This window comes from Flavobacterium sp. (assembly GCF_035299005.1).
GTDB lineage: Bacteria > Bacteroidota > Bacteroidia > Flavobacteriales > Flavobacteriaceae > Flavobacterium.
The window spans coordinates 229491-287161 of sequence record NZ_DATGXL010000004.1; the positions used below are offsets into that span (position 1 = coordinate 229491).

Consider the following 57671-nt stretch of genomic DNA (forward strand, 5'->3'; position numbering starts at 1 on the left):
CTTAAAAATAATCCCCTTTTTACTCCCCTATTGATAATTTGTTTCATCGATTTTAATCTATTTTAATATGAACTACATATTTGAGTTAAGAAAAGACAAAATTAATAAAAATGGTCTGATTCCAATACGACTTGTTGTGAATTCTAATAAAATAAAAATCCGTAAAAATCTACCTAATGTAAAAACTTTATTAGAGGATTGGGATTCAAAAAATGGATATATTAAAAACCATAAGAAACACCAATATTATGATGAGTACCTAGATTCAAACAAGGAGATTCAAAATACTAAGGATAAGGTAGAGAAGATTTTTAACTTTTTTAAATTCAATAATATAGAATTTTCTGAAAAAATATTCCTAGAGAAATTTGGTAAAGATGAAGTCTCTGTTGGAATTGATTTTTTTGAAGCATTTGACGACTTTGTAAAAGCTTCCAAACACACCAAAACAGAAGGAACCATTAAGCGATATATTACATTGAGAAATTTTTTAATCCATTTTTCTCAGGCAACCAAATATCCTATCCGTTTTGATACCATCAATTTAAATTTTGAGGAAGAGTTCATGGATTACGCTTTCGAAGAAAGAAAGACACTGAATAATTATTATGGAAAATTAATAAGCATTATAAAGACTTTCATGAACTGGTCATTCAATCGAGGCTTACATAATAATCTGGAGTTTAAAAAAATTAAGCATGTAGAAAATGAAATTGAGGTTATTTATCTTGAAAAGGATGAGTTGATAAGTTTGTTTGAATACCCTTTTGAGAATAACAAGCTCTCCAGAGCTAGAGATTTTTTCTGTTTTGGATGCTTTACAGGATTAAGATACTCCGACATTTATAACCTTCATAATGCTAATATTAGCGAGAGTTTTATTGAATTAAACATAATTAAAACCAAGACCATTAGTCATAGAGTTGAATTGAATAAATATTCTAAAGCTATATTGGATAAGTATAGAGGTACAATTCATCATCCAGTTCCAAAGTTTTCATCGCAGAAATTAAATGATTACATAAAAGAATGTTGTAGGATTGTGGGGATTGATAAAAATACAACAATAACAAGATATATAGGTTCAAAACGAATAGAAGAAACATATAAAAAATATGAACTTATAACTTGTCATGTATCGAGAAAGACTTTTGTTACAAATTCATTATTAATGGGAATGAATGAAAGGGTTTTGAGAGATTTTACTAATCACTCTTCAGAAAGATCGTTTAAGAAGTATGTAAAATTAACAAATGCTTTAAAACAGCAGGAAATGAAGAGAACTTGGGATGAAAACTTTTAAATATTTTAGATATGAATGCACTATTTTTTATTAGACAAAACTTTAAAGAAATTTTTTTTAAGGACAAAAAGGTTAATGAAGTTAATTACAAAAGGATTCTTCCTTATTTTTCAGTTATTTCAAATAATATAAATGCCTCAGAATTGGATGATTTAACAATTAATAAAATTAAATATGAAATAATTAACTTTTTAAATTATGATCAATTGGATTACTTATTAGAAAGTATACTTCAACATGATAAAAAAGAAATAATAAAAAAAATAATTCTTCAAGAAAATTATCGATGGTATAACCAAATAGAAAATGAGATTAAATTAAATATCAAAAATGCCAGATTATCTCTAAATATCTCTGAATATATAGCATTTATAATTGGAAAGAAAGTGGAGCTTAAAAAATTTAAAGATTCAATATTTTTTAATGATATATATTCAAGATTAAATCATATTTTAAATAAGGAACTTATAGCTCCATTTACATTAAATTATTTTGAAGTTGAACAAAAATCTAATGTTCCTGTTCGTCAAGCTTTGTCTTTATTCTTTAAATATGAAAAGAATGAGGCAATTATACAATTTAAAAGGTTACTAAATATTGATAGGGAATCAAGACTTGATTCATCTTTTCAAGCTGAATATTTTGAAATGACTAGAATATTTTTTGAAAAGTTAAATTTAGATTTTATTCCTTTAATTGACATTAGTAATTATGATAATCCGGTTTGTTTGTCAAATGAAAATGGAAAATACATAACTAAAGAAGAGGTACAATTAATAATAGATAAAGAAGATTATTTTAATAAAAGAGGTTTTGAAGCTGATATAAAAGATTTAATTAGAAAAGATAAGATTGTCAATAAAGAAATGTTTACTGAGAGTTATTTGTTGTTTTATCAAAATATTTCAAAAAAAGTTACCGAAAAGCACATTGACGTTTTATTTTCTAGTTTTACACAACTAAATCCAAAATACAATGAATTTGAAATTTTTGATTCTAGAGAAACCTTAAAAAAAGCATTAAGTAAAAAAAATAATGTTCGTGAGTTTTTAAGTTTAAACAATGAGTTGCTTGATAAAGGAATAATAGATGTTTCTAGAGCTAAACTTATAAATTTACTCTCATTGTATTTTAACCCAATAAAAGGTATGGGGTATGATAATATAAAACACATGATTACAGGAGCAGAAAGATATAAAACAAAAAAAATGCTCCCTCATTATTTAAAAACATATATTGATAAATAGCTTGATAATCAGTTTTTTATAAAGTAGAGTAATGCGGTGTAAAGTTTGTTTTCCAACTTAAATTTAGTTTTGCCAATGTTAACCAAATAAAATAAGTTAAAATGGCATTACAGAAAAAACACACCGAAAGTGATTCTAAAATTATCATTCCAGAATCGGATGACAGGTTAAATCAAAGACAAGTTGCAGAACTTTTTGGTAGAACTGAACAAACAATAATTGCTTGGAAAAAGCAAGGTAAAATTCCATATTTCCAACTAGGGAGATTTCCAATATTTAGTAAATCTCAATTGACAAACCTAGCTTTAAAAAACCCCCATTTAATCAATGACTAAAGATCTAATTAGAACTATTGTTCTACTTAGGTCTTTTTTTGTTGCATCTATCCCATAAGTGTAAATGTAGTGAAATTAATTAAAAACAATTCAAATTATGAGCGTAAAACCTTCTTATTATTCTTATTTGACATCAGCCGTTAGGTATGATAAAAGATTAAAACCTAGCGCAAAATTGCTTTATAGTGAAATTACAGCATTGTCCTCTCAATATGGATTTTGTTGGGCCACAAATAGATATTTTGCAGATTTATATGAAGTAAGAACTGAAACAGTCAGTTTATGGATTAATTCATTGGTAAAACTTGGATACATTGAATCAAAAATTATCTATAAAGAAGGTACTAAACAAATTCTAAATAGGTATTTAGAGATTAAAGGTATCGGTATTGTTAAAGATATAAATATATCTATTGATGTTTTTCTAAAAGATAATAAGAAAATTATTAATAGTAAATCTAATATTTTCTTTAAAGAAAAAAGTAATAATTCACGTGAAAAATTTATAGAATGAGAACAAAACTTGCATCTATGGAAATAGTACTCAATCATTTTTTGTTGAGTATAAAAGAAAGAAAAAAAGTTGCGGACAAAAAAGAAAGAAAAATTATGAGTACTGACGAAATGAAAAGACTTTACATTAAAGTAGCTAAAGAATATTATAACAGAGAAAATCGTGATTTTACAATTGATGAAAACAATCAAAATTATCTGAATTTGTTATGTAAATATTTTTCTAGAGATATTGAATTTGAAACTATACATCGTGGTGAACTAAGAAAGGGATTACTAATAATTGGTAATCCAGGAACTGGAAAATCATCCAGTTTGAAAATTATTCAAATGATATCAAAAAATTATGGATTACAAAGCCTTTGGTTCCCTATTGTAGAATCAAAAAAGGTGGTTGAAAAATTTAATGTAGAGAAAAATAAGGATTCAATAATTGAAAATTATTCTATTGGTAATTTTTGTTTTGATGATTTAGGAAGTGAAAACGAAGCGAATAATATTCATGTATGGGGTTCTAAAGAGGATATTTTTATAAGAATTTTAGAAAACCGATATGATGAGTTTATTGCTAAAAACACAAAAACCTTTATTACTACAAATTTATCATTACTACAAATTGAGAAACGATATGGATCGAGAGTTAGAGATAGATTTGTTTCTATGTTTAATCTTATAGAGCTTAATGGTACAAGTAGAAGGTTTTAATAACTTTTTCAATTCCAATTTTAACTTAAGGGAATAAAGAGAGATAAATATGAAACATTACATAATAAAATTTCGTGTATCAAAATTAGAGCAAGCTGTAATTAAAAAGAAAGCAAAAGATTCTGGAATAGCTGTTTCGGAATTATTGAGAAGACTTGCTTTAGGGTATAAATTGACCTCTAAATTGAGTCCTGAAGAAATTGAAGTATACAAAACATTAACCAATTTTTCTACAAATTTTACAAGAATTAGTAATCTATTTAAGCTTGGAGATGTAGATGGATTAAAAAAAGAAACATTAGAAACCTCAAGAATTATTAGAGAACATTTAATGAAGCTAAAATAGATATATGATTGGTATGGCTAAAGCATGTTCTGGTGGTGGTTCTTTATTGAATTACATTATGAATGATAGGAAAGGTTACGAGTTGTTCAGAAACAATCTCTGTGGCTTAAATCCAAAAGAAATAATTGAAGAAATGAATATAATTCAGGATTTAAACCACAGAGCAAAAAATAAAACGTTAAGTCTGGTTCTATCTCCTTCAATTGATGATGGTCATAAGTTATCTAATTCAGATCTTAAGGAAATTACAGTCGAATTTATGAAAGAGCTTGGTATTGATACTGATAATCACCAGATCCTTGCATTTGTCCATACCGAAAAACTTCACAAACATGTGCACATCTATTGCGGGCGTTTGAATATGGAAACAGGAAAAATGGTTAATGATCACTTTATTGGTAAGAAGGCACAATGGACAGCTCATCGTATTGCTTCGCGACGAAATCTAATTTCGGCGAAACAAATCATGATTAATAAAATTAAAGCTAATCAAAATGAAGGTTTTACAATTCCAAAATCTACAAAAGATGAAATTTACAATAAGCATTTAAAAGCTATTGAAAGACAATATAATTCTTTGGAAGAATATTTTCTAGTGATGAAAACAATGGGTGTTGAAGTGCAACCTTCAGTTAATAAGCAAGGATTAATTCAAGGTTACAGATTTGTAAATGTGGCCACAAAAGAAAGCTTCAAAGCCTCTGAAGTTAATAGAAAAATTAACTTACAAGATATAGTTGGAAAACCTATGATAGAAACTAATCAAAAGCCAAAAATAAAGCTTAGACATGGCAGGTAAAAAACAACCTGGTTTGATTGATATGGTCTCAATCTTACTAGAAGAAATGGAGAAAAATAGAAAATCAACTAAAGATTTATTTACTGTTGCAGATACATTAAATTCAAAAATGGATAGTTTGAAAAATCACAATCCTAAATTGAATATTGATTCTCTAAAAGTTGAATTGGATAAATTTCAAAATCATACTAATGTAAACAAAAACGAAATGATTAAACTAGTTTACAATCATATTGAATTACTAAAAAAGCACCGATTAGAAATATCACAAATTAAACCGCCAAATGAATTAAGTTGGTACCTAGATATAAAAGTATGGTTGATAATATTTTTAAGCTTTTATTCAATTTACATAAGTTATCTATTATATCAGTCAAACTCAAATTTAACTACGTTAATTGAACTGAGAACAACATTAAATAATAAATAACCATGGCAGATTTATTAAAGTTAAAAAGGGAATTAGAGGCGATTAGTAAGATATTAAGTCAAAGTTTAGATAACATCAATTTTGAAATTGAAAATAAATATAAGGAATTGTGTTTTTATTCAAAATATGTCAAAGTTCAATTTGTATACCTATTATCTATACTTTACACAACTCTATTATTAACCATTCTTTATTTTTTGATGAATTGGCACCATAGCCAAGTAAATCAATTAAATGCAACATCTGTTAAGTTTCAAAAAATCAGTTATGATAAAGGTTATAATGACTGTACTAATAAATACAAACAATTTTTTCTTGACAATCCAGCGGCTATGCATGATTTTGAAATTTGGGTAGATAATTTAGAATAATTATTTTTTTTGGAAGAAAATATTTGTTAAATTTAGTGTTGTATTTTTTAATGTATTATTATGGAAAATTTTAGATTTTATTGGGATGAGTATGTGGCTAATAGAGAAAAACATGAGGATTATTACAACGTTATGGAGAATTACTCCGATACTCCAATTTTAAATGAAATAATACGCTACTTGGATGAGAAATTCCCCAATTGGAATACAAATTCAGGAATTGGATTTTATGCAGCTGAATTTGTTTCTGATATTATAGATGAATTTGAGTCTTATGTGAATTATGATGATTCTGAAGAAGAGGAAAATGAAGATTGTGAAGCAAATGAAGAAGAGTTTACACAAAAGGAATTAGAATTCTTACATCAAACTATTTCTTCCTATTATAAGACTACATTGGAAAACTTTGAACACAGATTTAATATGTATTCAATTGATGAATTTGAAGCTTATTTAGAGAGTCTAATTGAAAATGAAGTTGATGATGATAAAATAGCAGAACTTGAAGATTTATCTCAAGAAGCTTATGATAAAATGTATGATGACTTCAAAAATAAATTAAAAGAAAAGATTGTTTATGATTTCAAAAGTGAGATAATATTTGATTAGAATTAAAAATCGAATAAATCCTTTAACGGTCTAACTTATCGAGATGTGCCTTTGTGTCCACAAATTTCTACGAATTTGCGCACACAAAGGCAATCTCGTTTTTGCTCCCGAAGGTCGCAAAAAGGGTTTTAGATTATTTACGAAGTTCAAATGTTATTATTTCATATGTTTAAAATCAAAATCGAAGGAATTTTATTAAAACTTAAATAAATATTACTATTATTGTTAAACACTAAAAATGCAATAGTATTAACTTATAAATTTTTTGATTTTGAATATTTTTATAGCAGACGATCATCAAATGACTATTGATGGTTATAAGATGATACTTTCATTTTCAAATGTATTAGGGGATAATGTTAATTTTATTGAGGCAAATTCATGTGAAGAAGCTTATTTAAAAATTAATAGCACAAGAGAAATAAATGCATATATTGATTTAGCTATTATTGATTATTCAATGCCGATTTATCGACAAGAAAATATTTTAAACGGTGCAGATGTTTGTAAATATTTGAAGACAAACTTTCCAAATAGTAAAACAATAATATTAACATCCATTATTGAAAATGTCACATTATTTGACATTGTTCAAAATGTATCTCCTAATGGAATTGCAACAAAAATGGATGTAAACGGAGATATCTTTTTAGAAATTATTGAAATTGTTTTATCAGGAAAGAAATTCAGAAGTAGATTTGTTGTTGAACAATTAGAAGAAATTTGGGGAAATGAAGTTTTCATAAATGAAAAAAATAGATTAATTATTCACTTTTTATCTCGTGGTTATAGAATTAGTGAAATTGCAGATAAGTTGTCAGTATCAGAAATCACAATTAAAAAAAGAATCTCAAAAATAAGACAGTCATTAAATCTTAATGAGGATGAAAATATTCTAAAAGAAGCCAAATCTCGAGGCTATATTTAAATTTTAACAATAGTTATACCTCTGGTATACATTTGGTTAAATATTGAAATTTTCTTTTTTTCTCAAATAAAATAATTGATTTTAGCTTAAATTTTAACACAGTTTTAGTAATAATATGTGTTAAGGAAAATCAGTTTAATATTATGAAAAAAACAATTTTAATTCTTTTGTTACTTATCAGTTGTGGTTTTTTAAATGATTTATTTTCCCAAAATTTAAATTTACTATCTGATAAAGTTTTTTGGATAAAATCCGAAAAAGCAGTTTTTGTCGATTCAATTCAAAACCAAGATTATTTAAATTTTAATGAGTCAATTAATTTTTCAAATAAGAACATTTTAAAAAAGCAAAAGAATATATTTTCAGATAAAGGCTCTTTATTTATTGTTTTTAGAAGTAAATCTAAAAATGAAACAGAGATTTTGACTCTAAAAAATAGAGATTTTAATGTAAATATTTTCAACAAGAAAATAGTTTCTGATAAAGAGTCATTAATTGATGAATATAAAGCATCAACTGGAGTAATTGTTAATTTTATTTACAATAAAAATTTATCTAATAAAAGAAAGGGACACTTGATTTTAAATGAAATACTATTTGATAAATCAAATAAACAATTACAAATTTTTGAAATCATTTTTATATCTGAAAATATTAGTAATAAAGAGAAAAGTATTATAGAGTCTTATTTGTCTATAAAATATGGTGTTTCTTTAGAGCATAACAAGAATTATTTAATTTCAAATGGAGATACTATTTGGAATGCAAAAAAAGATATTGACTTTATTAATAGAATAACCGCAATTGGGAACGATTCAATTTTGGGTTTAAAACAAATTAGATCTAAAAATTCATTAGATGACGGTTTGTCCATTAATGTTTTATCAAATGATAAAGATAATATGACAAATGTATTCACTGATAAAAGTTTTATTATTTGGGGTGATAACAATAAAAAATTTAGTTTAAAAAAAGATAATTTAAGCAACAAAAAAATACTTGAAAGAGTTTGGAGGTTGAAAACATTTTCTAGTGAGAGTTCACAATTTTTAGCCAAAATAGTTTTTGATAGAAAACTTATAAATCTTCAAGACGATTCAAATGATAAGCAGGATTTTATTTGGCTTGCAATAGATTCAACTGGAACAAATAAAATTGATTTCAAAACCGCAAAATATTACAAAGCAGTAGTTGATGAAAAAGATCAAATTGTTTTTGATGCAATTAAATTAAATCCGAATTCGCAGTATTTATTTTCTTTGGTCAAAGGAAAAGATACTGATATCACTGAGATTAATCAAGAATCAAAAGTTGATAATGTTAATGCTGAAGGATTTAGAATTTACCCAAATCCAATTTATAAGGGTCAATTATTTTCAATTGATTTTAATCTCTTTGAACAATCTGAAGTAATTACTTCTATTTATGATATTAATGGAAAGTTAATTAAAAGTAAGAATCTAGGAATTATAAAATCTTACATGCATCAAGAAACAATCTATACCTCGGGAACTTTTTTAATTCAAGTATCAATAAACGGGAAGATTCAATCAACAAAGTTAATAGTTAGATAATGTCAATATTAAGAAATTTAGCAATGGAAGATAATAAAACAACACTAGGTTTAAATCAGAAAATAGTTAATGTATTTCATAAGTTAATGCTTATCGTAATCCTACATAGTTCTTTTGTAGCACCATCACAAAATCTTATAATTGATTATTTAAACAATCCTGAACCTCATGTTTATATTGGTTCAATTTATAATAATGATGACAGTCAAAAAGTTTCTACTGAGAAAAAAAATTATTCAAGCAAGTTTTTAGATAATAAAAAAGCATCTACTATTATAAATTATAAAAAGAGTTCAGTTATTAATTCACTATCAAACTTTCAAATAGAATCTGATATTGAATTAGGAATTATAGGTGCTTCCAACCAAAACCCGTTGGATGATGTAACAGATAATTTATTTAAGTTTAACATCAAAGAATTACCAAATAAGGATGTAAAAGTTTTTTTAAAGTATGAATTATTTGGTGTTCAAGATTTGAATGCTGTTACAAGAAGTATCAATGATAGACCAGCAACAGGTGGGTATTTAGTTAAAATACAGAATAATTGGACTACACAAAAAGAGGAATTAAATATAGATTGGTTAAAATCTGGAGAAAATAAAATTATTTTTACTACTCCAAGAAATGCAAATTATCAATATCAAATAAGAAATGTTAAACTAGAATTTGAATTAGATTCAAATATTAATTCCTCTATAGTAGTTAACTCATCTAGTCTAAATTATGCTAAGGATAATAAGATTTATATAAAAGGTTTTTTAAGAAATTACAGTTCAGATGTTAAGGTTCTTGTTGAGCAGTCAGGTTTAAATTTTTTAAATGGAGAATTTGAAGGATTTGTTAATCTTACGGATGAAATTAAGCAAAGAAACTTTATTATAATAAATGCTTTTGATAGTAAAGGTCATCTAGGACAACAGATAATCAGTTTGGATAATATTTTAGATGCTGATAAAGTTTTTGAAATAGAGAAGATACTTGAGTCTAAAACTTTCAAAGTTAGAACACGAACAATAGAAAAACTTGAAGTTGATGGTGCAAGGTTATTAATTAATGATAGTGTTTTAATACAAGATAAAGAAATATCTATCAGTAAATTAAGGAGTGTAGATATTGCTCCAATGGCTTCAGGTATGATTAACGTAACTAAAGGAGGTGCTGCATATCGTTTTTTACCAGATGGAACTAAGTTTGAAAATCCAGTTCAAATTGAGTTAGAATACGATGAAAAATTGATACCTAGAGGACATTCAATTAATGATATTAAAACATTTTATTTCAATACTAATTTAAAAAAATGGATTGCTATTGATAGAGATACTATTGATGTTAAAAAAATGTCAATTTTATCATTTACAGATCACTTTACTGATTATGTAAATGGTATAATTCAAACACCAGAGAGCCCAGAAACAGCAGGGTTTACTCCAACAATGATGTCTGACATAAAAGCTGTCGATCCATCTTCTGAAATGACTTTGATTAGTCCTCCCGATGTTTCACAAAAAGGTGATGCAAATGTAAGTTATCCAATTAAAATTCCATCAGGAAGGAATGGTTTACAGCCTCAATTATCTTTGCAATATAATAGTGAAGGAGGAAATGGTTGGTTGGGGCAAGGTTGGAGTATAAACGCTCCTGCAATAATGATAGATACTAAATGGGGCGTTCCAAAAATTAACAATGATTTTGAAACAGAGATTTACAGTCTTTCTGGGGAACAGTTAATGTATCCTAAAATTGTTAACACTCAAAGCCAACATGTAGATTGGATGCCTAACCGTCATTATGATGAAGGTAATGATGGTTCAGGAAATCCAATTTATAATACTGCTCAAAGAGCCAAAATTAACGAAAGTGAGGCTTTTTTTACTTTTAGAAAACAAAATAGTTTTAGTAAAGTTCAAAGATTAGGAAATTTACCAAATGAATATAGATGGAAAGTAACCAATACTGATGGTACTATTAACTGGTTTGGTGGTGATGAAAATGGAATTATTGAAAATTCAATTATTAGAAATTCGGAAAATAATATCGTTCATTGGGGTATTTATAAAACTCAAGACATTCATGGGAATAATATTATTTATAAATACGAAAATCAAATTGTAAATACTTTTTCAGGAGTAAATTCTAATCTTAACAGCGGAAGAGTTTTTATCATTCAGGATATTTTTTATACAGGTTATACAAATACTTTAGGAAAATATAATGTTAAGTTTATAACTGATAAGATTAATTTAAGACCAAATCAAGAAATTGATGCGAGGCTAGGAATAAAAAGAATAGATCCTTATTTGTTAAAGAAAATACAGATACTTAATGATAATATTAAGTTTAGAGAATATGAATTCACTTATTCTATTGGTAGATTTGGAAAAAGTTTACTAACTAAGGCGACTGAGTTTGACGGTAAAGGAAAAGAATTTTATCATCATGACTTTGAATATTATGATGATATTATTGATGAAAATGGAAATGAATCTTACTTTTCAAACGGAATTGAAGAAACAATATGTAATGATTTTACACCACCTATTTCATCGTGTTATACGATTTACGGCTTACCAAGTTCTCTTTTTATAACTCCAATGAATGTTTATATTAACAATCAGTTAGTACCTGGTGGTCCATTTAACAATGATATTGATTTTGCAAATGCAATAGCTGTAAGTTTTCCAAGTCTTTATTGTGGATTTTATTTAGGTGAATTAAATTATTTAGGAGCTTTTCAATCTACAATGGCATTTAATACAGTATCTTTTGTTGATTTATCGGGTAATCCGATGAATTATAATTTCAATAGTGATCCAGCAGGATGTAATACAAAATTATCATCTTCTAAAAAAGAGAAGAACATTTTTAATGATAGTAATTTTCCACTTTTGAATAGTAATTATACCATAAATTATTCAGGAAGTTTTCAAAACGGAGACCCTAATTGTCCTGATTTTATAAATGATGATTTTTTAATTAATGGTAATATTCCCTCTTTTAATAGCACAGGAGCTGTTTTAGGTTCATCTACTTCAAATAACTATAATATTGGTGGTCATTTAGGATTTGGTGTTGATTTTTCTTGGGATCCAACCACAAAAAACATAACAATTGGAGGAGCATATAATCATAGTTGGGATGAAAGTCAGTCTTTAACTTCTTTAATTGATATAAATGGAGATGGTTTAGATGATCTAGTTTTTAAGGCTATAGATGGAAAGATGTATTGGAAAAAGCATTTATTAACTAGAACAACAAATACATCGGGACAAGAAATTATTAACCATTCTTTTGGTGTTTATGCACCAATAACAAGTGTTAATAGTTATGTTAATGATTTTTATAAATCTTATGGACAATCGTCGAGTTGGAATCTCCAAGCAAATTTTGGTTTTTCAGGAGGAAGTGGTTTTGCTGGATGGGATACCTCTAAAAATAAATCGAAAACGAAAGTTTATTTCACAGATGTTAATGCTGATGGCTTAATTGATATTGTAAAAAATGGTACGACTTTTTTTAATAGAATTGATACTTCTGGTAACCCATATTTTGAACCTGAAAGTAAACTAACTGAAAACATGTTGATACAAGCATCTCCAGTAAGTGTTACAATTCCAAATCCTGATATAGAAATTGATGTGCCAAGTTATGATGTTGTAAAAGTTTGGGAAGCTCCAATTGATGGGGAAATCACTATATATAACAACATAACTAATAATGATCCATCAAAAGAAGCTATTGTTACTATTGAAATAGAAAAAGACAAAACAGTATATTGTGGAGATTCTGTAAATTCAGGAGGTGGAGCTGGATATCAGGTTTTTACTGTTGATTTTGGAACTGGTGTAGGAAATGCAGGTATAAATTACAATGCTCAATCTGTGCCGGACAAGTTTGATATTATTTGGAATGGTCAAACATTTTCTTCTGGTTATAGAGGGTCAAATACTTATAATAATGCATTATTAAATGCGGGTGTTCCATTAAGTGAAATTCAAACCGCATCTCCATCAAATGGTGTAGGGCAATTGATTTTTAATAAAAGTTCTGCATATCCTACAACAGCTCAAATTATTGTAACTGCTCCATTAGGGGGAACTGCTTGGAGTTTTTCATCTTTTTGTGTGGGGTCTGGTAGAAGTTTTCAACCAGATTCAAATTTATATGAATCAAAGAATAATTTTTATACAGAAATTGATTTAGAACGAATTGAAAACAAGGATTTTAGTGTTGAAATTGATGGAGTCAATTTAAAGAATGATAAATTTTATAACAAGACAAGTATAAATGATTTTGTCACTGATTTTAAAGAAATTTTCCCATTTTCTGAAGTAAAGCTAACGGAAAACACTATTAATATTGAAATGATAAAATCTTACATGAAATTTGATTTTATAAAGTTCAAACAATCAGATGACTCTATTGTTTTTAAATTCGTTCAAGATAATAATGAAGAAAATGAAGTAAATAAATCAGTATCAGAAAATAGATTCAATAATAGTACATGTAGTTATGAGCCTGCAGAAATGTGTATGTTGTTTGGTGTAAAATTAAATAGTGCAACACCAAATGTAAATAATACTATTACAAATTTTAGTACTGCATGTAGTTCACAAGCTGGAATTTTAAAAGTTAAAAAAGGGGATAGAATTTATTTTAGAACACATTCTATTGATAATGGAAATCCAGCTGTATATTGGGATCCAAGAATAGAATATAATGATAATTTGATAAATTCTATTGTTGATCAAAATGGAATTAAACCATTTAATAGCAGTTATAGTGAAAGTTTTATATTGTCTCAGAAAGTTCCTATTGTATTCCCTGGTAATGGAAGTGCATCAATAACTTGGGATCCTTTTAATGTTAGTAACCCTACAGATGAATTGAGATATCAAATAGTTAGAAGAGATCAAAATGGTTCAGGCTATACAGATAATATTATTTTTTCTCAAGTTTGTAGTCCAAATGTGGTAACTTCTCTTCAACCAGTGGGGTTAAGTAATATTGTTGTGTCTGGAAATAATAATAATTCTAATACACAATTTTTCTTTAAAGTTTTTTCAACTTCAAATGTTAAGTGGGCTAACTACTTATGGAAACCTAAAATTATTTTAAACACTACTCAGCCTATTGTTGGTAATTCATCTAATGAAGGCAATGTAACAGTTGCGGAGACAAGATTTCCAATTGTAGATTATAGTGTTTATAAAAATTTCACTTGTGCAAACGGAGGTTACAATAGACTAAATGTTTCATCATTAAATAATGGAACAACTAGCCTAATTATTAGCCCTAATTTATTAAATGTAAGTTTTAATTCAACAGATAATGGAACTGTTTATTTTGTTGTAAAAAAGAATAACCAATATGTTGGTAGGAGAGTAATTCAGGTTACTAACGGTAATGCGGTTTTACAACCAGGGCTTATAAGTCTTGGAACAAATAGTGGAATTATTGAAGTAGGATTTTATACAGATGATAGTCAAAGATCATTAAATAATCCTTCTGATGTTTCTTTATTAAATAGATTATTAAATGTTTCTAATTTAATAAAAATCACAAGAAGTACTAGTTCGTTTTATTACTCTAGTGATACAGCCAATTTATTACAACGACCATTTGGTAATTTTGGACCAATGTATAGACAATGGGGGCAGTTTTTATACAATCCAGAGGTTGTCAATAATGCGATACATATTAGTTCTTTGAATGTTAATTTAATTAAAGAAGAATCATTAAATATAACTGATGCTCAGGCTACAGCATTACAAAATTCATTATTGAACAGTAGTAATCAAATTAATAGTAATTTACAATTATTACAAAATATTAATATAAACGACCCTAGCTCTGCATCAACTATTCAAAATACATTACAAACTATTCAAAATAATTCAGGAATGAATAATATTCCTTTCTTAATTGCTAATGCTTACAAAGAATCAGAGTATGGTGATGAAAAATGGATTGGACTTCATAAGGAAAATTATGCAAGTAGATGGCATACAAGGGCAGCAAAACTAAATCAATCTGTAGATTTTCAAGAAGATAATACAATTTATTCTGGAACATTCTTCACTGGGGCATATGGTATAGACAAGTACACAGTTGGAAACGGAAGTAGTGTTTCTGCTGGTGGTGGATTTGGTGGATTTGGTGCTTCTGGAACAACTTCGTTAGGAGGTGTTTCAAAATCATTATCTGATTTTATTGACTTGAATGGTGATAGATATCCTGATATTATAACTGAAAATCAGATACAGTATACAGTTAGAACAGGAGGGCTAATGTCTCCAATGGGTAGAGGGTCTAACAATGGTGAAATGTCAATTGATGAAAATGGAAATTGGGGATTTAGTGCATCAGGTACGTTTGGTAAATCAGGAAAACCAAATGCAGGAAGCGAGGGTGCTAAGCCTACTCCAAATGGAAAATTAAAAATTGGTAAACCAGGGACAAGTTCTTTTGGTGGAGGGAATAATTCAGTTGGTATTTCTGGAAGCTTTGGTCAAGGTAACACCTTTACGTCAAGATTATGGGCTGATTTTAATGGTGACGGATTGCCTGATATTTTGGCTAAAGATGCTTCTAATAATGTTTATGTTGTTTTAAATTATGGAAATAATAATTACGATTTAAGTAATAATTGGGGTAGTTTTTCATTATCTCAAAGTAAAAGTACAACATTTGGTGGTGGATTAGGATTTAATTATGCAAATGCGAGTATTGAAGCAGGTTTGTCACTTGGACGAACAGATTCAGATACTGAAACAACATTAATAGATTTAAATGGTGATGGATTATTAGATAAATTAACTTCAAATTCATCAAGTATAGCCACCGACATTAGTTTAGGTAATAAATTTGATAGTAGTATTTCAACTATGAGTCATAATTTTTCTTATCATAATAGTGCAACTACAACAACATCGGGCTTAAATATTACTGGTACATATTCGGTAATTTGGCCATTATATTTAATTTGGGTCGTAATTCCATTAAAAATACCAGATGTTAGTGTTACTGCATCAACTTCAAACTCTACTAATAGAACAAAGAAGACAATTACCGATTTTGATAGAGATGGATATCCTGATTTGTTAGAAGAAATATCTAGTACAAGAATTCGAGTTCATCATTCAAGGATTAAGAGAACAAATAAACTTAAATCGGTTATTAATCCTTTGAATGGTAAATTTACAATTGATTATAAAGTTCAAATGGTTGACTATGACAATCCAAATCCAAAATGGGCTATGACTCAAGTTATCATAGAGGATGGATATGATAAAGTTAATGATGGTTTTGATGTTTATAAAAAGAATTTTATATATGAAAAGGGTAGATATGATAGAAGAGAAAGGGAATTTTATGGTTATAAAACCGTAAAAGCGGAAGATTATATTTTTGATTCTTCTGGTAATGAAGTTATTTACAGAACAAATATTTCAAATTTTAATAATTTGAGTTATTTTTTAAATGGTTTAACAGAGGATAGTTACATTGTAAAAGGAAATGATTTAAACCAAAAGTTCTCTAAAACTATAAACTATTACGAAGTTTATGGTTTGAATAATAGTAATGATGAAATTAATTTGACGACTCCATTATCATCCAACTATGATATTGGTGGTTCCGAAGGAAGAAGATCAGCTTCAGTTTTATTAAAAAAGAGAGTTACAGAATTATATGAATTAAATGCGACACCGCAAATTATTTCAGAAGTTTTAATGAAATATGATTCAAAAGGAAGAATAATAGAATATTTTAATAAAGGTAATATAACTGATACTTCAGATGATTTTACTTCAAATATTGAATACCATTCTTCGATGTCTTCTTTAAATATTATAAATGTTCCTAAATCTCTAAGAGTTAGTACACCTTCTTTAGGATTAGTAAGAGAGAGAACAACTGAAGTTGATTCTAGTAATGGTAATATAGTCAAAGTTAATGCTAACAATAATGGAAGTTGGGCTGTTACTCAGATGGAATATGATCAGTTTGGGAATTTAATACATATAAGATATCCTGAAAATATAGCTGGGGAAGCAATGAATTATGATTATACTTACGATTCCGTTTATAATAAATATATAATCAAAATAAAAGATGCTTTTGGATATGTTTCATCATCTACTTACAACTCAAATTTTGATAAGCAAACTGAAGTGATTGATTTAACTAGTAATAAAATGATTTTTGCATATGATTCTTTTGGAAGAACTACACGTATTGTAGCGCCAAAAGAGATTCAAGCTGGATTAAAGTACACAATTAAGTTTGAATATTACCCTTTCTTATCTTTACTTCCCTCAGGTAGTGGAGTTACGACCTCAAATTTTGTTCCTGTCGCCGTTACTAGTCATTTTGATCAGCAGCACCCAACTAATGATATTCAAACGTATACATTTATTGATGGTATGGCTAGACCAATTCAGATTAAAAAGGACATTTATTATAATAATGGAACTGCGACATCTCCAAATTTTATTGAAGGATTGTCGATTTCAGGTAAGACAAAATTTGATGAATTAGGTAGAGTAATAGAAAAATATCATCCTTATTGGGAAAATTTGACTGTTAACACGAAATTTTTATTAAATGAAAACAATTCATCACATAAATCACAAGTTATTTATGACGAATTAGATAGGCCTTTGAAAAATACTGATCCAGATGGAAAAATTAGTTTTTTTGAATATTCAATTGATACAGATGATGATGGGGTTTTAGGAATAAAAACTAAAGTTGATGTAGATCAGAATGGTTCACAACACATTATTACTGAAACTTTTAAAGATATGTCAGGTAAAGTTTTTTCAACAAATAATATTGGCGGGGCTTCGGGTAATATTTGGACTAGATATAAATACAATGAGATTGGAGAATTATTGGAATATATTGATGATGAAGGAATTGCGACACAATATAAATATGATATGTTTGGAAGAAAAATTGAACTAATTCATCCAGATAGTGGAAAAACAAATTACAAGTATGATAATGTGAATTTAGTAGCTTTACAAACAGCAAATCTTGAAAATCAAAGTATTTTTATTAATTATGAATATGAAATTAACCGTTTAATCAAAATTAAGTATCCTGATTTACCATCTGGCGCATCTAATTTTGCCAATGTTACATATAAATATGGAGATACTGGTAATGAAACAGGAAAGCTAATTTATCAAGAAGATGCAACAGGATATCAAGAAATGTATTATGGTAACATGGGAGAGCTATCATCTAGTATTAGAATAGTTGTAGGGCCAAATATTCCTACGAGACAATTTAAAACAAGTTTTAGTTATGATAGTTGGAATCGTTTACAAAGTATGCAATATCCAGATGGTGAAAAAATTGCCTACAGCTATGATTTAGGTGGTAATATGACTAGAATTACAGGTGAATTAAATGGTAATGCTTACGATTATATAAAGAGAATAGATTATGATTATTTTGAGCAAAGATCTTATTTGTTATATGGCAATGGTACAGAAACATTTTATAATTATTCTTTATCATCAAGAAGATTAAATAATTTAAACGTTAAAACTTCTGATGGCTTGAGTTTGTTTGATAACAAATATGAATATGATAATGTTGGTAATGTTACCAGTTTGATTAATTCTGCAGGGGTAACGGCTAATTATATGGCTGGTAAATATTCTCATAAGTTTGATTATGATAATTTAAATAGATTGATAAATGCCGAAGGAAGCTTTGATGGAAGTAATAATCAGTTAGCTTTAGGAAATGATGTAAGTAGTAACTATACTTTGAGTATGGAGTATAATAGCACTCATGGTATTGCTAATAAAAAACAAGAGCACATAAGAAATGCCACAACATTTATTCCGAATACTTATGACAATACTTATAAGTATATTTCTAATACGCATAAAGTGGAAGCAATTTTAAATAATTCTACTGGAGATGTAGAATCCTTTAAATATGATTTAAATGGAAATATTACTGTTAGAAATGATAATAATTCTAATAGAGAGTTTTTTTGGGATGAAAGCAATCGATTAAGAGTAGTTTCTGATAATCATTCTATGCAACATTATATTTATGATGGTGGTGGGGAAAGAATATTAAAGGCTAATTCGAATATGGAAGCATTATACCAAAACGGAGAGTTAATAAATCCTCCTGGTACTGTAAGTATTAATGGTTATACAAGTTACCCTAGTGCATTTATTGTAATTACTGCTGATGGAGTATATAGTAAACACTATTATGCAGGTATGGAACGAATTGTAAGTCGTATTGGTGAAGATGATGCAAGTATTTTTGAAATTGGTTGCATGGGATGTAAACAAGAAATTTCCAAAAAATCCTTTGATGATAGTAAATTAAAGCAAGCGCAAATACAAGATTTGAATTTATTTGCAGAAAAAGCTAGAAAGGGAAAAGTATTATTAAAAGATTACAAGCCAATTTCGTTTGAAGAGCAAGAGAAAGCATTAGTTGCAGATGAGGAAAGTGATTTAGTAGAAAAAGCCCCGATGATAACACCAATTTATTATTATCATCCAGATCATTTAGGAACTTCTACAGCTTTGACGGATTTTAATGGTAATGCTTATCAATTTTTTCTAAATTTACCTTTTGGAGAAACCATGGCGCAACAGTTAGGAAGTAATTATTATAATACGCCGTTTAAATTTAATGGAAAAGAATTAGATGAGGAGACAGGTTTTTATTATTTTAGTTCAAGGTATTATGACCCTAAGATTAGTATTTGGTTAAGTGTCGACCCACTTGCTGAGACATATAATAAGAGAAATCCTTATGAATATTGTTTTAGTAATCCAATAAATCTAATTGATCCAACAGGTATGGGGCCAGAGGACCCTCCAACAAATAGTCAACAAGTGAACTCAGAAATAAGTAAAGCTAAAGCAGAACATCCAAATGCTCCAATTTATTTATTGGTACAATCTGATACAGGGGAGGGTAGAGATAGGGAAATGGCTCATAATGGAAGTAATTTAAGTTATGATTTGTATACGATTCAAGATCAATCAAACAATCCTAATACAGATTATTCAAATGGAAGTATTATTATATCAGTCAGACATGGTGATAATCTTATTACTGGCGGTGTAATTGAAACTAACCATATTGATGAAATTTATGCTTCCTTTAGCCTTGATTTTGTAGGAGCTGAAAATGTTGGTGGGGCTGATGAATTAACTAAAAGTTCGAAAAACAATTTGCCAGATATTGTGAATATATTAAATAATAATAACCAATCTGTTGTTGTTTCAAGTCATACATCTATCAAAACAGATCAACCAATTGATGCTCAATCAGCTCAAGCAAAAGGACTCATGAATGGTAAAGTTGGAGTATATAATGTAAGTGAATTTGGAAATAAAAGAATTGATACTGTAGTAAATTCTCTAATTAATGCAGGTGCAAATAGTAGTAATGTTTCTTCTGGCACTCCAAATTTTTATAGATCTGGAGATTCAAATGCTAGAAGTGGCACATTTATTGATTTTAGATTTAGTATACCTGTTTTAAAAAATGCTAATAAAATTAATCATTCAGGGACTATTAATTTGAATAAAGGTAAATTGCAAATTTTTTGATTATGTTAAGAATATACATTTTTTTAATATTTTTTTTGAATGTAATATCAATTTACAGTCAAACTGATACTATTTCGTCTAGAAATGTAAAAAAGGTTTATGACACAATCAAAGGTCAGTATTCATATTATGAAAAGATAGATTTAAATGATAAAGATTTTACTAATAATAAGAATTATAAATTAATTCTTGATAAAATTATTAAGTCTAAAAATAAAATTGAAGTTATCAAAGATGGAAAATTAATTAAAGAATTTTTTTTTAAAGATGAAGAATATTATATAATAATAAACTTTTTCGAAAAGGATAACTTTATTTCAGAATACAGGGTTTACTGCCAGAAAAATGAAATTATTAAAATTGAAGAGTACTCTAATGAAAAAATATTAAAAGCATACTTTTTTGGTTTGAATAAAAGACAGTATGTTTATGAATATCATGATTGGGGTTATTTTTTAATTGATAAATTCAATGGAATGATAAATACATATAAAATAACTCAAAATTTTAAAGGTAAAGAAATTGAAAGAGTTTTATTTACTTCAGAAACAATTAATAATGTTGAAAATGATTCAGAGGGTTTTTTTTATAATGACTTTAAAGAGTTTGATTTTATTAAGGAAAAATTAAATATTAATTGTGATATTTGTAAGCTTAGATAATAAAAGTAGCTTATTAAGATTCGAAATAAATTATATGTAAAGTAAAATTATAAATTTTAAAATATTGCGTTTCGCTTAAAATTTCCTGTTACAGAAATCGACCAAATTTTTTAACACTACAGGAAGTAAGAGTGGAAACGTCTGCGGTAAGCGTGGGCGTTCCTTTTTGCTATGTAGTGTGGGTTCTTGGTCGGACCTCTGTGACTAGCTTGGGGAATTAGCCCACGTGCTTTTTTAACCTATTTAATACCGCAGAGATATGAATTGTTACCACCACAATGAAGAAGTTTCAGTAGCGCAATGTCAAGATTGTAGAAAAGGACTTTGTAGAAATTGCTCTAAGAAGTTTTCTTTTCCTATATGTACTGCTTGCAATAGTATCAGAATACAAAATGAGAAAAGTCAAATTGTTAAAGATTTGATCTTTGCTTATGGTTTTGGATTGCTAATCATGTTTATGATGAGTAAATTTTCAATGCATAAACAACCACAAAATGTTGGATTCTCATTTTATTTAGCAATGTTTTATGGATATTCAGGTATTGTGCCAGGTTGGAAAATATTAGATAAAGGTTTTCCAAAGATGTATTTTAATTTATCTATTTTTTATTTTGGATATTTATTGATTAAGTTATTTGCTGCGATTTTCATTGGATTTTTTGTCTTACCATTTATGACGTTCAAGCATATTAGAAGATTAATCCAATTAAATAAAATCAAGTGATTTTTCTTTCCCTTAAGTTTAATTTTCAAGATATCAAAATTTAATAAAATCCGCGGAAGTAAATTTTAAGTTTCCTTTTACGGAAATCCGTAAAGTTTTATCAATCCCTTTATTTACCTTAGCTGTTGTAATTTCCTACGTATTTTTACCTGGTTTGAAAATCAGGTATTTTTACGGGTTGTATAGATACTTTTTTTTAGTTATGTTTGGGAATTATACTACAAATTTAGATAAATGATGTAGTTTTTATTTGAGTTGTAAGAGAAATATATTTCTAGGTTGTTTGTTAAGGTGAAGAAAAGTAAAAAAGAAATTGATTATGGTTAATTGTTTTATTAGTTACCATCACAAGAATGATCAAAATTATTTGAATGAATTAAGACTCTTAAAAGAGGGAATGAAAGTTGCGGATTATTCATTAAAAGATGATATCGGGTATTTAAGCGATGATGGTATCTACAAAAAAATTCGGGATAAAATGCGAAGTTGCTCAGTCACGATTGTACTCATTGGTTCTGAAACAGGCAAAAGAAAATGGGTGGATGCTGAAATTTGGGCATCATTAAGAGGATATAAACATCCTACAAAATCACTTAAAAGCTTTAAAGCTAATGGGTTATTGTGTATTTTTTTGCCATGTCAAAACCATTCTATTCCACCTCGGCTACAAGATAATATTGATTCTGGTTATGCTGTATCAATGCGTTGGAGTAATGTTGAAAGAGATTTTGAAAGTAAAGTAAATTATGCTATTTGGAAGAGAGATAACTTATTTAATTCAATAGACAACTCTCGAACTAGAATGAAAAGAAATATTTTAAAGAAATAAAAAATGATAGGAATTAATAGAGCTTTAACTTTAAATGAATTTAAAGCAAATTTAAATTTAAATTTAAATGTTAAATGTGTTTTTATCAGCCATCAAAAAGCCGATACAGAATATTGTAAAAAAATAGCAGACTATCTAATAAATGCAGGTATTGATGTTTATTTTGATGAGTATGATAAAGATTTAAAATTTTATAGACAAACAAATAACCCAACTGGAGTTGTTGACTCTATAAAAAAAGGTATAAAAATGAGTTCGCATATGCTGTGCGTAATTTCCAAGGATACTTTATATTCAAAATGGGTACCATGGGAAATTGGATATGGAAATGATAAAACTATTCAAGGAGCAATAACTATTCAAGGTATTACTTCTTCAGAATTACCAGATTATTTAAAAACAGTTCAAGTGGTTAGAGGTATAAAATCTTTCAATAGTTTGATAACACAAATTACAGGTCAATCAGAATATATTTTAGAAAATCAAAGAAAGATAAAAACCTATTCTTCATTCTATCATCCATTAGCTACAATTTTAGAAAATAATTTATAATTATGGAATATTTTATTTCAAAACTTTCATTTGAAAATTCAAGGCAGCTAATTGACAATGTCATTGCCCATTCATGGGATGGAAGTAGTTTTACAGATTTAGGTCAAAAGGATAGAAACTGGTTAGTTTCAATTATTCTAAAAGGCTATGGCATATACAGCATTGATAAAAAAAGTGATGGTAAATGGAGTAAAAGGAAAAAGTTTTTTTATGATGGAAATATTTTCACATGGAATATTTCAATACCAAAAAATATTCAAAAGCATAAAACATTTGTTAGCTTTTATCATAAAGAAGATGAAGATAAAAGAATAGAATTTGACAATAGGTTTTCTGATTTAATTATTAATAAATCTGTTAATGATGGTGATATTAATTCAGATAACAGTGATGGTTACATAAAACAACTTATTCAACAAGGTTATTTAAATGATGTTACTGTATTAGTAGTTTTGCTTGGACCTAAAACAAAATGTAGAAAGCATATCGATTGGGAAATTTATGGAGCTTTAGATCTTAGAGTTGGTGATAAATATTCTGGAATACTGGGGATAAGGCTTCCTTCACACCCAGATTACAATTCCAATTACTATGATGAAGATGAGTATCCCGAGAGATTCATTGAAAATTTTAAGTCAGGTTACGCAATTCTAAAAGATTGGACTGAGGATAGATATTTATTACAAGAGTATATTGAGCAAGCGTTCTCAAACAGAGAAAATTCAGGAATGATAGTCAATAAAGGAATATTACAGTTAACAAAAGATTTATGTCAATAAAAGAAAACAATTTCACAAGCCCATTTTCAATTTATGTCATTTGGCATCCGGAATTTATTGAAGGTAAATTATATGCTGAAAATATATTTTCAACCTTTTGCAGGGAACTAAAATCTCCTCTAGCAAGAGCGATTAATATTCCTGTATACTTCCGAAGTAAGCCAAAACCTAATAATAATATTCCAATAGCAATTAACTATAAAGAGTCTCATAAAAATGCAGTTGTAATATTAGTTGATGAAAAAATGGTTAATAATGATGATTGGAGAAGTTATGTTCAAGAATTAGTTAAAAACATACCTAAAAACACTAGAGTGTTTCCAATTGCATTTTCTGACTATTCATACTATATCGACCAAGTCGGTTTAAACAAGATTCAATTTATTAGAGCGAATGAAATTAGTGGTGTAACTGATAGTGATATTTTTGACAATAAATGGAAGTTAATCAAATCACGTTTATTACATGACATAGCTAGACAATTAAAAAATGAAAAAGAAGTCTATAATACCAAAAAAACTGACGATGCTCCTGTGAAATTATTTTTAAGTCACGCAAAAAAAGATGGTGAAGATTTAGCCAAAAAATTCAGAGACTATTTAGAAAGTTATACCAAGCTAGATACTTTTTTTGATACAAATGATATTGCTGATGGTCATGATTTTGAAGAACAAATTAATAAAAATATAGACAATTCAGCTATTATTATCTTCAATACTGATGAATACTCCAATAGAGAATGGTGTAGAAGAGAAGTAATAGTTGCTAAGAGATTTGGCTGTCCTATTTTATGTGTTCAAAGTGTAAAAAAAGGAGAAACTAGAAGCTTTCCATATCTAGGAAATGTTCCTACTTTGATATGGGAAGATAATATTGAAGAAATAATAAATGATACATTAGTTCAAGTAATTCAAATTAGTTATAACAAAGCGTTACTTGAATATTGTAAAAAAATGTATGAAATAGATACAAAAAACTATTGTATAATTTTATCAAAAGCACCTGAACTATTCAATTATATTGATATTGAAAAATACAAATCTGAGAATATTGTAGAAACAAAAGACTTAGTTGTTTTATATCCTGAACCACCTTTAGGAATTGAAGAAATAAATTTACTCAACGATGTTGATAGTACAATTAAATTTTTAACGCCGGTTCAATTACCAAATTACATTTAGTATGATAAATAAAGATAAAAATGAACCTGAAGATTTTGAAGATTTTCTAGTAAATGAAGTCATTGAAGAAAGAGATGAGATGAAATCTAAAAAATTCCTTTTCACTAATAAAAAAATTGCAATTTCAATTAGTGAAAGCGAGAATTTAGAAGAGCTAGGATTCTCTAAAATCCACCAGCAAGACACAATATTAGAACTCACGAGGTATTTAATTATCAATGGTGCTACATTATTATATGGAGGTGATTTAAGAGCTGAAGGATATACTTTTTTGTTTTCTGAAATTGTAAAACAATATACGCCTCACAAAGACAATAACAGATACTATGAAAATTATTTTAGTTTTCCAATCTATTTAAACATTCAAGAAAGGCAAAATTTAGACTTCATTAAAAATGGAGTAAAAGTTAATAAAGTAACACCTCCAGAAGATTTAAACTTAAATATAAATGAGTTTTACCCACCAATTGGGAATGAAAACTTATTTATTTGGTCAGAGTGTTTGACGAAAATGAGAAATCAAATGAATGATGATAATCATGGTAGAATTTTCATGGGTGGTAGAAAAAGTAATTTTAAAGGAAAATACCCTGGCTTATTAGAGGAAGTATTACTTTCATTAAAATCAGATAAACCAACTTATTTAATTGGAGCATTTGGGGGCATAACAAAGTCTATTATTGATGCTGTAAATAATGAAAAACCCGAAGAATTATCTGAAGAATGGCAAAAAAAACAGAATCCAGAATATAGTAAATTTGTTGATTTTTATAATTCCAAAGAAAATAACATAAAAATAGATTATAAAGAGAGTTTAAATTTCATTAATACTTATTCATTAAAAAAATTAAGTGATAATAATGGATTAAGTGAAAGTGAAAATCAAAGATTATTTGAAACTATTCATATTCATGAAATAATATTTTTAGTATTAAAAGGATTAAAGAACTCATTAAACTAGTTTATTTTTTAATATAATTATATTAATAATGATAAAACTATATCTAGATTGGAACATAATGTCAGGATTGAAAAATGGTCATTTTCCAGAGTTATCTGCTATAGTTTTAAATGAACAAAAATTCTTCTTACCCTATTCGACATCGCATATCGGAGATATTTTAGCAAGTATTAAAAATCATTCTGAAGAAGAACAAAGATTGATTAATCAAGATTTAGATTTTATTAGGGAAATTTCCAAAAACCAATGTCTATTTAATACTGGGGAGCAAGTTTTAATTAATACAATAGATCCAGGAGAATTGTTAGATGATAGAATAAGAGAAGCACCTCTATTTACCGATTTTAGTTTAGATAGTTTATTTAGTTCAATTGGTAACGACCCTTTGATTAATTCAATGAAAGACATGCTGGCAACAATTCAATTGGATAGTGCTTTTAAAGCAGCTTTCGATAATCCCGAAAGTGCAGATATGATGAATAAAATGTTTCCAGGCTTAAAAGAAGAACCTAATATGAATGGCTTTTTTAAAAGTTTAGGGAATATGTACCAAAATTTAAATGAAAAGGAAGATTATAAATTTTTAAGAGATTCAGTTCAAAAAATCGGTGTTAACAGTGGACACTTCAATGATGATAAAGATCCCTATGAAGTAATTCAAAATGCTTATAAAAAGTTAGGCATAGAACCATTTAATCCAGACCAATATTTCGATAAAAATAAAAATGCTCCTGCATGGTTTAATGATTTAACAAATAGTTATATCACTCTAGATATGCATGGTTACAAAGCAGATAAGGTTAGAGTAAACGAAAAAGAAAGCAATACCTTTAAAAACACCACTGAGGATGCCTCTCATACTGCATTTGCATCACTATGCGATATTTTTATCACTAACGACAATAAAAACTTTTTTAAAACACAAAAAGTGTATGATAAATTTGGTGTAAGAACTAAAGTTTTTAAACCACAAGAATTTATTAGTTATTATCACAAATATTTGAATCAAAAAACATTTGACGATTCATATGCAGCGGTTATTAATGACTTAAATAATATAGAAAATAGACAACCATTGTATTTGGATAATGGAGATTTTTTTGGTGTGGAAAAGTTCTGCGATTATTTCCATTTTAATTTTTTCAATAAAATAATAATTCCAAAAACTAATAACGAAGATTTTTATTTTTTGTTAAGTAAAGAAACACCTTCTAATTATTTCATTTGCACCCAACATGAAATTAATCAACTTTTACAATTATTTATCGAAAAATTAGGGATGGATTGTGATGGAAAATCAATTTTAGAAGGTAATGAAATACAATCCTTAGATTTTTGGGAAGGAAGAACTTGGATTACCAATATTGGAAAAATTAGACTATGTATAGAAAATACTAGGTTTCATTTATATTTTTATTTAAATAATAACTAGATGCTTAATTTGTGTTTTTTTACAATTTACTTAAATGAAAACAAAACTAATATCCAGATTAGGCTATAAAGAATTTTATAAAAATTCGGAATCAATTGATGTTCTTGTTAAGCAAATACATCTAGAGAGTGCATTAGAATTTCTGGTACTTATAAATAAAAATGAACATTTAGTTTACCAAAATGAATATTCAGAAATTAGATTTATTCTTAGAGAGTGGATACCTGATGCATCGGAGGATTTTAAAACAAATTTTATTCGAGTTTTTATAGAACATTCTGAAAGAAAAAATCTCAAAAATGTAAAAATAATTAACAAGATAAGCACATTACGAACTATCGAAATCTTATTAAAGAAAAAGATAAATATTGAAAAAGTAAGTCATAATCCTGAAAGTCTTTTCAAACTCTATTTAATCTTAAATGACGAAATAGCCAATAGACTAGAAGTTTTTACAAAAAAGTATCTGGTTGGTAATTTGTCAATGTCAAATGAAATAAGACTTCATCTTCATTTAGGGTTAAATCAATATTTAATCAATACAGATTTAGCCAATAAAAAACTTTGGGTAGAAGCTTTAAAATTCGTGCAATTTGAAAAGTGGATAAATACCAAACCGGAATTAGAAAATACTTTGACAAGGTATTTGGAAAAATTCAATGTTAAAACACTTTATGAGTTATTTACACTAATATTTAGAATTGGTCAGGTTGCCATAAACCATCATAAATTCTCAATTGACGAACAAGAGAAAGGAATTACATTTTTTAATTACATCTCAAATCATAATATTAATTCTTCAGAATGGAATGAATTATCAGAAATAATGAAAAATCCATTATATAGAATGGATAATGGAGAATATTTGATTATTGATTTTTATTTTGTTTTGAATAAATTTTTTACAGGGATGTATCATGATTTATTGAATTTTTCAAACTCTGAAAATTCAAATTTTCACCAAGTTTATAGTTCGGATTTTGTTGAAAAGTATCTTTTAGGAAATGCTGTTAATTCAGTTTTTGGTAATAAATACATTCAGTTCAATGAAGATAAAATTAAAAGCTACAAGGTGAAGAATATCAATAATCTTGCTTTACCAGATTACTACATTAGGAATGGGAATAAAGTTTTTCTATTTGAATGTAAAAACTCATTAGTATCACTAATTGCTAAACTAGATTCTAAATTTGAAAAGGTAGAAACAGATTTTAAAAACAAGTTTTATGAAAGTGGAAATAAAAATAAAGCAGCTAAACAACTATTGAATTTTATTAATTTGTCAAATGATGGTAAATATTCCTTTTTTGACACGTGTGCTAAAAATAATAATTTAATTTATTATCCAATTATAATTACGACCGATGATACATTGACATCGCTTTCCTTTAATAATTTAATAAATGAATATGTTATTAAAGATTTAAATGAAATAGATGATAAATTAAAAATGAGAATCAAACCAATAACAATTATTCATATTAATGACTTATTGTATAGAACAACATACCTAAAAAGATTAGATGTTTTAATTGATGCTTATCATAAGCATTTTGAGAATAGTAAAAATTTATACTTTGATAGATTTATATCATTTACAGATTATATTGAAATTTTTGTTTTTAAGAGAAAAAAATCTATTGATTATAAAAGTTTAGAAAAAGTAATGAAAGAATCTGTTTTGAGTGAAAAAGAAGAGTAATTTTTATAAATTAATGACTCGTTAATTTATAAAAATCAATAATTTTAATATTAAGGATTTTAATTTTCTTAAAACTATTTAATAAATATTAGGTTTAAAATAATTTAAAACCGTTTTAGAGCTTTTTAAATACAAATTGATATTTTGGTAGTTTAAGAATTTTCTATGCAATAGAAGTTATTTATATTCCTTTTTAAGATTATGTTATGATTCAAAAAAATCTTCAGAAAAACTAATAGGACTAAATAAAAAAATAGTCCCCTTTTTACTCCCCTAAAAATAAAATTATCAATAAAAATAGCACTTTATAAATCATTGTAGTGACCATGGAGGGATTTGAACCCTCACGCCCTTACGAGCACCACCCCCTCAAGATGGCGAGTCTACCGTTTCTCCACATGGCCTAAAATAAAAAAAGTTACTCACCAAGGCGAATAACTTTATTGTGACCTGGCTGGGATTCGAACCCAGGACCCCATCATTAAAAGTGATGTGCTCTACCAGCTGAGCTACCAAGTCGGTGCTTTCAAGAATATGTTATTGTAGTGACCTGGCTGGGATTCGAACCCAGGACCCCATCATTAAAAGTGATGTGCTCTACCAGCTGAGCTACCAAGTCATTTATTTCCTTGAATGCGGGTGCAAATATAGTAACATAAATTCGTTTTTCAATGGGTTTTTCTTATAAATTTGTCTTTTTTTTAATTAATTTTTTTAACTCCTTAATTTATAAGGGATTATTTGTATGATAAAAGTTGTTTTAGTAGGGTATATGGGCAGTGGAAAGTCTTCTGTTGGTAAAAAATTGGCTTCATCAATGGATTTACCATTTGTAGATTTGGATGAGTTAATAGAAAAAAAGGAAGGAATTTCAATTAATAATTTATTTGCATCTAAAGGTGAAATCTATTTTAGAAAGCTTGAAAGCGAAATTTTGAAGCAAGTATTAGCAAAAAAGGATTCATTTGTATTGAGTCTTGGAGGAGGTACACCATGTTATTTTAATAATCATGAATTATTAAAGCATGATAGTGTGGTTTCAATATATTTGAAAGCTACGGCTATTTCATTAGCAAACCGATTGACAGTTGAAAAAACAACGAGACCGTTACTCACTAATCTGAATGATGAGGAATTGATAGATTATATTAATAAACATTTATTTGATCGTTCTTTTTACTATCATCAAGTTGCACATGTAGTTAGTGTTGATGATAAGTCAATAACACAAATTGTAGCCGAAATAAGCGATTTATTAAGATAAATAGGCGTACGAGTTATTTTCCTCAAAAACTACTTGAATATGCTCTTGTAATGAGGTAGAAAGCGATAGCCCTTTGAAATCTGCTTTAACGGGGTATTTTTTATGATTTCTGTCTACCAATACAGCTGTTTTAAATTTACTTAACGGTACTTCTAAGAAATGTTTGACACCATATATTAAAGTGGTGCCAGAACTTAAAACATCATCTATTAAAACTAATCCTTTGTTTTGATATTCCTCTTTTGGAATTGAAGTGGTTACAATGTCTTGAGGTTGATGTTTGTTGATTTTAACTTCACAAAGGGTGATTTTTAAATCAGAAATAGCATTAAGTTCTGCGCCAATTTTTTCTGCAAAAATATATCCATTAGAGGTAATTCCTGCTAAAACCACTTCTTCTTCATCAATAAATGTTTCGTAAATTTGGTAGGCAATACGTTTTGTTTTGTGTGCTATTTCCTTTTCAGTTAAAATAATATTTTTCATTTTTGTTGTGTTATTTTTTTTCAAAGATAAAAAAGAGTTCTTTGTCTTTTCTTGGTTTGATTGAATTATATGCTTTATCTAAAATTTTAATTCTAAATTTTTCAGAGAACAAATTTAAGTATTCATCAATAGAGCCACCAAATGGCGGACCTTCATTTGATAAAGGAAAATTAAATAGTAGTCCAACTATTTTTCCATTTTTATTTAATAATTGATGCATTTTTGTTGTGTATTGTGCTCGCATTGATGGTGGAATTGCACAAAAGAAAGTTTGTTCGATTACCAAATCAAAAGTTTCATTGATTTCAAAAAAATCATTGTGTATTAAATTTGCTTGAAAATTCGGATTTCTTTTGGCAATATTATTTAGTGGAGAGGCTGCAATATCTAAAACAAATACATTGGTAAATCCATTTTTAATGAGATAATCAAATTCATAACCATTTCCAGCTCCTGGAATTAAAATACTAATGTTTTTATCTGTAATTTGATCAATATATTCTTTAATTGGAGTTGTTATTGCGCCAACATCCCAACCAATTTCATTTTTTTGATAGCGTTCTTCCCAGTAATTCATTATTAATCTTCTTTATCGTTATAAAAATCTTCATCAGAAATATAATCATCTATTTCTCTACGATCTTTTTTTGTTGGTCTTCCGGTACCATTGGCTCTATAATGTTCTTTTGAAAGGCGAAGTAATTCTAAATGTTCAAAGGCTTCAGGCGGTGTTTCGTCTTTTCTGTACATATCAACTAGTTTGGCACCTAATCGGTTTAGAGGTAAATCTAAAACGGTTAATTTATAGTTGATTTGATCTTTTCGAAGGCTGATTTTATCAGTTGGATAGACTTCTCGAGAAGGTTTAGCTACCTGACCATTCACTGTGATATGCCCTTTTTTTGCTGCTTCGGTAGCAATACTTCTAGTTTTATAATAGCGAACACACCATAAATATTTATCAATTCTCATATATAAATCAAAAATCCGTGTTAATATTTCTACAAAAATAAATGAAAATTGTATCTTGCGCCCTATAAAAATATATAATAATGATTAGAGTTTATAAAATAGTAGCTTTATTGATTATCGGGTTTACTTTTATGGCGTGTCCATCTGATGATTCACCAAGTTCTGAACCATTAAGAGATTATCAGGAAGTTTATAATGAAGAGATTGTTGAGATTGAGAATTTTTTGGATACACATTATGTAACTGTTGATGCAGATTTTAACACCACATTTACTGAAATACCTGATGGGGGTACACAAACACCTATATCTGAAATGCCTGAATTAACTCATTTACCTGTAACTTTGAATGATGTTGACTATAAGGTATATTATTTAAAATTAAATGATGGAATCAATGAAAATCCAACAGCAATTGACTCTGTTTACTCTTCATATAAAGGGCAATTATTAGATAAAACTATTTTTGATCATGCTTCAACACCTATTTGGTTTAAATTAGAGGAAGTTATTCCTGCTTGGGGAAAAATATTTCCATTATTTAAAACGGGTGATTATGTAGAAAATCCTTCTACGGGATTAGTTACTTATTCGGGCTATGGTGCAGGTGTTATGTTTGTTCCTAGTGGTCTTGGATATTATAATATTGAGAAAGCATTAATTCCTGCTTATTCCCCATTGATTTTTACTTTTAGTTTAAAAAGATTAAGATATCGTGATCATGATGGTGATAAAATACTTTCAAAATATGAATATGGGCCTGATTTGTCTGAAGAAGCAATTGATACTGATGGAGATGATTATTATGATTATTTAGATGTTGATGATGATGCAGACGGGGTTTTGACTAAGGAGGAAATTAAATTTACATATCTTGACGGAACTGTTACTAAAACGGCATATTATCCATACACAGGCAAATCGACAGATGACCCTTTGACGCCTTATGATGATAGAAGAGGAATTCCTAGAAAGTTTACTGGTCCTATTGTACCGCCTTCAACTTTGCCATCACCAGCTTCTGATGACTCAGATTTTACAGATCCTACAAGGTTAAGAAGACATTTAGATAAAACGTGTAAACCACCATATACAAATTAAAATAAAAAATCCCGCCTACAAATGAGGCGGGTTTTTTATTTATTTTAAGATGTTTATTGTTTTATTAAAGTTAACTCACCGAGTGGTAATGAAAACTCAGCAGGTGGCCCTTCGACTTCTAAATATGCCCCACCACTTGGATTTGTTATTTTAATTTTCATAACTTCTTGTCCATTCTCTGTAGTTCTACGCATGATTAAATCTGCATATCTTTTTGAGATTGGGTCCATTATTGAAGTATATAATCTTTTTTCATTTGTTAAGCAACTTGTACATGGGAATAATTTAAAATTATTCCCAACTAGAAAATTACTATCAATTTTATGAACTCTTTGATTGCTATACACTGTATTTAATTCTGATAATGTATTTACTTTTACTATGCCATTTTCAATATATTGATATTCTCCTATGATTAAATCTTCATAATATTCACCATTATATTGTTGTACTTTTTTTACCAATACTATTTTAAAACTTGTGTTACCGTTTGTGTATTCATAAATCCCTTCAAACGGGTTGAGTAGATTGTAAGTATCTTTTAGATAATATCCGTTTGGAAGTCCTGTTCCTGATTCGCTGATATCTAAAATAGGTGACTGCGCTTTGCAACTAAGAGAAAGCAATAGTAAAATAATTATTTTCAATTTTTTAATCATAATATAAATATACAAAAAAAGCAACGACTTTTAGAATTGTAAAAGGCGTTGCTTATGTTTATTGTTTTATCATAATAAAATTTGAATCAATTTCAATTATAGGATTTGCATAACCTGTTGTTGGATCTCCTTCAATTCTTGCGGGAGGAGGTGTACCCCATTTAAATACTTCTAAAGCAGGTTGACCATTAACAGATATTAATCTTAAATTTAAGTCTGCAGACCAAAGACTTATCGGTTCTGTTAGAGACAATTGTAACCGTTTTTCATTTGGATTACAATAATTGCACATGGGAATATTATAATTCTCTAAAATGCTATTACCGTCTATTTTATGAGCTATTTGCATCGGATAATCTGTATTGAAATTAGCTAAAGTGTTTATTTTTTCCACACCATTTTTAATGTATTGGTATTCACCTACTATTAAATCTTCAAAAGAATTATTAATAAACGGGGTGTTAATTACTTTTCTTAACTTAATTTTTAAAGTATCTGTAGGACTACTATATACCCAAGTACCTACATAAGGATCTAATAAATTATTTATATCTTTATAATAAGCACCATTTATTCTTGTGCCATTCATGTCTTCAATGTCTATTATTTGCGAACATGCATTTAAACAATTAAGTAAAACTGCAAGGTTTATTAGGCTTTTAATCATAAAATAAATATACAAAAAAAACAACGACTTTTAGAATTGTAAAAGCCGTTGCTTATATTTTTACAGTTTTGTTAGTATTACATTTGTAGGGATTGAAAAGTCTAATGGTTTTGGACCTAAGCTTGGGTCTCTGTATGTTTCAAAATCATGTAAATACCACTGTAGCTGTTGTTCGCCATTAGGACCTATTTGCAAAGTTAACTCAGCCATACATCTTTTATTTTTAATAATATCATTTACAATCATACCCAATTCATTTATGTCAGGATAAGAAACACCTCCTTGCATTTCGGCAAAATCTACCCAAGTTGCAGGGTCAATTGTAAAACTGGTTGTAAAATTTAGCTTATCAACTAATACATTTCCGTTTTCTTCATAACGATATCCTCCTAAAATTAAATCTCTAAAATAGTTAGAATTAGGCATTTTCCAATGTTCTACCTTTTGAAGTTTGATGGTAAAAGTTGAAGTTCCATCTGTCCACTGCCATGTACCTGCAAAATTGTCATAAACATGTTCAGTATCTTTTATATAATTATTATTCTTTAAATGTTTTTGCTGAAAATTAGACAAAGGATAAGTGTTTTGAGCTTTGCAACCAATAGAAAGCAATAATAAAATAATTATTTTCATTTTTTTAATCATAATATAAATATACAAAAAAAACAACGACTTTTAGAATTGTAAAAGCCGTTGCTTATGTTTATTGTTTTATTAAAGTGTACCAACCATATGGAATTGTAGTTTCTGGAATTATTTCACCATCTCTTTTTCTTACACCAGCATACCCTATAAATATTTTTATAGCTTCTTGATTTGCCACTGTTGTTTTTTTGAAGATAATATAGCCAGCTCTACCTACAGAAGGATTTGGATCTTTAAATCCTAGATATACTCTTTTTTCTCCTGGTGCACAATCTGTACAGTTTAACCTTTGTGGAGAAGTAAGTATTGTATTCCCAGAAATTGTATGTCTTTTTTCTTTTCCATAATTTGTATTTATTTCTGGTAATGTATTTGCTTTTTCAATGCCATTTTTTACATATTTTATTTCTCCAACCAAAACATCTTCATAATATCTACCTAAAAATTGGAATGTGATTTTGCGTAATTCAATTTTTAAAGTATCTAAACCATTTGAGTATTCCCAAACACCTTCATAGTTATTAAAGACATTATCTGTGTCTTTATAATAGGCTCCATTTAATATTGAACCATCTCTGTCTTCTAAATCAATAATAGGATTTTGAGCATTAACTATATAAAAGTTCATTAAAAGTAAAAGTGTTATTAATTTTTTCATAATTTATTTTTTAGTTACAAGGTGAATTATTTACAATGGAATTGGCTGAAACAGGATCAGTTAATGACAATTTGGACCAATTAGTCAACGTACTATCTGCTTTGTATAATGAAATACCATAGTTTGAAAATTTTTTCAAAAAAGCTCGTTCACTATTTGAATCCGATGAATATATTATTTGCATCATTTCAAGTAAGACGGCGTTTTTTTCACTATCCTCACAATCTGCCAATTCGGGAATATTCCAGTCGTTTTCAATTTGAAGTTTCAGTTTTACAATATTATCAACCTTAATACAATATACATCTCCACTTGAACTTACAACCATGTTAAAAACAAGCGCTTTGTTTCTAACTGTTGCTCCCTGATAAAGACTGAGTAAATTATCGACATCTTGCCAAGAAAACATTGTGTCATATCCAAAAGGGTGGGTATGTATGGAACCATACCATAATCCTCCGAGACTTACAGGAGCCGTATTACCATTACCAACTTCCCATAAATGTTCGTAATTATCAGGTTGTTCTATTACTCTTGTTACTTTAAAAGAAACACCTCTTTCATCAGGCTCATTTAAAAAAGTTTTTAAAGAATCTATTATTGGTTTTATGTTTTCTCTATTAGAGACAAATTTATTTTTCAAATCTGTACAAGGATCAATTACTTCTTCCTCTTCACCCAACTCCAAAACCGGTATGGTTTCTATAGGATTATTGCAGTTACCACAATTGTTTGGAGGTGTTGAAACATTTCCAGAATTGGTAGAACTGCTTGTTCCACCACCAGAGGTGTTGTCTACTGTTCCAATGTCGTTTCCTGTATCTTCCCCACCTATATTGTCGCCCCAACACGTTACCACACAATCAATGGTTACATTGTTTCCTGTGCAATAAGTACCTGGTGGATGTGGCACTGAGTAAGGGCCGCTCTCTGTTAAATCATGGCAAAGTATAGTACAAACTGAATAGCAATCGGATGATATTTTTCCTGTTGTACTCACTAATGCATCGTTATACACAATAGGTGTAACAGATTGCAGACCATTAAATGCACTATTTGTAAAATAATCCATAGTATTTAACGGATAAAACGGCTGATAATTGATAATTGTAGCGTTTATACTCCCATCGTTTTCATATTTAATTACTAAGTTTTCAAATGTGTTAGCATCATCAATGGCTCTGTTAATCAAAAGGGTATAAGTGGTTCCGTTTTCTGATTGAACAATTTTAACGGGTTTATCTGCAATTGTAAACTGATATTGTTCTTCCATAACCGTTTTAGCAGCATTGTTTTTTTGAGCTTGCACTTTGTTGTAAGCTTTACTAAACTTTTGGTCTTTTAGCAATTCATTAAAACTTTTGTGCATAATTTTAACTTTGTTTTGATAAGAACTACTATTGGAGTAATCTTCTTCTAACGAACAAGACGCAATAATTATTCCAATTAGGAATAAGAGTAGGGAGTTTTAAAAAATTTTTGTTGCATATAGTTTGGTTTATGAGTTCAAATCCAAATATAAAATATCTTCATCACATTGCATTACAGATTTTCTGTACATTTTGTTAAATTTTTTGCATAAAAAAAAGCACTACTTTCGTAATGCTTTTATGATTATTTCAAAAGATTACTTTCTTTTAATAACTCTTTCTACCGCTTCAACAATCGCTTGATTGTTTAATTTGTATTTTTCCATTAATTGGTCTGGTGTTCCACTTTCTCCGAAGCTATCGTTTACGGCTACAAATTCTTGTGGTACTAAATGGTTTGCCACTAACGTTCTTGAAACACTTTCTCCTAAACCACCAATAATGTTATGTTCTTCGGCTGTAACTACACAACCTGTTTTCTTCACCGATTTTAGAATTGCTTCTTCATCTAAAGGTTTAATCGTGTGAATGTTGATTACTTCTGCCGAAATTCCTTTTGCTTCTAATGCTTCAGCGGCAATTAATGCTTCCCAAACTAAATGTCCAGTTGCAATAATCGTAACATCAGTTCCTTCGTTTAATAAGATTGCTTTTCCAATTACGAAAGGTTCGTCAGCGGGCATAAAGTTAGGCACTACTGGACGACCAAAACGCAAATATGCAGGACCATGATGATCCGCTAAAGCAATAGTTGCTGCTTTTGTTTGGTTGTAATCACATGTGTTAATTACTGTCATACCAGGTAACATTTTCATCAAACCTATGTCTTCTAAGATTTGGTGTGTTGCTCCGTCTTCTCCAAGAGTTAACCCCGCGTGAGAAGCACAAATCTTCACATTTTTATCTGAATATGCTACCGATTGACGAATTTGATCATAAACTCTTCCAGTAGAAAAGTTTGCGAATGTTCCTGTGAAAGGAATTTTTCCTCCAATCGTTAATCCAGCAGCAATTCCAATCATATTTGCTTCAGCAATTCCAATTTGGAAGAAACGCTCTGGGTGATTTTTCTTGAAATCGTCAAATTTTAATGATCCAATTAAATCCGCACAAAGTGCCACTACGTTTTCATTTTTTTGACCTAATTCAGTCATTCCAGCTCCAAATCCTGAACGGGTATCTTTGCTGCCTGTGTTGGTATATTTTTTCATAATTTTAGTAGTCTCCTAAAGTTTCAACATTTTGTTCTAACGCTTTTGCTAATTGGTCATCATTTGGCGCTTTTCCATGCCATGCGTGGGTATGCATCATAAAATCTACACCATTCCCCATTTCAGTATGTAATAAAATACAAACTGGTTTTCCGTTACCTGATTTAGCTTTTGCATCTACTAAACCAGCTTTGATAGCATCAATGTTGTTTCCTTCTTTAATTTCTAATACAATCCAATCAAAAGCTTCAAACTTTGCTTTTACGCTTCCCATTGCTAAAACTTCGTCTGTAGTTCCGTCAATTTGTTTTCCGTTTAAGTCGATAGTTGCAATTAAGTTGTCTACTTTTTTAGCTGAAGCATACATGATCGCTTCCCAGTTTTGTCCTTCTTGTAATTCACCATCACCTAAAAGAGCAAAAACCAAATGGTTGTTGTTGTTCAATTTTTTTGCTTGCGCAGCTCCAATGGCAACAGATAATCCTTGTCCTAATGAACCCGAAGCCATTCTGATTCCAGGTAAACCTTCATGAGTCGTTGGGTGACCTTGTAATCTTGAATTTAATTTTCTGAAAGTTGCTAATTCTGCTACTGGAAAGTAACCGCTTCTAGCTAAAACACTGTAAAAAACAGGAGAAATATGACCGTTTGATAAGAAGAAAATATCTTCATTAATTCCGTTCATGTCAAAACCTTCGTTACGTTTCATAACGTCTTGGTAAAGGGTAACCAAAAACTCAGCACATCCCAAAGAACCTCCCGGGTGGCCTGAATTTACGGCATGAACCATACGAAGAATATCTCTTCGAACTTGTGTTGTAAAATCTTGTAGTTGTTGTGTGTTAGACATTATAAAAGATATATATGTTAATTGCTTGCAAAAGTAATTTTATTTTTTTGGTGCTACAAATCATTTTGTTAGAAGTTATTAATAATTATTGTTAATCATAAATAATTCTAAATTCCAATTTCTAAATTCTAAAATAAATTATCTTTGCGGTTCGTAAAAGCACAATATGAAGTTTGATTTAATTACCAAAGACCCACAAAGTAAAGCCAGAGCAGGAAAAATAACTACCGATCATGGTGTTATTGAAACTCCAATTTTTATGCCCGTTGGAACTGTTGCTTCTGTAAAAGGAGTTCATCAACGTGAATTAAAGCAAGATATTAATCCAGATATTATCTTAGGGAATACTTATCATTTATATTTAAGACCACAAACCGAAATACTCGAAAAAGCTGGAGGTTTGCATAAATTCATGAATTGGGATAGAAATATCTTAACCGATTCAGGCGGTTATCAAGTGTATTCTTTATCGGGAAGAAGAAAAATTAAAGAAGAAGGTGTAAAATTTAAATCGCATATTGATGGTTCTTACCATTTCTTTTCTCCTGAAAATGTAATGGAAATTCAGCGTACTATTGGTGCTGATATCATTATGGCTTTTGATGAGTGTACACCTTATCCTTGTGATTATCGTTATGCGAAACGTTCGATGCACATGACGCACCGTTGGTTAGACAGATGTATTAATCATTTAGAAAAATTACCTTTTAAATACGGATATGAACAAACATTTTTTCCAATTGTTCAAGGAAGTACATATAAAGATTTAAGAGAACAATCTGCAGAATATATTGCAAACGCTGGAGCTCAAGGAAATGCTATTGGAGGATTATCTGTTGGTGAGCCAGCCGAAGAAATGTATGCAATGACAGAAGTAGTAACTGCCATTCTTCCAGAAGATAAACCAAGATATTTAATGGGGGTAGGAACACCAATCAATATTTTAGAAAATATCGCGTTAGGTATTGATATGTTTGATTGTGTAATGCCAACACGTAATGCTAGAAATGGTATGTTATTTACTGCTCACGGTTCAATCAATATCAAAAATAAAAAATGGGAAGCTGATTTTTCGCCAATCGATGAAATGGGCCACACTTGGGTAGATACGGAATATTCGAAAGCATATTTGAGACACTTATTTGCTGCCAATGAATTCTTAGGAAAACAAATAGCTACGATTCATAATTTAGGTTTTTATATGTGGTTAGTTCGAGAAGCCAGAAGGCAAATTATAGCTGGAACTTTCAGAGAGTGGAAAAATAAAATGGTGATTCAAATGAGTCAAAGACTTTAAAATTGGTTTCAAGTTTCATGTTGGTTTGAAACTTGAAATCTGATACCTGAAACTTAAAATATGAAAATAATAGATAAATACATTTTAAAACGTTATTTGGTTACTTTCTCAGTGATGTTAATTATGTTTATTCCAATTGGGATTACCATTGATGTATCTGAAAAGGTGAATAAAATGATTGAGAAAAAAATTCCATTGACTGATATTTTAGTCTATTATGGTGATTTTACAATTTATTTTGCCAATTTGTTATTTCCTATTTTTTTGTTTTTATCAATTATTTGGTTTACTTCAAAATTAGCTAACAATACCGAGATTATTGCAATTTTAAGTTCTGGAATTTCATTTTCAAGATTTCTGCGACCTTTTATTTATGGAGCTGCAATTGTTTCTGTTTTCGCTTTAATCATGGGGTTCTTTTTGGTACCAAAAGCAAGTAAAGGTTTTAATGATTTTAGATATCAAAATTTAAAAGGGAATAATAAAACAAGAGAAACTTCCGATATTTTTAGACAAATTAAGAAAGAAGGAAAACTTGAAGAAAATATTTATGTGAGTAATTACAATTATTTATCACAAACTGGTTTCAACTTTACCTATGAAAGATTTTATGATAATGTTTTAGTTGAAAAAGTTACTGCAAACAGAATTCGTTACAATGAGATATCAAAGAAATATACTTTATATAACTATAATAAAAGATTAATAGGAGAATTTGACGATAGATTATTAAAATCTGATAAAATTGATTTGGCCTATAATTTTGAACCAGATGACTTAACACCAGTTGTATATGTTGCTGAAACAATGACAATTGGTCAGTTAAATTCCTTTATTAATAAAGAAAGGGAAAGAGGAAATGGTAATATAAATACATATTTGGTTGTTTTTTACAAAAAATTTAGCTTACCAGTTTCTGCTTTTATATTGACAATTATTGCTGTGGCAGTTTCTTCAATGAAAAGAAGAGGGGGAATGGGTGTGAATCTTGCTATCGGAATTGTAATTGCTTTTATTTTTATTTTCTTTGATAAAGTATTTGGAACTTTAGCCGAAAAATCTAGTATTCCTCCATTTATTGCAGTTTGGTTACCTAATTTTGTTTTCGGAATTCTAGCAGTTTATTTACTACGTAATGCAAAACGATAATTTAAAGAGTTATTTACATCTTCATTTAATAGTTTTTATTTGGGGATTTACTGCTATACTAGGCAGGTTGATAACACTTGACGCTTTACCATTGGTTTGGTTTAGAATGCTATTTGCAGTGTTTTTTATATATTGGTATATTAAATACAAAAAAATTCCAACCAAAATACCTAGAGTAATTATTTTTAAATTTCTTGTTGCTGGTTTAATTATTGCATTGCATTGGTTTACTTTCTTTAGGGCTATAAAAGTTTCTAATGTTTCTATTACACTTGCATGTCTATCAACAGGTGCTTTTTTTGCCTCATTAATCGAACCTATTTTCTTTGGAAAAAAAATAGTTTGGTACGAAATTTTCTTTGGATTAATTGTAGTTTTTGGACTTACCATCATATTTAATGTAGAAACTAATTATATTGAAGGAATAATTTTAGCATTAATATCTGCTTTTTTATCTGCTTCTTTTGCAGTTATCAATAGTAAATTTGTTAAAGAATATGATCCTACAGTGATTTCTTATTATGAGTTAACTGGAGGCGTGTTGTTTTTTTCATTTTTCTTATTGTTTAGTAATAGTTTTGACGCCGCTTTTTTTCAATTATCAGTTTCAGATTTTGTTTACTTAATGATTTTAAGCTCAATATGTACAGCTTATGCTTTTATTGCATCTACGGCAGTTATGAAGTATTTAAGCCCATACACAGTAATGTTGACAATTAATTTAGAGCCAATTTATGGTATAATTTTGGCTTATTTTATATTTGAAGACAAGGAACAAATGTCATCCATGTTTTATATAGGTGCAATAATCATTTTAGCAACAGTGATTGCTAACGGAATTGTTAAAAGCTTAAAAAAAAAATAACAACTAATTAAAGATAAGTTTATAAAGTTAATTGAAAATTTTATCTTTGTAATAACAAACACAAACCCAAATAAACCGATTATGGAATATTTAGATTTTGAATTACCAATTAAAGAGCTTGAAGACCAATTAGATAAATGTGAAATTATTGGTCAAGAATCTGATGTAGATGTAACAAATACATGCAAGCAGATTGAGAAGAAATTAGAAGAAACGAAGCGAAAAATATATAAAAACCTTACCGCTTGGCAACGTGTTCAGCTTTCAAGACACCCAAATCGTCCTTATACTTTAGAACATATAACAAATTTAACTAAAGGAACATTTTTAGAACTTTTTGGAGACAGAAATTTTAAAGATGACAAAGCTATGATTGGCGGTCTTGGTCAAATTGATGGTCAATCTTATATGATTATTGGTCAACAAAAAGGAATCAACACAAAAATGCGTCAGTATAGAAACTTTGGGATGGCAAATCCAGAAGGATATAGAAAAGCGCTTCGTTTGATGAAAATGGCTGAAAAATTTGGAATTCCAGTTTTAACGTTAGTAGATACTCCAGGTGCTTATCCAGGTTTAGAAGCAGAAGAAAGAGGTCAAGGTGAAGCTATCGCTCGTAATATTTTTGAAATGACTCGATTAAAAACTCCAATCATTACTGTTATTATTGGTGAAGGAGCATCAGGTGGAGCATTAGGAATTGGAGTAGGTGATAGAGTATTTATGTTAGAAAATACTTGGTATTCTGTTATTTCACCTGAATCTTGTTCTTCTATTTTATGGAGAAGTTGGGAATATAAAGAGCAGGCAGCAGAAGCATTAAAATTGACTTCTTTTGATATGAAAAAACAAAAGTTAATTGATGATATTATCCCAGAACCTCTTGGAGGAGCTCATTATGATAAAGAAACTACTTTTAAAACAGTTGAACAATATATTTCTAAAGCATATAAAGAATTAAAAGATTTATCAACAGAAGAATTAGTAGCTCAAAGAATGGATAAATATTGTAACATGGGCGAATTTAAAGAATAGCCTTGTTCTACATAATTATAAGAAATCCGGAGCGAATTAGTTTCGGATTTTTTTTGGCTTATTAACAATAAAATTAAGTTATCAACACTTGAGTATTAAGAACTCAACAATTTTTTTTGTAAAAATTGGTTAACTTCGCAATATGGAAAATATCAGAAATATAAACCCTATTAAAGTAGATAAAACTACAATCATTAATTTAGAAAAAGGTAAACTACCTCCTCAAGCCTTAGATCTTGAAGAAGCAGTGCTTGGCGCTATGATGATTGATAAAAAAGGGGTTGATGAAGTTATTGATATTTTGCAACCAGATGCCTTTTATAAAGATGCTCACAAACATATTTTTGAAGCTATTGTTCAGTTATTCAATGAAACTCAACCAATAGACTTATTAACGGTTTCGGCTCAATTAAAGAAAAACGGAAAATTAGAATTATCTGGTGGCGATTTTTATTTAATACAACTTACGCAAAAAATATCATCATCCGCTCATATTGAATTTCACTCACGTATTATTCTTCAAAAATTTATTCAACGAAGCTTGATAAAAATTTCAAGCGAAATCATTGAAGAATCTTATGATGAATCTACTGATGTATTTGATTTACTAGACAAAGCTGAATCAAAATTGTATGAAGTTACACAAGGAAATATAAAAAGAAGCTCTGAAACAGCACAAAGTTTAGTCATTCAAGCCAAAAAGCGCATTGAAGAAATTGCAGGAAAAGAAGGATTAAGCGGAATTGCTACAGGATTTCATAATTTAGATAAATTAACTTCCGGTTGGCAACCTTCCGATTTGATTATTATTGCAGCGCGTCCGGGTATGGGTAAAACGGCTTTTGTTTTATCAATGGCTCGTAATATGGCTATTGATTTTGGAGCACCTGTTGCTTTATTTTCATTAGAAATGTCATCTGTACAATTAATTACTCGTTTAATTTCGTCTGAAACTGGACTTTCTTCGGAAAAATTAAGAACAGGAAAACTTGAAAAACATGAGTGGGAACAGCTGTCAATCAAAGTTAAGGATTTAGAAAAAGCCCCTTTATATATAGATGATACACCATCATTATCAATTTTTGATTTGCGTGCTAAAGCTAGAAGACTTTCTTCTCAATATGGAATTAAAATGATTGTGATTGATTACCTTCAATTAATGACTGCTGGAGGAAATGGAAAAGGTGGTGGAAACCGTGAACAAGAAATTTCAACTATTTCTCGAAATTTAAAAGCATTAGCAAAAGAGTTAAATGTTCCAGTTATTGCACTTTCACAGTTATCTCGGGCTGTTGAAACTCGTGGTTCAAGTAAGCGACCGCTACTTTCGGATTTGAGGGAATCTGGTGCTATTGAGCAAGATGCAGATATTGTATCATTTATTTATCGTCCTGAATACTATAAAATTGACGAGTGGGATGATGAAGAACGCTCTCCAACTCAAGGGCAAGCGGAATTTATAGTTGCTAAACACCGTAATGGAGGTTTAGATAATATTCGATTAAAATTTGTGGGTAACTTAGGAAAGTTTGAAAATTTAGATGATTTTAGTTCCCCATTTGACGCATTACCATCAAAAATGAATTTAGATGATAGTAATCCATTTATAACTCCAAATTTACCAACACCAAATGAAGCATTTGGAAGTACAATGAACACAATGGATGACGATTCAGATGTACCATTTTAATTCATTCATCGATAAAACAGACATTTTGGTCTGTTTTTTTTTGTTAAATAGATATTTTTCTTACATTTATTTGTATAACCTCTAAAAGAACAAATTATGTCAGATTTTACGATTACACTTGACGAAGCAAAAACATGGGCTAAGTCATGGAGAAACAATCCACCAAAAGCATTAGCAAAAGGCCATTTAATTCAAGGAGAAGCATTAACAGAATTATTAGGAACAGCAGGAGTTGTTAGCGTTAGAGCCTACATGGGCGTTGATGGTACAGGAACTCAAAAATTAATGCTTGTAGGAGTTGATGCATCTGGAAACGATTTAATTGATGCCACACATTTAATTTATGATAGAACACAACCATGTCCTTCATGCTGTGATACAAATAGTCCGTTATTTAATCCATAATTTTGTTTGATTCAAGGTATCTATTTTTAACTTCGGCAATCTTATGTTTGCTTTATTTTATAGGTTTTTCTAAGCAAGGAAAAACCTATAAAATTTTTTCGTTTTATTTATTTGGGGTATTACTTATAGATTTTATTTCTTCTAAGCTTTGGAAATGGTTTGGGATATATAATATTTTTACTTCTCATTTTTATGATTTGTTTCAGTTTGTAATCTTAAGTTATTTTTATGCAACATTGTTAAAAACAAAGCAACAGCTATATATAGTTTATTCCTTAATTATTGTATTGCCTATTTTTTTGCTTTCAAGATATGTGTTCAATCCAAAGATGTTTTTTGAATATAGTTTACTTGAGACATATTTAGCTACAATGCCCATAATTATTTATGGAACCATGCATTTGTATAATAATTTAAATGAGAAGAAAGAATTTCATTATGCTAATATTGGAATTTTATTATATCTATTTTGTAGTACATTTATTTTTCTATTATACGAGTTAAATAATGCGTTTCAAATAAGATCATTTAATGATTTTATTATCAATACTAATATTGTATTACAATTTATAAAATTTGGGTTTTTCTTTATACAATGGAAGGTAATTTATTTTAAAAAATATGAACTCAATTAGTTTAGAAAATACCGAATTAATCAAAGCCGTTTTTTTTATACTACTGGCTTTTTTATCTATGTTTTTGGTTCTAATTTTATTCTTTTACTTTTCTAGAAAAAAAATTGTCAAACAAGAAATAGAAAAGAAAAATTTAGAAATTGATTATCAAAGAGCATTATTAAATTCGATATTGATTACGCAAGAAAATGAACGTCAGCGTATTGCACAAGATTTACATGATGATATTAGTTCAAAGTTAAATGTTGTTTCTTTGAATAGTTATCTTTTAAAGACTCCAAATTTAAGCGAATCAGAGCAAACCGAAATTACCAATAACATCATTGATTTAACACAAAAAGCCCTCGAGAATTCTAGAAGAATTGCTCATGATTTATTACCACCTGTATTAGAAAAATTTGGGTTAAGTGCAGGTATCGAAGAACTGGTAGAAGAGTATAACAGTACAAAAGCAACTAAAGTAAATTATAGTAATTCTATTCATTTTAATGATGCAGATATTGATAGAAACTTGCATATTTTTAGAATTTTACAAGAGTTGTTAAATAATTCGGTTAAACACGGAAAAGCTACTTTAATTTCAATTGAATTTACTACTTTAGACCATCAAAATATGTGTACATATACTGACAATGGTGTTGGGTTTGACTATTTGGAAGAAGATAATAGAAAAGGGTTGGGAATGAGAAATATAGAAAGTAGAATTAGTTTTCTAGGAGGAAAATATACCATCACTTCAAAACCAAACGAAGGTATTAAAATTGTATTTAATTTCTTATGATGGAAAATAAAATAAAGATTTTTTTAGCAGATGATGAAGAATTATTCCGAAAAGGGATTGTTTTTTTATTGCAAAGAGAAGAAAATATTGAAATTCTTTTTGAGGCTTCAAATGGAAGTGATTTGATTGAAAAACTCAAAACTACAGACACACTTCCAGATATTATCTTAATGGATTTAAAAATGCCATTATTAAATGGAGTAGAGGCAACAAAAATTATTCATAAAGAGTTTCCTCAAATACGAATAATAGCGCTTACTAGTTATAACACTAAATCATTTATTGCAAATATGATTGATGTGGGTGCTGCCTCTTATCTAGTTAAAAGTTCATCTCCAAAGGATATGCTCAAAACAATTAATGAAGTTGCAGAAAAAGGTTTTTATTATAATGAAATAGTGATGGAGGTAATTCATCAAGATATTTTGTCTAAAAATACATCAAGAACACTTTTAGATGAAGATTTTCTAACCTTAAGAGAAAAGGAAGTGTTAGAATTAATCTGTAAGCAACATAGTTCTACGGAAATTGCTGATATGATGAATGTTAGCACAAGAACGGTAGATGGTCATAGAAACAGCCTTTTGCAAAAAACTAATTCTAAAAATATGGCTGGATTAGTCATTTTTGCCATCCAAAATAAAATCATATCATTAGATGATTCAAATAATGAAATTGAATCCTAAAAGATTATAGATTTTTAAATAAATTAGTAGCTTCTACAAAATTGAAATACTAAAATAAAATAAACAAGTATTGTAACAATAAGTACTAAGTATCCGATTTTTTTTAAAACTTTCATTTCTTTCGAATTTAATAGGGATAAATTACTTTTATTTGCGCTCATCTTTATTTGATTTTTGATACATGTCAAAGCTAAATCATTTTTTTTTCCTGTGTAAGAGTAAAAATACCTGTTTTTCAAAATAGGTATTTTTACGGGGGTAACTAGGTATTTTTACGGGGGAACCATTTTAACATTTCTATGAAATGAATTTGTTATAAAAGTTATAAATTAGACCAATTTTTAATTCCAATGAATGAAAACGTTATATAAATTTTTCTTTTTTACTTTGATTTTATTGACAACTTTGTCAAGTAAAGCTGCTTTTGTATTAATTCCAATGGAAGCAGAAGGACAACAAAATCATTTGAAGGCATATGGCATTACTTATTGGGCTTTGGACAAAAGTTACAAAGTAAGTTGGTTGTTGAATTATAGAGGAGGCTCTTTTTTATTACCAGATGCTCCAGAAATTAGAAAAGAATGTCAAATTAGAGGAGTAACATTTGAAATACTTTCAGATGCAACAACAAACACAATTTTAGAGGAGATTAGCTCTCCTTCGCAAAACATGGAAACTGTGGTTTTAGAAAAAGCCCCTAAAATTGCGGTTTACACACCTAAAGGAAAACAGCCTTGGGATGACGCTGTTACTATGGTTTTAACTTATGCAGAAATTCCATATACAGAAATTTATGATGAAGAAGTATTATCAGACCAATTATTATTGTATGATTGGTTGCATCTACACCATGAAGATTTTACGGGTCAATATGGAAAGTTCTTTGGTAATTATAGAAATACTCCTTGGTATATTCAACAAAAGGCGGATGCAGAAGCTTTAGCAAAGAAGTTAGGCTATAATAAAGTTTCTGAAGAAAAGTTAGCGGTTACCAAAAAAATTAGAGACTTTGTTATAGGTGGAGGATTTATGTTTGCGATGTGTTCTGCAACAGATAGTTTTGATATTGCTCTTTCTGCTGAAGGAGTCGATATTTGTGAACCTATGTTTGATGGTGATGATTCTGATGCTAATTATCAATCTCAAATTGATTATTCAAATACTTTTGCGTTTAAAGATTATAAATTAGAACGTCAACCTATTGTATATGAATTTTCAGATATTGATACTACTGAAGAACATGGAAAGGGGGCATTTATAATGGATAAGGATTATTTTACGTTAATGGAATATTCCGCAAAATGGGATCCGATTCCAACAATGTTATGCCAAAATCATACACAATTAATAAAGGGTTTTATGGGACAAACTACTGCATTTTCTGCGGATAAAATAAAATCTAATGTGCTGATTATGGGAGAATGTAAAATTAATGAAGAAGCACGCTATATTCATGGTACTAAAGGGAAAGGTATGTTTACTTTTTATGGCGGTCATGACCCAGAAGACTATCAGCATAGAGTAGGTGATGCGCCAACCGTTTTAGATTTACACCCAAATTCTCCAGGATATCGATTAATTTTGAATAATGTATTATTTCCAGCTGCAAGGAAGAAAAAGTTAAAAACATAATTTTCATATATTTATTGTTATAATTCTGCTGGGATGAGTAAAAAAAATAAACGATTATTTTCTTTTCAAAATATTTTTATAGGATTACTTTTCCTATTTTTTTCCATAAGTTATTGTCAAGAGAACACTAAAATTGACAGTTTAAAGCGATTAATTGAAAAATATAAATCTAACTCAAAGAACACTTTAGTAGATTCTTCAAAAGTTGTTTTATTGAATCAGTTAAGTGAAGCATATATAGAATCTAATCCTATCGAAGCATTAAAATTTGCTAAGGAAGCATTAGAATTATCAAATAATATTCATTATAAAAATGGAAGTTTGATGTCTTATTCTAATATAGGAAGAATTAATAATAATACAGGTGATTTTACAATTGCAATTGAAAATCTGAATAAAGTCTTAGCTCAAAAAAATACTATAAAAAACATAACTTTTCTTGGAGACAATCATTTTTATTTAGCACAATCATATTTGTTTTTGAATAATTTTCCAGAAGCTTTAAAAAATTTAAATATAGCACTTCAATTATTTGAAAAATTAAACGATAACTTAAGAATCGCAAGAATCTATAATAACATTGCTATATTATATGGAAAGCAAGATCGTTTTGATAAAGAATTGAGTTATTATAATTTAGCATTAGCTACTATAAAAAATGAAAATTCAAAAAAAGCTAATAAGTTAAAAGATGTTATTAATTCTAATATTGCACTTATTTATAATGATAAAGGAGAGCATGAAAAAGCATTACAAATATTATTAAATTCTTACATTAATAGAGATAAAAAAAGCAATCCTAATAATTACGCTCTTATTTGTAGAAGTTTAGGTTCTACATATCTGAGTTTAAAAAATCATGATAAAGCAATTGAATTTTTTGAGAAATCGTTAAAAATATATTCAGAAACTGGCAATAAATCTGGATTAGGAGATGTATATAGAGAGCTAGGAAAAGTATATTTTCAAAAGAAGAATAACCAAAAAGCAATTGAACTTACCGAGAAAGGACTGTCGATTTCACGACAAATTGGGGAACTTGAATCAATAAAGTTTGGGCATGAAAATTTAGCAAAAATTTATAGTCAATCCGGTAATTATAAAAAAGCATTTGAAAACCAGCTGTTATATAAAAAGTATAGTGATTCAATGTTTAATGGCGAAATAAACAACAAAATGAATCAATTGCAAATGAACTTTGAATTCGAAAGAAAACAAGAAATGTTGCAATTAGAACAAAAGCAAAAGGATGAAAAACAAGTAAATGAGGCAAAAAAGCAGAAAATCTTATTTTCAATTATAGCTTTGAGTTTGTTTTTTGTGAGTATTCTAGCCGTTGGAATTTATGTTAATTTAAAACAACATCAAAAGCAGAAAAAAATTGTTGAAAAACAAAAAGAAGTTATTCAGAATTCTTTGACAGAAAAGGAAACATTATTGAGAGAAATTCATCATCGGGTTAAAAATAATCTGCAAATCATTTCTAGCTTATTAAATATGCAATCGTATGATATTGATGATGAAAAAATTTTAACAACCATTCAAGAAGGACAAAGTAGAGTTCAAGCCATGAGTTTGATTCATCAAAATTTGTATCAATCTGAGCATGTAAATAAAGTTGATGTTGAAAATTATTTAAAAGAGTTAGTTGCGTATTTGTCTAAAATGTACCGAGGCGATTCAGATGAAATACTAGTTGCTATTGAAACAAAAGGAATTCAATTTGATTTTGACACTGCTATTCCTCTTGGTTTAATTGTTAATGAATTGGTTTCAAACGCATATAAACACGCATTTAAAGATAGTATAAAAGGAAATATTTGGATTGAAATTCAAGCAATAAATGATGTAGACTATGAATTAAAAGTTAGTAATAATGGTAATAAACTTCCATTAGATTTTGATATTGCTAAATCAAAATCGTTAGGATTGAAATTGGTTACTATTTTGAGTAAACAATTAAGAGGAAGTTTTAAAAATGAATCTACTAATAGTAAAACAGTGTGTGTAGTCGTTTTTAAAGATTTAAAAGCATTTCAATCGTTAGAAGTATAAATTTATGGTGCAAATTGTTATCGTTGAAGATGAACTTATTATAGCTGAAGATGTAAGTAATATGTTAACTCGTAAAGGTTACGAAGTAATGGGAATTGCTATGGATTATGATGAAGCTATTGCTGTTTTAAAAGTTAATAAACCTGATTTAATTTTGCTAGACGTAAACTTAAACAGTAAAAAAGACGGAATTGATTTAGCAAATACAATCAATGAGTTTTATGGAATACCTTTTATATTTACTACTTCTTATTCAGATTCTGCAACACTTGAGCGTGCAAAAAAATCAAATCCAATCAATTATTTAGTCAAACCATTTAAAGAAGAGCAATTGTTTACAGCAATTGAAATAGCATTACACAAATTAGCAAATCAAGATAAAAAAGAAGTTGAAACTACAAAATCTGATGAAGCTTTGGTAATTAAAGATGCCCTTTTTATTAAAGATAAATTCAAATATACAAAGTTGATTATCAATGAAATATTGTGGATAAAATCAGATGGTAACTATTTAGAAATTCAAACAACCCAAAAAGAGGAACTGATTAGAGCAACTTTATCAAATTTTATTGAGCGTTTAAAAAGTGATACCTTTTTTAGAACACATAAATCATATATTATCAATTTAGATTTTTTAACTAAAATTGAAACTAATTGTGTTTATATTCAAAATACAAAAATTCCAATTTCAAAAAATTATCATGATGAGTTAGTAAAAAAATTAAATATTCTTTAACTAGCCAAAATAATATCACAAATAGAACTTACTTCATAACAACTAGAACTAGTTTCATAACATTATTTTTTTAGACTAAAATTTTTTCATTCTTTTTATATTGTTAAATAAGAATAAACATAAAAAGTGAAAATGATTTACAATTTAAAAAACCAACTTTCAGGTAATACAAAATTATTATTGAAAGTTTCGGGCGTTATTGCTTTAATTATACTTATTGTATTTTATTTTTATTTAGTGTTTAGCTACGTATTAATTTAGAATATCATCTATAATTTTTAAATGATGATTAGTATGTAATACTAAAAATTTTTCAGTTGGTTTCTTATTTAGATCACCAAAATAAGGATGCGGAAAATAATTATTTTTATTTAGATCATTCCAAACATCTAAATTTTTTTTCACTTTTTGTAAGCTTAATTGTAATACTTCAGGGTTAATTGTTCCTTCTGGACGCACAATTTTTGGAGCTTTTGCCTTTCCTCTTGGTATTTTATTTAAAATATCTAAAATTAATAAACGATAGAAATTAAATTTCCATTTATAAGATCCCGGATTTGATTTTTTTGTTGCAATAATTATTTGGTCAATTGTTTTCAAACTATGTTCAATATGCCAGCCTACACTTTCTCCTGAAATAGAAAGATTAGTTGCATCATAGTGAATTATTTTGGATTCTAATCTTGAGATTAAAGAAAATAAGGTTTTCATAAGGAACTAATTATTTATTAAGTAAATGTACAAAAGATAATTTTCAGTTATTCTTAATTAGTAACATTATATTTTGATTTCTATTTTATACTTTTGCATTACAACACAACTACTATGTATAAATTATTTATTCGTCCATTATTTTTCTGTTTCGACCCAGAAAAAATTCATTATTTTACGTTTTCATTAATTCGTTTTTTTAATAAGATTCCTGGTTTTTCAAGACTATTTCAAGCACTTTATGAAGTAAAAGATAAGCGTTTAGAAAGAGAGGTTTTTGGAATTAAGTTTAAAAATCCAGTAGGTTTAGCTGCTGGTTTTGATAAAGATGCTAAATTATATAACGAACTTTCTAACTTGGGTTTTGGATTTATAGAAATAGGAACTTTAACACCAGTTGGACAGGAAGGTAATCCAAAAAAACGCCTTTTCCGTTTGAAAGAAGATAATGCAATCATCAATAGGATGGGTTTTAATAATGGCGGCGTAAAAGATGCTGTAGAACGTTTAAAACAAAATAAAGGTGTTTTAATAGGTGGAAATATAGGAAAAAATAAAGTAACTCCTAACGAAGAAGCCGTTAATGATTACGAAATTTGTTTCGAAGCTTTGTTTCCATATGTTGATTATTTTGTAGTGAATGTTAGTTCGCCAAATACACCAAATTTGAGAGAACTTCAAGAAAAAGAACCACTTAAAAAGCTGTTGCAAACACTAGAAAGTAATAAACTACAAACTATTAATCATAAACCAATACTTTTAAAAATTGCACCAGATTTAACAGACGAGCAATTGTTAGACATTATCGATATAGTTAATGAAACAAAAATCGCTGGTGTAATTGCAACAAATACTACACTTTCAAGAGAAGGTTTACAATCTGTAAATAAAACTGAAACTGGAGGTCTATCGGGGAAACCATTAACAAAACGTTCTACAGAAGTAATACGTTTTCTTTCAGAAAAAAGTAATAAATCGTTCCCAATTATAGGAGTTGGCGGAATTCATTCAGCTGAAGATGCGATTGAAAAATTAGAAGCAGGAGCAAGTTTAGTGCAACTTTATACCGGGTTCATTTATGAAGGACCAACATTAATAAAAGCAATCAATAAAAAGATTTTGGAAAACAGCTAAAATTTATATCTTTGAGCTATGAATCCAATCAAAATTATAGAGTGTCCACGCGATGCTATGCAAGGTATAAAACCTTTTATTCCTACAGAAAGAAAGGTAAAATATATACAATCATTATTGCGGGTGGGTTTTGATACTATAGATTTTGGTAGTTTTGTTTCACCCAAAGCTATACCACAAATGCAGGATACAGTAGAAGTATTATCTCAATTGGATTTATCAGCAACTAATAGTAAATTGTTAGCAATCATTGCAAATACACAAGGGGCTCAAAACGCTTCAGTTCACAAAGAAATTCATTATTTAGGTTTTCCTTTTTCAATTTCTGAAAACTTTCAAATGCGTAATACCCATAAAACCATTGCAGAAAGTTTAGTTACACTTCAAGAAATTTTAGAAATTGCAGATAAATCAAATAAAGAAGTGGTAACCTATATTTCAATGGGCTTTGGTAATCCATATGGAGATCCGTGGAATGTTGAAATTGTAGGAGAGTGGACTGAAAAATTGGCTAATATGGGTGTTAAAATTTTATCTCTATCTGATACGGTTGGAAGTTCAACACCTGAAGTCATTGATTATTTGTTTTCTAATTTGATTCCAAAATATCCACATATTGAATTTGGTGCGCATTTACATACAACTCCTGAAAAATGGTTTGAAAAAATCGATGCGGCTTACAGCGCTGGATGCAGAAGATATGATGGAGCTATCCAAGGTTTTGGAGGTTGTCCAATGGCAAAAGACGATTTAACAGGAAATATGCCTACCGAAAAATTATTATCTTATTTCACTACTAAGCGAGAAAACACCAATACCAGCCCAATGAGTTTTGAAAGTGCATATAATGAGGCGACTAAGTTATTTGGGGAGTTTCATTAAAAACTAATTGTTATTCCTGTTACTAATCACTTTTTTTCTTATATTTGCACGCAATTTAACAACAACTACAAATTGCACCATGAAAGCACACACAACTAAGATCGTTGGCGAAGGACTTACATACGACGACGTTTTGCTTATTCCAAATTATTCAGAAATCTTACCGCGTGAAGTAAACATTCAATCGAAGTTTTCGAAAAACATTACATTAAATGTTCCTATTGTTTCGGCTGCTATGGATACAGTAACCGAAAGTTCTATGGCAATTGCTATGGCACAAGAAGGAGGAATAGGTGTTTTGCATAAAAACATGACGATTGAACAACAAGCGGCAAAAGTTAAGAAAGTAAAACGTGCGGAAAGCGGTATGATTATCGATCCAGTCACGTTACCATTAACTTCAACGGTTGGCGATGCTAAATCAGCAATGAAAGAATTCAGCATTGGCGGAATTCCAGTAGTAGATGAAAACGGAATTTTAAAGGGTATCGTAACCAATAGAGACTTACGCTTTGAAAAAATAAATTCTCGCTCTATTTTAGAAGTGATGACTTCAGAAAATCTTGTAACAGCTGCTCAAGGCACAACATTGCAAGAGGCAGAAGGTATTCTGCAAGAAAATAAAATTGAAAAATTACCAGTAGTCGATAACAATAATAAATTAGTTGGTTTAATTACTTTTAGAGATATTACTAAGTTAACTCAAAAACCAATTGCTAATAAAGATAGATATGGTCGTTTACGTGTTGCTGCCGCTTTAGGTGTAACAGCTGATGCGGTTGAACGTGCTACTGCATTAGTAAATGCTGGTGTAGATGCTGTAATTATCGATACTGCTCATGGACATACCAAAGGTGTGGTTGATGTGCTGAAGGCTGTTAAAGCAAAATTCCCAGAATTAGATGTCGTTGTTGGAAATATTGCTACTCCAGAAGCTGCTTTATATTTAGCTCAAAATGGAGCAGATGCAGTAAAGGTAGGAATTGGACCTGGTTCAATTTGTACTACTAGAGTAGTAGCTGGTGTTGGATTTCCACAATTTTCTGCGGTTCTTGAAGTTGCTGCGGCTTTAAAAGGAACAGGAGTTCCAGTAATTGCTGATGGTGGAATTCGTTATACAGGAGATATCCCAAAAGCTATTGCAGCGGGTGCAGATTGTGTAATGTTAGGTTCATTGTTAGCAGGAACAAAAGAATCGCCAGGAGAAACAATAATTTTTGAAGGAAGAAAATTTAAATCTTATCGCGGAATGGGTTCTGTTGAAGCGATGCAAGAGGGTTCAAAAGATCGTTATTTCCAAGATGTGGAAGATGATGTTAAGAAATTAGTTCCAGAAGGAATTGTAGGTCGTGTGCCTTACAAAGGAGAATTAAATGAAAGCATGCAACAATTCATAGGTGGTTTAAGAGCTGGAATGGGTTATTGCGGAGCAAAAGATATTCCAAATTTACAAGAAAACGGACGTTTCATTAGAATTACAGCGAGCGGAATTGGAGAAAGCCATCCACACAACGTAACGATTACGAAAGAAGCTCCGAATTATTCTAGATAATAAAATTTTCAAAAAAAGAAACCTGATAGTTTATGTAGCTATCAGGTTTTTTTATTCTCAAAATATAATACAAATTACTTTGCTCCAAATAATTGCACAGCATATATTTTCTTGTTTTCCCAATCAATGCAAAAGCCAATTTCTGTATATAAATATTTATGTTCAATCATGTTTTTGTAATGATTTGGTGAATTTTTCCATAGATTAAACATTTTTTGAGCTAATTCGTCTAAATCCTCATCAGCATATATTTGATCTTTAATGCTTGTAAATAGTAAATTTTCACCAACTAAATTAAAAGAATTTCCACCATAAAAAAGTACACGATCTTTAGGCTTTAATTTTCTTTCATCAGTTTGTTCGTGAGATAAATTTTGAATCTTTGCTATATATTTTGCGTGATCATCGGCAGCTTTTTCTAGATATGAATCTAAACCAAGCAGTTTTCGGTCTTTATTTACTCGTTCTTGATTTATTAGTTTATGCAATTTAATTTTTAACCTTTCTAAATCAACTTTATTTTGACTAAAACTAAAAAAAGAGATAAGAAGTAAGAGAACAATAAAATGATTTTTCATATAATCGTTTTTTTCATTATTAAACTCAAAAAATGATTAAATCGTATAATTATCCTTTCAAAAATTCAGCAATTTTTTTCTTATCCCCAGCAATCCAAAGAATATCATCAGATTCTAAAATCCAATGTGATTCTGGGTTTAATATACGTTTTCCATTACGCTCAATACCTACGATAATGCCATGTGTTTTTTCTCTAATTAATGAGTCACGTATACTTTTTCCTATACAAATTCTGTTTTTTAATTCTAGTTGTTGCAAAATAATTTCGTCTTCAGCCACAACTTCAGGAATATCTATTTCATGCTTATCTAAATAATTTTTAAAAGCTACAACTTGTTCGTCGGTACCAATAACACTAATTTCATCACCTGGAA

General features: G+C 28.8%; 51 protein-coding genes and 3 tRNA genes (1 of these 54 only partly in view). 38 read left to right on the forward strand and 16 right to left on the reverse strand.

Annotated features, from left to right (window positions below):
• The first annotated feature begins 67 nt into the window (after positions 1-67).
• The 22 genes from VK164_RS02480 (at position 68) to VK164_RS02585 (ending at position 29591) form a co-directional block, all read left to right on the forward strand.
• Complete coding sequence (locus VK164_RS02480; protein ID WP_324207828.1) at positions 68-1303, forward strand: site-specific integrase; 1236 nt, start codon at positions 68-70, stop codon at positions 1301-1303.
• Between the two features lie 11 nt (positions 1304-1314).
• A complete protein-coding gene (locus VK164_RS02485) occupies positions 1315-2550 on the forward strand; it encodes a hypothetical protein (protein WP_324207829.1) in 1236 nt (411 codons plus the stop codon).
• 101 nt (positions 2551-2651) lie between these two features.
• Entirely contained in the window at positions 2652-2885 is a 234-nt protein-coding gene (locus tag VK164_RS02490; protein ID WP_324207830.1) for a helix-turn-helix domain-containing protein, read from the forward strand.
• Between the two features lie 97 nt (positions 2886-2982).
• A complete protein-coding gene (locus tag VK164_RS02495) occupies positions 2983-3399 on the forward strand; it encodes a helix-turn-helix domain-containing protein (protein ID WP_324207831.1) in 417 nt (138 codons plus the stop codon).
• Complete coding sequence (locus VK164_RS02500; protein WP_324207832.1) at positions 3396-4103, forward strand: hypothetical protein; 708 nt, start codon at positions 3396-3398, stop codon at positions 4101-4103. The genes VK164_RS02495 and VK164_RS02500 overlap by 4 nt, the downstream gene beginning before the upstream one ends.
• Positions 4104-4152: 49 nt before the next feature.
• Positions 4153-4449 (forward strand): plasmid mobilization protein, encoded by a 297-nt coding sequence (locus VK164_RS02505; protein WP_324207833.1) that lies wholly within the window; start codon positions 4153-4155, stop codon positions 4447-4449.
• A 4-nt stretch (positions 4450-4453) separates the two neighbouring features.
• A complete protein-coding gene (locus VK164_RS02510) occupies positions 4454-5248 on the forward strand; it encodes a relaxase/mobilization nuclease domain-containing protein (RefSeq protein WP_324207834.1) in 795 nt (264 codons plus the stop codon).
• The gene (locus tag VK164_RS02515; RefSeq protein ID WP_324207835.1) at positions 5238-5678 is read left to right on the forward strand and encodes a hypothetical protein; all 441 of its coding nucleotides are present in this window, start codon (positions 5238-5240) and stop codon (positions 5676-5678) included. Before VK164_RS02510 ends, VK164_RS02515 begins: the two co-directional genes overlap by 11 nt.
• Positions 5679-5680: 2 nt before the next feature.
• Complete coding sequence (locus tag VK164_RS02520) at positions 5681-6049, forward strand: hypothetical protein (RefSeq protein ID WP_324207836.1); 369 nt, start codon at positions 5681-5683, stop codon at positions 6047-6049.
• Positions 6050-6109: 60 nt separating this feature from the next.
• Positions 6110-6658, forward strand: coding sequence for a hypothetical protein (locus VK164_RS02525; protein WP_324207837.1), 549 nt, complete (start codon positions 6110-6112; stop codon positions 6656-6658).
• Between the two features lie 271 nt (positions 6659-6929).
• A complete protein-coding gene (locus VK164_RS02530) occupies positions 6930-7586 on the forward strand; it encodes a hypothetical protein (RefSeq protein ID WP_324207838.1) in 657 nt (218 codons plus the stop codon).
• A gap of 143 nt (positions 7587-7729) precedes the next feature.
• Entirely contained in the window at positions 7730-9160 is a 1431-nt protein-coding gene (locus VK164_RS02535; RefSeq protein ID WP_324207839.1) for a T9SS type A sorting domain-containing protein, read from the forward strand.
• Positions 9160-20769 carry a SpvB/TcaC N-terminal domain-containing protein gene (locus VK164_RS02540; protein WP_324207840.1) on the forward strand — a complete coding sequence of 3870 codons (11610 nt, stop codon included), beginning with the start codon at positions 9160-9162 and terminating at the stop codon, positions 20767-20769. The genes VK164_RS02535 and VK164_RS02540 overlap by 1 nt, the downstream gene beginning before the upstream one ends.
• Positions 20770-20771: 2 nt before the next feature.
• Entirely contained in the window at positions 20772-21431 is a 660-nt protein-coding gene (locus VK164_RS02545; protein ID WP_324207841.1) for a hypothetical protein, read from the forward strand.
• A gap of 259 nt (positions 21432-21690) precedes the next feature.
• On the forward strand, positions 21691-22155 hold the full coding sequence (locus VK164_RS02550; RefSeq protein WP_324207842.1) for a hypothetical protein: 465 nt from the start codon (positions 21691-21693) through the stop codon (positions 22153-22155).
• Positions 22156-22474: 319 nt separating this feature from the next.
• Positions 22475-22984 carry a TIR domain-containing protein gene (locus VK164_RS02555; RefSeq protein WP_324207843.1) on the forward strand — a complete coding sequence of 170 codons (510 nt, stop codon included), beginning with the start codon at positions 22475-22477 and terminating at the stop codon, positions 22982-22984.
• Positions 22985-22987: 3 nt separating this feature from the next.
• The gene (locus VK164_RS02560; RefSeq protein WP_324207844.1) at positions 22988-23536 is read left to right on the forward strand and encodes a toll/interleukin-1 receptor domain-containing protein; all 549 of its coding nucleotides are present in this window, start codon (positions 22988-22990) and stop codon (positions 23534-23536) included.
• A gap of 2 nt (positions 23537-23538) precedes the next feature.
• Positions 23539-24315, forward strand: coding sequence for a TIR domain-containing protein (locus VK164_RS02565; protein ID WP_324207845.1), 777 nt, complete (start codon positions 23539-23541; stop codon positions 24313-24315).
• Positions 24306-25496 (forward strand): toll/interleukin-1 receptor domain-containing protein, encoded by a 1191-nt coding sequence (locus tag VK164_RS02570; RefSeq protein WP_324207846.1) that lies wholly within the window; start codon positions 24306-24308, stop codon positions 25494-25496. Before VK164_RS02565 ends, VK164_RS02570 begins: the two co-directional genes overlap by 10 nt.
• Before the next feature lies 1 nt (position 25497).
• Positions 25498-26457 (forward strand): hypothetical protein, encoded by a 960-nt coding sequence (locus VK164_RS02575; protein ID WP_324207847.1) that lies wholly within the window; start codon positions 25498-25500, stop codon positions 26455-26457.
• 28 nt (positions 26458-26485) lie between these two features.
• Entirely contained in the window at positions 26486-27889 is a 1404-nt protein-coding gene (locus VK164_RS02580) for a hypothetical protein (protein WP_324207848.1), read from the forward strand.
• Between the two features lie 34 nt (positions 27890-27923).
• Positions 27924-29591, forward strand: coding sequence for a hypothetical protein (locus VK164_RS02585; RefSeq protein WP_324207849.1), 1668 nt, complete (start codon positions 27924-27926; stop codon positions 29589-29591).
• A gap of 321 nt (positions 29592-29912) precedes the next feature.
• Here VK164_RS02585 and VK164_RS02590 read toward each other — a convergent pair.
• From VK164_RS02590 to VK164_RS02600, 3 genes are all read right to left on the reverse strand, one after another.
• A tRNA-Leu gene (locus tag VK164_RS02590) sits at positions 29913-29995 on the reverse strand.
• Between the two features lie 42 nt (positions 29996-30037).
• Positions 30038-30110, reverse strand: a tRNA-Lys gene (locus VK164_RS02595).
• A gap of 27 nt (positions 30111-30137) precedes the next feature.
• Positions 30138-30210: transfer RNA gene (locus VK164_RS02600), tRNA-Lys, on the reverse strand.
• Positions 30211-30336: 126 nt separating this feature from the next.
• Between VK164_RS02600 and VK164_RS02605 the strand changes: the two genes are divergently transcribed.
• Positions 30337-30855, forward strand: coding sequence for a shikimate kinase (locus VK164_RS02605; protein WP_324207850.1), 519 nt, complete (start codon positions 30337-30339; stop codon positions 30853-30855).
• Here VK164_RS02605 and VK164_RS02610 read toward each other — a convergent pair.
• From VK164_RS02610 to VK164_RS02620, 3 genes are read right to left on the reverse strand one after another with little or no spacing between them, the layout of a single operon-like run.
• Positions 30847-31341: a phosphoribosyltransferase family protein gene (locus VK164_RS02610; RefSeq protein WP_324207851.1), complete on the reverse strand. Its 495-nt coding sequence runs from the start codon at positions 31339-31341 to the stop codon at positions 30847-30849. The genes VK164_RS02605 and VK164_RS02610 overlap by 9 nt on opposite strands.
• A 10-nt stretch (positions 31342-31351) precedes the next feature.
• A complete protein-coding gene (locus tag VK164_RS02615) occupies positions 31352-31918 on the reverse strand; it encodes a methyltransferase domain-containing protein (RefSeq protein WP_324207852.1) in 567 nt (188 codons plus the stop codon).
• Between the two features lie 2 nt (positions 31919-31920).
• Complete coding sequence (locus VK164_RS02620; RefSeq protein ID WP_324207853.1) at positions 31921-32313, reverse strand: RNA-binding S4 domain-containing protein; 393 nt, start codon at positions 32311-32313, stop codon at positions 31921-31923.
• 80 nt (positions 32314-32393) lie between these two features.
• Between VK164_RS02620 and VK164_RS02625 the strand changes: the two genes are divergently transcribed.
• Positions 32394-33413 (forward strand): FKBP-type peptidylprolyl isomerase, encoded by a 1020-nt coding sequence (locus tag VK164_RS02625; RefSeq protein WP_324207854.1) that lies wholly within the window; start codon positions 32394-32396, stop codon positions 33411-33413.
• 53 nt (positions 33414-33466) lie between these two features.
• Here VK164_RS02625 and VK164_RS02630 read toward each other — a convergent pair whose 3' ends face one another.
• The 7 genes from VK164_RS02630 to VK164_RS02660 all read right to left on the reverse strand — a co-directional run bounded on the left by VK164_RS02630 (position 33467) and on the right by VK164_RS02660 (position 39476).
• Positions 33467-34060, reverse strand: coding sequence for a DUF6705 family protein (locus tag VK164_RS02630; protein WP_324207855.1), 594 nt, complete (start codon positions 34058-34060; stop codon positions 33467-33469).
• Between the two features lie 70 nt (positions 34061-34130).
• Positions 34131-34739, reverse strand: coding sequence for a DUF6705 family protein (locus VK164_RS02635; protein ID WP_324207856.1), 609 nt, complete (start codon positions 34737-34739; stop codon positions 34131-34133).
• Positions 34740-34799: 60 nt separating this feature from the next.
• Positions 34800-35372 (reverse strand): DUF6705 family protein, encoded by a 573-nt coding sequence (locus tag VK164_RS02640; protein ID WP_324207857.1) that lies wholly within the window; start codon positions 35370-35372, stop codon positions 34800-34802.
• Positions 35373-35442: 70 nt separating this feature from the next.
• The gene (locus VK164_RS02645; protein WP_324207858.1) at positions 35443-36042 is read right to left on the reverse strand and encodes a DUF6705 family protein; all 600 of its coding nucleotides are present in this window, start codon (positions 36040-36042) and stop codon (positions 35443-35445) included.
• 10 nt (positions 36043-36052) lie between these two features.
• A complete protein-coding gene (locus tag VK164_RS02650; RefSeq protein ID WP_324207859.1) occupies positions 36053-37411 on the reverse strand; it encodes a hypothetical protein in 1359 nt (452 codons plus the stop codon).
• A gap of 258 nt (positions 37412-37669) precedes the next feature.
• Positions 37670-38623, reverse strand: a complete 954-nt coding sequence (locus tag VK164_RS02655) for a transketolase family protein (protein ID WP_324207860.1) — start codon at positions 38621-38623, stop codon at positions 37670-37672.
• A 4-nt stretch (positions 38624-38627) separates the two neighbouring features.
• Positions 38628-39476: a transketolase gene (locus VK164_RS02660; protein ID WP_324207891.1), complete on the reverse strand. Its 849-nt coding sequence runs from the start codon at positions 39474-39476 to the stop codon at positions 38628-38630.
• 163 nt (positions 39477-39639) lie between these two features.
• Between VK164_RS02660 and tgt the strand changes: the two genes are divergently transcribed.
• The 11 genes from tgt (at position 39640) to VK164_RS02715 (ending at position 52439) form a co-directional block, all read left to right on the forward strand.
• The gene (gene tgt / locus VK164_RS02665) at positions 39640-40770 is read left to right on the forward strand and encodes a tRNA guanosine(34) transglycosylase Tgt (RefSeq protein WP_324207861.1); all 1131 of its coding nucleotides are present in this window, start codon (positions 39640-39642) and stop codon (positions 40768-40770) included.
• A 60-nt stretch (positions 40771-40830) separates the two neighbouring features.
• Entirely contained in the window at positions 40831-41919 is a 1089-nt protein-coding gene (locus tag VK164_RS02670) for an LptF/LptG family permease (protein WP_324207862.1), read from the forward strand.
• Entirely contained in the window at positions 41906-42784 is an 879-nt protein-coding gene (locus VK164_RS02675) for a DMT family transporter (RefSeq protein WP_324207863.1), read from the forward strand. The genes VK164_RS02670 and VK164_RS02675 overlap by 14 nt, the downstream gene beginning before the upstream one ends.
• A gap of 81 nt (positions 42785-42865) precedes the next feature.
• On the forward strand, positions 42866-43819 hold the full coding sequence (locus VK164_RS02680) for an acetyl-CoA carboxylase carboxyltransferase subunit alpha (protein WP_166237444.1): 954 nt from the start codon (positions 42866-42868) through the stop codon (positions 43817-43819).
• A gap of 142 nt (positions 43820-43961) precedes the next feature.
• Positions 43962-45509: a replicative DNA helicase gene (gene dnaB, locus VK164_RS02685; protein WP_324207864.1), complete on the forward strand. Its 1548-nt coding sequence runs from the start codon at positions 43962-43964 to the stop codon at positions 45507-45509.
• Positions 45510-45605: 96 nt separating this feature from the next.
• Positions 45606-45914, forward strand: coding sequence for a hypothetical protein (locus tag VK164_RS02690; protein ID WP_324207865.1), 309 nt, complete (start codon positions 45606-45608; stop codon positions 45912-45914).
• Positions 45915-46535: 621 nt separating this feature from the next.
• The gene (locus VK164_RS02695) at positions 46536-47330 is read left to right on the forward strand and encodes a sensor histidine kinase (protein WP_324207866.1); all 795 of its coding nucleotides are present in this window, start codon (positions 46536-46538) and stop codon (positions 47328-47330) included.
• Entirely contained in the window at positions 47330-48016 is a 687-nt protein-coding gene (locus VK164_RS02700) for a response regulator transcription factor (RefSeq protein WP_324207867.1), read from the forward strand. Before VK164_RS02695 ends, VK164_RS02700 begins: the two co-directional genes overlap by 1 nt.
• A gap of 354 nt (positions 48017-48370) precedes the next feature.
• Positions 48371-49648, forward strand: coding sequence for an asparagine synthetase B (locus VK164_RS02705; RefSeq protein ID WP_324207868.1), 1278 nt, complete (start codon positions 48371-48373; stop codon positions 49646-49648).
• A 33-nt stretch (positions 49649-49681) separates the two neighbouring features.
• Positions 49682-51703 (forward strand): tetratricopeptide repeat protein, encoded by a 2022-nt coding sequence (locus VK164_RS02710; protein ID WP_324207869.1) that lies wholly within the window; start codon positions 49682-49684, stop codon positions 51701-51703.
• A gap of 4 nt (positions 51704-51707) precedes the next feature.
• A complete protein-coding gene (locus VK164_RS02715; RefSeq protein WP_324207870.1) occupies positions 51708-52439 on the forward strand; it encodes a LytR/AlgR family response regulator transcription factor in 732 nt (243 codons plus the stop codon).
• 252 nt (positions 52440-52691) lie between these two features.
• Here the strand turns inward: VK164_RS02715 and VK164_RS02720 are convergent, their stop codons facing one another.
• On the reverse strand, positions 52692-53150 hold the full coding sequence (locus tag VK164_RS02720) for a DUF1569 domain-containing protein (protein WP_324207871.1): 459 nt from the start codon (positions 53148-53150) through the stop codon (positions 52692-52694).
• 114 nt (positions 53151-53264) lie between these two features.
• Between VK164_RS02720 and VK164_RS02725 the strand changes: the two genes are divergently transcribed.
• From VK164_RS02725 to guaB, 3 genes are all read left to right on the forward strand, one after another.
• The gene (locus VK164_RS02725) at positions 53265-54284 is read left to right on the forward strand and encodes a quinone-dependent dihydroorotate dehydrogenase (protein WP_324207872.1); all 1020 of its coding nucleotides are present in this window, start codon (positions 53265-53267) and stop codon (positions 54282-54284) included.
• An 18-nt stretch (positions 54285-54302) separates the two neighbouring features.
• Complete coding sequence (locus VK164_RS02730) at positions 54303-55166, forward strand: hydroxymethylglutaryl-CoA lyase (RefSeq protein WP_324207873.1); 864 nt, start codon at positions 54303-54305, stop codon at positions 55164-55166.
• A 79-nt stretch (positions 55167-55245) separates the two neighbouring features.
• Positions 55246-56718, forward strand: a complete 1473-nt coding sequence (guaB, locus tag VK164_RS02735; protein WP_324207874.1) for an IMP dehydrogenase — start codon at positions 55246-55248, stop codon at positions 56716-56718.
• Between the two features lie 74 nt (positions 56719-56792).
• On the opposite strand, the gene VK164_RS02740 is transcribed toward guaB, so the two are convergent.
• Positions 56793-57296: a CAP domain-containing protein gene (locus VK164_RS02740; protein WP_324207875.1), complete on the reverse strand. Its 504-nt coding sequence runs from the start codon at positions 57294-57296 to the stop codon at positions 56793-56795.
• 49 nt (positions 57297-57345) lie between these two features.
• Positions 57346-57671, reverse strand: partial view of a cation:proton antiporter gene (locus VK164_RS02745; RefSeq protein ID WP_324207876.1) — the 3' portion only. Its footprint extends 1909 nt past the window's final position; only the last 326 of its 2235 coding nucleotides appear in the window; its start codon lies beyond the right edge, outside the window; its stop codon occupies positions 57346-57348.

Bases quoted from the DNA above. Each gene is read 5' to 3' on its own strand.
- VK164_RS02550 (WP_324207842.1), top strand. From the start codon at position 21,691: ATGAATTGTTACCACCACAATGAAGAAGTTTCAGTAGCGCAATGTCAA.
- VK164_RS02515 (WP_324207835.1), top strand. From the start codon at position 5,238: ATGGCAGGTAAAAAACAACCTGGTTTGATTGATATGGTCTCAATCTTA.
- VK164_RS02585 (WP_324207849.1), top strand. From the start codon at position 27,924: ATGAAAACAAAACTAATATCCAGATTAGGCTATAAAGAATTTTATAAA.
- VK164_RS02690 (WP_324207865.1), top strand. From the start codon at position 45,606: ATGTCAGATTTTACGATTACACTTGACGAAGCAAAAACATGGGCTAAG.
- VK164_RS02480 (WP_324207828.1), top strand. From the start codon at position 68: ATGAACTACATATTTGAGTTAAGAAAAGACAAAATTAATAAAAATGGT.
- VK164_RS02525 (WP_324207837.1), top strand. From the start codon at position 6,110: ATGGAAAATTTTAGATTTTATTGGGATGAGTATGTGGCTAATAGAGAA.
- VK164_RS02740 (WP_324207875.1), bottom strand. From the start codon at position 57,296: ATGAAAAATCATTTTATTGTTCTCTTACTTCTTATCTCTTTTTTTAGT.
- VK164_RS02560 (WP_324207844.1), top strand. From the start codon at position 22,988: ATGATAGGAATTAATAGAGCTTTAACTTTAAATGAATTTAAAGCAAAT.
- dnaB (WP_324207864.1), top strand. From the start codon at position 43,962: ATGGAAAATATCAGAAATATAAACCCTATTAAAGTAGATAAAACTACA.
- VK164_RS02730 (WP_324207873.1), top strand. From the start codon at position 54,303: ATGAATCCAATCAAAATTATAGAGTGTCCACGCGATGCTATGCAAGGT.
- VK164_RS02575 (WP_324207847.1), top strand. From the start codon at position 25,498: ATGATAAATAAAGATAAAAATGAACCTGAAGATTTTGAAGATTTTCTA.
- VK164_RS02505 (WP_324207833.1), top strand. From the start codon at position 4,153: ATGAAACATTACATAATAAAATTTCGTGTATCAAAATTAGAGCAAGCT.
- VK164_RS02625 (WP_324207854.1), top strand. From the start codon at position 32,394: ATGATTAGAGTTTATAAAATAGTAGCTTTATTGATTATCGGGTTTACT.
- VK164_RS02695 (WP_324207866.1), top strand. From the start codon at position 46,536: ATGAACTCAATTAGTTTAGAAAATACCGAATTAATCAAAGCCGTTTTT.
- VK164_RS02535 (WP_324207839.1), top strand. From the start codon at position 7,730: ATGAAAAAAACAATTTTAATTCTTTTGTTACTTATCAGTTGTGGTTTT.
- VK164_RS02500 (WP_324207832.1), top strand. From the start codon at position 3,396: ATGAGAACAAAACTTGCATCTATGGAAATAGTACTCAATCATTTTTTG.
- VK164_RS02680 (WP_166237444.1), top strand. From the start codon at position 42,866: ATGGAATATTTAGATTTTGAATTACCAATTAAAGAGCTTGAAGACCAA.
- VK164_RS02655 (WP_324207860.1), bottom strand. From the start codon at position 38,623: ATGAAAAAATATACCAACACAGGCAGCAAAGATACCCGTTCAGGATTT.
- VK164_RS02495 (WP_324207831.1), top strand. From the start codon at position 2,983: ATGAGCGTAAAACCTTCTTATTATTCTTATTTGACATCAGCCGTTAGG.
- VK164_RS02715 (WP_324207870.1), top strand. From the start codon at position 51,708: ATGGTGCAAATTGTTATCGTTGAAGATGAACTTATTATAGCTGAAGAT.
- VK164_RS02610 (WP_324207851.1), bottom strand. From the start codon at position 31,341: ATGAAAAATATTATTTTAACTGAAAAGGAAATAGCACACAAAACAAAA.
- VK164_RS02675 (WP_324207863.1), top strand. From the start codon at position 41,906: ATGCAAAACGATAATTTAAAGAGTTATTTACATCTTCATTTAATAGTT.
- VK164_RS02645 (WP_324207858.1), bottom strand. From the start codon at position 36,042: ATGAAAAAATTAATAACACTTTTACTTTTAATGAACTTTTATATAGTT.
- VK164_RS02720 (WP_324207871.1), bottom strand. From the start codon at position 53,150: ATGAAAACCTTATTTTCTTTAATCTCAAGATTAGAATCCAAAATAATT.
- VK164_RS02570 (WP_324207846.1), top strand. From the start codon at position 24,306: ATGTCAATAAAAGAAAACAATTTCACAAGCCCATTTTCAATTTATGTC.
- VK164_RS02580 (WP_324207848.1), top strand. From the start codon at position 26,486: ATGATAAAACTATATCTAGATTGGAACATAATGTCAGGATTGAAAAAT.
- VK164_RS02540 (WP_324207840.1), top strand. From the start codon at position 9,160: ATGTCAATATTAAGAAATTTAGCAATGGAAGATAATAAAACAACACTA.
- VK164_RS02555 (WP_324207843.1), top strand. From the start codon at position 22,475: ATGGTTAATTGTTTTATTAGTTACCATCACAAGAATGATCAAAATTAT.
- VK164_RS02545 (WP_324207841.1), top strand. From the start codon at position 20,772: ATGTTAAGAATATACATTTTTTTAATATTTTTTTTGAATGTAATATCA.
- VK164_RS02485 (WP_324207829.1), top strand. From the start codon at position 1,315: ATGAATGCACTATTTTTTATTAGACAAAACTTTAAAGAAATTTTTTTT.
- VK164_RS02565 (WP_324207845.1), top strand. From the start codon at position 23,539: ATGGAATATTTTATTTCAAAACTTTCATTTGAAAATTCAAGGCAGCTA.
- VK164_RS02640 (WP_324207857.1), bottom strand. From the start codon at position 35,372: ATGAAAATAATTATTTTATTATTGCTTTCTATTGGTTGCAAAGCTCAA.
- VK164_RS02620 (WP_324207853.1), bottom strand. From the start codon at position 32,313: ATGAGAATTGATAAATATTTATGGTGTGTTCGCTATTATAAAACTAGA.
- VK164_RS02670 (WP_324207862.1), top strand. From the start codon at position 40,831: ATGAAAATAATAGATAAATACATTTTAAAACGTTATTTGGTTACTTTC.
- VK164_RS02635 (WP_324207856.1), bottom strand. From the start codon at position 34,739: ATGATTAAAAGCCTAATAAACCTTGCAGTTTTACTTAATTGTTTAAAT.
- VK164_RS02490 (WP_324207830.1), top strand. From the start codon at position 2,652: ATGGCATTACAGAAAAAACACACCGAAAGTGATTCTAAAATTATCATT.
- VK164_RS02510 (WP_324207834.1), top strand. From the start codon at position 4,454: ATGATTGGTATGGCTAAAGCATGTTCTGGTGGTGGTTCTTTATTGAAT.
- VK164_RS02700 (WP_324207867.1), top strand. From the start codon at position 47,330: ATGGAAAATAAAATAAAGATTTTTTTAGCAGATGATGAAGAATTATTC.
- VK164_RS02725 (WP_324207872.1), top strand. From the start codon at position 53,265: ATGTATAAATTATTTATTCGTCCATTATTTTTCTGTTTCGACCCAGAA.
- VK164_RS02605 (WP_324207850.1), top strand. From the start codon at position 30,337: ATGATAAAAGTTGTTTTAGTAGGGTATATGGGCAGTGGAAAGTCTTCT.
- VK164_RS02650 (WP_324207859.1), bottom strand. From the start codon at position 37,411: ATGCACAAAAGTTTTAATGAATTGCTAAAAGACCAAAAGTTTAGTAAA.
- VK164_RS02615 (WP_324207852.1), bottom strand. From the start codon at position 31,918: ATGAATTACTGGGAAGAACGCTATCAAAAAAATGAAATTGGTTGGGAT.
- tgt (WP_324207861.1), top strand. From the start codon at position 39,640: ATGAAGTTTGATTTAATTACCAAAGACCCACAAAGTAAAGCCAGAGCA.
- guaB (WP_324207874.1), top strand. From the start codon at position 55,246: ATGAAAGCACACACAACTAAGATCGTTGGCGAAGGACTTACATACGAC.
- VK164_RS02710 (WP_324207869.1), top strand. From the start codon at position 49,682: ATGAGTAAAAAAAATAAACGATTATTTTCTTTTCAAAATATTTTTATA.
- VK164_RS02520 (WP_324207836.1), top strand. From the start codon at position 5,681: ATGGCAGATTTATTAAAGTTAAAAAGGGAATTAGAGGCGATTAGTAAG.
- VK164_RS02705 (WP_324207868.1), top strand. From the start codon at position 48,371: ATGAAAACGTTATATAAATTTTTCTTTTTTACTTTGATTTTATTGACA.